Consider the following 56801-nt stretch of genomic DNA (forward strand, 5'->3'; position numbering starts at 1 on the left):
AAAACTTGCGCTGAGTGTCGATCATCGCCGGGGTGGTGGGGTGGGCGGGGCACGGTGGCACCGACGCGTCGGCCGGGGACTGCCCGGTCGGCGGTTCGGCACGCTCGCCGTGGCGCTGGCCGTGGTAACGGTCGCGTTGCCGGCCACCGCGGGCTGCACCTCGGCGCCGGCCGAGCCGACCAGGCTGCGCATCGCGACCGGCAGCGCCACCGCCGTCTACTATGCCGTCGGTCAGTCCCTGGCCGGCATCCTCAACCGGGAGCTGCCGGACGTGACGGCGAGCGTGGTGGTGACGGCCGCGTCGGAGGAGAACGTCTCGCTGGTCTCCACCGGACGGGCCGAACTCGGCTTCACCCAGGCCGACATCCTGACCGCCGAGCCGGGCCGGGGCGCCGGGCTGAGCGCCGTCGCCCGGGTCTACGACGACCTGCTGCACCTGGTCACCCTGACCCAGGAGCCGATCCGGCAGCTGACTGACCTCGCCGGCAAGCGGGTGGCGGTCGGCGCGCCGGGCTCGGGCACCGCGGTCACCGCCGAACGCCTGCTCCGGGTGGCGAAGGTCGGCGACAAGCTGGCCGAGACGCTCCGGCTCGGCATCGACGACTCGGTCGCCGCGCTGCGGGCCGGCAAGATCGACGCCTTTTTCTTCTCCGGCGGCCTGCCGGTCAAGGCGGTGGCGGACTTCGCCGCGCAGACCCGGGCCCGCTTCGTCGACCTCGGACAGTGGGTCGAGCCGCTGCGCCGGTCCTACCGCGAGGTGTACGTCCAGCGGGACATCCCCGCCTCGGCGTACGGGTCGGCGCCGGTGACCACGGTGGCGGTGCCCAACTACCTGGTGGTGGCGACCGGCATGCCCGAGCAGCTCGTCTACGACGTGACCCGGCTGCTGATGCAGCGCCGCGACGAGCTGAGCAGCGCTCATCCGGCCGCCGCCCGGCTGAACGTCCAGTCGGCGATCACCACCACCCCGCTGGCACTGCACCCGGGCGCCGCCCGCTACTACCAGACGCACAAGCCCTGACCGGTACCGCTCACGCCTCGCCGGAGCGGAACCAGACGTCGGCGATGAGCCCGGTCGGCTCGGCGGGACGCATGGTGAGGCGACCGCCGGAGGCGTCGACGAGTACCGCCACGATGGTCAGGCCGAGCCCGGCCCCGTCGATGTTCTGGGTGTCCGGAGCCCGCCAGAAGCGTTCGGTCGACGATTCGAGCTGCGCGCCGGTCATCCCCGGTCCGTCGTCGGTGACCCGGACGACCACCCCGCCCTCGGCACGGTGCACCGAGACCTCGACCCGGCCGCCCGGGTCGCCGAACTTGACCGCGTTGTCGATCAGCGCGTCCAGCACCTGGTCGACGGCGGTACGCACCGCCCGGGCGGGCACCGGGCCGGTGACCGGGGCGAGGGTGAGGGCGATGCCCCGATGGTTGGCCAACGGCTGCCAGGCGGCGACCCGGGACGCGGCCACCGCCGCCGCGTCCACCACCACCATGGCGTGCTGGGCCCGCTCGGCGCGGGCCAGCGTGAGCAGCCCGTCGAGTACCTGGGCGAGCCGGTCGGTCTCCTCCAGCGCCAGCCGGTGCTCGTCGCGGCCGTACTCGTCGGTCAGGCTCGGCCCGAGTTCCTCGACCCGCAGCCGGAGCGCGGTCAGCGGGTTACGGAGCTGGTGGCTGGCGTGCGCGACGAAGGCCCGTTGCCGTTCCAGGGCGTCGGCGACCGCGTCGGCCATCTCGTTGAAGCTGGTGGCGAGCCGGCGCAACTCGGGCGGACCCTGCTGGGTGGGCACCCGGGCCAGGCCGTCGCCGGCCGCGATGTCGTGAGTGACCACGTCGAGTACGGTCACCGGGCGCAGCACCCAGCCGGCCAGCCGGAACGCCGTCATCACCCCGGCGGAGACGGCGAGCAGTCCGATGGCGGCCAGCGCCGCCCACCAGACGGTGACGGTCCGGCGGGCCCGCTCGGTGGCGGAGACGGTGATGACGGCACCGATCACCTCACCGCCGTCGTTCACCGGTACGGCCACCACCAGCGGGCCGACCTGCCAGGGCCAGAGCACCTCCGGCACGGTCATCTGCCGGCCGGCCAGCGCGCCGAAGATCGCCCGGTCGGTCAGCTCGGTGTCCAGCCGGGGACCGGCGGGGGCGACCACCTGGCGCCGTTCCCGGTCGATCACGGCCGCGCTGATCCCGTACAGCTCCTGGTAGCGCTGTAACTCGTCGTTGATCGCGCTGACCGCGCCGGTACGCAGGGCGGGGCCGGAGAGCGAGGCGAACCGGTTGGCGTCGGCGAGCCGGTCCGCCCGGATCCGTTCGGTCTCCCGGTTGGCGAGGGTGATCGCCAGCGGGGTCTCCAGGGCGAGCAGGACGAGGATCATGAGCAGCGAGTAGCTGAAGACCAGGCGGCGGCGCACCGAGGGCTCCGGTCACTCGGCCCGGAGTCGGTAACCGACGCCGCGTACGGTCTGCACCAGGTCGGGGTCGCCGAGCTTGCCGCGCAGCGAACCGACGTGCACCTCCACGGTGTGCCGGGCGGCGCCGGTGGTCGGCCAGACGTCGAGGACGATCCGCTCGTGCGGCACCACCACGCCCGGCTGCCGGGCAAGCGAGACCAGGATGTCGAACTCCTTGCGGGTCAGCGCGACCTCGGCGCTGCGTACCGTGACCAGCCGGGCGGCGACGTCGATCCAGATCGGGCCGACCTCGACGACCTCCGGTCGGGGGGCGCCGGCCCGGGCCCGGCGGAGCACCGCGACGATCCGGGCCTCCAGCTCGGCCATCGAGAACGGTTTCACCACGTAGTCGTCGGCGCCCATCCGCAGCCCGATCACCCGGTCGCGTTCCTCGCCGCGCGCGGTGACCGCGATGATGCCGAGCTGCGCGCTGCGCTGCCGCAGCGCCCGGCAGACCTCCACCCCGTCGCCGTCGGGCAGGGTGAGGTCGAGCAGCACCAGGTCGCAGGGGGCGGCGGCGAGTGCGGCGGCGGCGGTGCCGGCCCGCTCCACGTCGTATCCCCGCCGGGACAGGGCGGCGGCCATCGCGCCGGCCACCCGGGCGTCGTCCTCGACCAACAGGATGCGCATGCCGGCCGCTCCTCATCTGTCGTACCAGCCGCTGCGATCATCCCGCATCGGCACGCCTGAACACAGCGCGCCGGAATGCCGGCTCACTCAAGATTGGCTCAATGATCGGCGTCAGGCCGCAGTATGGGTAGGGCGCGGACGGGCTGGCTCCACCGGGACGGTTACCACCGGCCAGGGCTGTCGTTCACTGTCCGAGCGGGCGGTAGCGGAGGTGTACGACGCCGTTCCGGAACCGGCGCTCGTCGAGGAGCTCGAGGTCGGCGCGCATGCCGGTCGGCAGCCCTGGCTTGCCGCCGCCGACGACAACCGGCAGGACGAACAGCTGGCACTCGTCGACCAGCCCGGCCTTGAAGGCCTGCGTCGCGAGGTTGGCACCTCCTACGGTGAGATCGCTGCTGGCCGCGGCCTTCAGTTCCTGTATTGCGGCGGGGTCGAAACGGCGTTCGAGTCGGGTGTCGGCCGTTGACACCGCGGCGAGGGTCGTGGAATACACGACTTTGCTCGCCGCCTGCCAGGCGCTCGCGAAGTCGGCCATGAGGTCGGACCGCGCGGCCAGAGCGGCGTCGGTCTCCCAGACGGCCATCGCCTCGTACAGGCGCCGCCCGTAGAGGAGCGTGCCCGCGGACCGCAGGAGGTCGGTGTGGAACGCGAACACCTCGTCGTCGACGGGGAACCAGTCGAACGCGCCCCGTTCGTCCTCGATGTAGCCGTCAATCGATACGTTTGTCACGTAGATGAGCTTGGCCATGCCGTACCTCTCGTGGTCGATCGAACCAGATCAGGTATCGGGCCGTCGCACGACTCCCTGTCCCGGGAGGCCAGACCGACGGCCCTTACCTGTTCTACGAACGACCTGCGGCAGATCCGACACCCTGCCGGGAACGTCATCAGACTCCCGCCGATCGGCGCCCGCGATCGAGAAGCACCTGGACGGTCAACGCTGAACCGGCCCCTGGCGGGTGGTGGCCGGTCGGCGTTACACCGATCGGCCACCATCGCCGTACGAAACGGGAGCCCTGCCACACGAAAGCGGGAGCCCGCAGGCAAGATCGATGCCGATAGCATCCCGGCGCATGGACGCCGTGCCCGGCACTCGCGCCGACCTCTCCGAGTCCCCGCCCCCGCCCGCGCTGCCGCGCCGGGTGCACGCCGGGTACGCCCTCGGTTCACTGGCCACCGGCGCCTTCGGCACCGTCCCCGGTTTGGTACTGCTGCCGTACCTGACCGACACCCTGGGGGTGGCCGCCGGGCTCGCCGCCCTGCTGGTGCTGCTGCCGAAGGCCTGGGACGTGCTGGTGAACCCGGTCGCCGGGCGGATCTCGGACCGGACCCGGTCCCGCTGGGGTGCCCGCCGGCCGTACCTGCTCGGTGGTGGGCTCGGCCTGGCGGTCCTCTTCGCCGCCATCTTCGCGGCACCGTTCCCGCCCGGTCCGGCCGCCGCCGGGTACGTCGCGCTGGCGTTCCTCTGCACCGCGACCGCGTTCGCCTTCTTCCAGGTGCCGTACGTCGCCATGCCGGCCGAGTTGACCGACGACTACACCGAGCGGACCCGGCTGATGACCTGGCGGGTCGCCGTACTGGCGCTGGCGATCCTGGTCTCCGGCGCACTCGCCCCGGTGGTGGTGGCCGCCGGTGGTGACGGCGTGGCCGGGCACCGCTGGCTGGGGCTCTTCGTGGCCGTGCTGATCGCGGTCGGCGCGGTCGGCGCCTTTGCCGGCACCAGGTCCGCCCCGACCGGACCGGTGGTGGCGAGCGAGCCGAGCCTGCGCGCCCAGCTCGCGGTCGCCGCCGCCAACCGGCCGTTCCGGCTGCTGCTGATCTGTTTCGTGGTCCAGGCGGCCGGGATCGCGACCGTGCTGGCCGGGGTCAACTACTTCGCCGAGCACGTGCTGCGCGATCCGCAGACCGGCCCGACGCTGCTCTTCGGGTGTTTCGTCGGCCCAGCGCTGCTGGTGATGCCACTGTGGAGCCGGGCCGGCGCCCGGCTGGGCAAGCCCCGCGCGTTCACCGTCGCGTCGCTGATCTTCGCGGGCGGTGCGCTGGCCCTGGCCGCCGCGCCGGTGCTGCCGGCCCCGGTGGTCTATCTGGTCGTCGCGGCGATCGGCTGCGGGTACGCCGGCCAGCAGGTCTTCGGGCTGGCGATGCTGCCGGACTGCATCGCGTACGACACCGCGCGCACCGGCCGCCGTCAGGCCGGGGTCTTCACCGGGGTGTGGACGGCCGGCGAGACCTTCGGGCTGGCTCTCGGCCCGGGGATCTACGGTCTGGTGCTGCAACTCTCCGGCTACGTCTCCTCGTCGACCGGCCAGGCGGCGGCCCAGTCCGGTACCGCCCGGGCCGGGGTACTGGTCGGCTTCACCGTGTTACCGGCGCTGCTGGTCGGGCTCGCCCTGCTGGCGATGCGCGGCTACGACCTCACCCCGCAGCGGCTGGCAACCGCCTCCGACTCGAAACCACACCCGCAAGCCACCCACCCCGGCTGAACCCCAGCCACCCCGGCGGGATCTGTGTGCCGTACCCCCCGGACGACGGCAGGGATCTGTGCCGTGGTCGGGGGGTTCGAGGCGCTCACCAGGGGCGTTTCGGCTGTTACGGTGGCCGCCATGATCGACGCGTTGCCGCCGGTGGGCGTACCCGCGGACAAGGTGCTGGCCGAACTCCGCGACCTGCGCGCCGCAGACCTGCCGACGCACGGCGGCCGGCTCTTCGCCTATGTCTACGACTCCGCCGTAGCCGGGCTGGACGAGTTGGCGAACTCGGCGTACGCGCTGGCGGCGCACGTCAACGGGCTGGACCCGACCGCCTTCCCGTCCCTGCTGGCGCTGGAGAACGCCCTCGTCGGCGCGGCCGCCCAACTGCTCGGCGGCGGGCCGGGTACGGCGGCACCGGAGGTCGTCGGCAGTGTCACCGGCGGCGGCACCGAGTCGCTGATCCTGGCCGTCAAGGCGGCCCGGGACGCCCGGCCGGAGGTGACCCGGCCCCGGCTGGTGGTGCCGAACAGTGGGCACGCCGCGTTCGCCAAGGCGGCGCACTATCTCGGAATCACCCTCGACCAGGTGCCGGTCTCGGCGCGGACGCTCCGCCCCGCTCCCGGCGACATCGCCGCGGCGATCGGCCCGGACACCGTACTGGTGGCCTGCTCGGCGCCGTCCTACCCGTACGGGGTGGTGGATCCGGTCGCCGAGATCGCCGGGATCGCCGCCACCGCCGGGGTGCGCTGCCACGTCGACGCCTGCTTCGGCGGTTGGGTCCTGCCCTATCTGCGCCGGCTCGGCGTACCGGTGCCGCCGTTCGACTTCGGCCTGCCGGGCGTCACCTCGATCTCGGTGGACCTGCACAAGTACGCGTACGCCCCGAAGGGCGTCTCCGTGCTGCTGCACCGCGATCCGGAGCTGCGCCGCTCGCAGTACTTCGCCTTCGCCGGCTGGCCCGGTTACACGATGGTCAACCCGGTGATCTCGTCCACCCGGTCCGGTGGGCCGATCGCCGCCGCCTACGCCGTGCTGCGGCACCTCGGCGACGCCGGCTACCTGGCCCTGGCCGAGCGGACCCTGACGGCGGTACGCGGACTGGCCGGCGCGGTCTCCGAGGTGGACGGGCTGCGCCTGGTCGCCGAACCGGAGTCGACGGTGGTCTGCTTCACCAGCACCGATCCCGGGCTGGACCTCTTCGTCCTCGCCGACGAGCTGACCCGGCGTGGCTGGCACACCCAGCCCCAGCTGTCGTACGCCGGTCTGCCGGCCAGCATCCACCTGTCGGTGACCGCCTCGGTGGCGCCCCGGGTGGCGGAGTTCGGCGCGGATCTGCGCGCGGCGGCGACCGACGCCAGGCTGGCCGGTCCGGTGCAGCTTCCCGCCGGGCTACTGGGAACGCTCGGCACGCTGACCCCCGCGCAGCTCACCCCGGACCTGGTCACCGGGGTGGCCGCCGGGTTGGGCCTGGACCCGGCGGCCGCCGGCCGCCCGCCGGAGCGGATGGCGCCGGTGAACACCCTGCTCGACGCCGCACCGATCCCGGTCCGGGAGGCGCTGCTGGCGGAATTCCTCGGCCTGCTCCAGCGGCCCGGCTGGTAACCGGCGCCCACCGTCCGCATCGCCGCATCGCCGCAGGTACGTCGGTGCGACCGGTCAGCCGCCGGTCAGCCGCAGCCGTACCCCGATGGTGTTGTCGCCGGGCGTCTTGTCGGTCAGGAACCTGCCGTCCAGGTTGCTGCGTACCGTCAGCCGGTAGCCGTCGATCGTCCGGGTGCCGGGTGCCGGTGCCACGTCGACGGTGATCGCGAAGGTGCTGGCCTGGGAGCCGCCGGACGGGACCGTGTCGAATCCGCTGCACTCCGAGGTGCGGGTCCGGGAGTTCTGGTCGGTGTAGAAGCAGGGGCCGAAGTCGGTACCGTCGAGTCGGGTCCGTACCTCCAGCGGCTCCACCATGATCAGACCGGTGGCGTCGTACGGCTGCTCGCCCTGGTTGCGGACCACGATCTGGATGGTGCCGGCGTACCTGCCGTCGACCGGGCTGAGGGTCACCTCGGTCGGACCGGTCAGCACCAGGTCCGTCGGCCGGTCCGGCTCGGCCGGGCCGGGCTTCGGAGCCTGACCCCGGTCGTCCGGCCGGGTCGGCGCCGGATCTGCCGGGGTGCGGGGCGGCGCTGTCGGGCTGGGCGTCCCGCTCGGCGTGGCGCTGGCGGCCGGAGACGGCGACCCCGACGGGGTGGCCGACGGCGGGGCGGATGGCGCGGCGGTCTCCGGCACGGTGGTGTGGCTGGGGGTGCCGGCGACCGGTGGCTCGGGCAGCTCGGCACCGTCGGTGCCGAGCACGCCGATCACGCTGCCGGCGACGACGGCCACGGCAAGGGTCCCGACGGCGGCGACCCGGTTGCGGGTACGCCGGTAGGCGATCCGCCGGGGCGCGTCCGGGTCGGGGGCGGCGGCCCGGTCGAGTGCGTCGGCACGGAGGTCGGCGAATGCCGTGTCGAGTCGGCGGGCCGCGATCGGGTCCAGCTCGTCCACGTCAGATCACCTCCATCCGGCTCGTCGGCTCCGGCGGCTTCCGGGCGGTGGCGGTGCCGGGCGTCGGGCCGGGTGCCTGGCCGTGCAGACCGGTCTCGCCGAGCCGGGCGGCCAGCGCGGTCCGTGCCCGGTGCAGCCAGGACTTGACCGTGCCGGGCGCGACCTCGCACTCCAGGGCGATCTCGTTGATCGACAGGTCCGCCAGGTGGTGCAGCACCACGGCCCGGCGCTGGTTCGGCGGCAGGGTCGCCAGCGCCGCCGTCAGGGCCACCCGGTCCGGGCCCGGTCCGGGGACGTTCTCGGGCCGCTGGCGCTCCAGGTATCGGCGGGCCGTACGCAGCCGGCGCCACCTGCTGGTGGCGGTGTTCCAGGCCACCCGGCGAACCCAGGCGACGGGGTCGTCGTACCGGGCGATCTTGTCCCAGCGGGGCCAGGCGCGGCTGAACGCCTCCTGAACCAGGTCCTGCGCCTCGGTCATGTCTCCGACGTAGGCGTACAGCTGGACTACGAGTGGCTGGAAGTGGGCACGGTAGACGTCGTCGAAACGCGGCGCCAGCTCCCCAGCCTGCACATCCGTCTCCCCGTTGGTGTTACGCGCGCCCGCCGCACCCGCCGGTTCGGTGACCGGTGGAGGTAGGAAGGAGCCGCCCGGCCCCTGAAATGCCAGGGGCCGGGCGTCGACGACCGTCACGTTAGACAGCGCTGTCAAGGGCGGTGATGGTGAAGCCCGCCGTGTTGTCGGAGGGGTCCACGTCGGACAGCTCGCTCAGGAAGAAGCCCGCGCCCAGGCGTACGGAGCCGGCGCCGAGGTCGCCGGGGGCGGTGCCGGCCGGCGCGCTGATCAGCAGCTCCATCGAGCGCTCCTCGCCCGGCATGAACCGGCCGCCCGGCACCTCGCACCACGGGAACCCGCACACGGCCGACGGGTCGATGCCCCGCAGCTCCACCCCGTCCGGCAGCAGCGCCTCCAGGTGGAGCATGTCGTGCGGGGCGTCACCGTCGTACCGGACGACCAGCGGGACCTGGCCGAGGAAGCTGCCGTCCGGCTGGCGTACCAGGGTCGCCGGACCCGCCTGCACCGCCGCGTCGGTCTGGGTGTCCTGCACGTACGGCCTGGGGTCGCGCACCGAGCCGGTGGTGGACCGGAACACCGTGTCGAAACCGGTGGTGACGGTGAGCGGCTGGGCGTCGACGGTCCGCACCGCCACCGCGCCGCCGACGGCCGACATGGCGTACGCCTGGGTCGTGGTCAGCACCTCGAAGTCGATGGTGTACTCCCGGCGCTCACCGCCCCGGATCGGGTTGGCCCCGCACTCGATGTCCCGGCGCAGCTCCCCCTCCCGTTCGGCGAAGAAGCAGGGGAAGTCGGAGTCGAGGTTGGCGAAGGCGCCGGCCACCGGCTCGGTGACGGTCACCCGCAGGTCGGCCGTGCCCCGGCCCCGGTAGGAGACCGTCAGCGGGACGCTTCCCCGGTAGCCCCGGTCGGTCGGTTCGAGCACCAGCCGGCCCACCGTGACCGAGGTGTCCCGCTGCTGCGGGAGCACGCCGTCGCGCGGGGCGGCCTGGGCGGCCGGCGCCGTCGCGAGGGTGGCGATCGCGGTCGCGGCGCCGAGGATTCCGGCGGTCAGGTGGCGGGTCTTGACGGTGGTCATCTCAGGTCCTCCTGGTTCCACATTGGAGGGCGGTCGGTCCGCCCGTTCCCTGTTGCGGCCAAGACACGTCGGCTCCCGGATCCCGGTTGCACCCCGGTCGATGTCGTCTGGCCGACACCTCGCCGCGGGGTCGGGCGCGGTGGCAGCCATCGACGAATGTTGCCGTTGGGTATTTACTGTTAACAATCTTTCTTTTATGTTGAGGAGACCTTCCCGATGAAGTAAGGAGCCCACGATGCGAAGAACCGTGGTCCTCGCGGTGACGACGGCGGCAACCGTCGTCTCCGCCCTCCTCGTGGCCCCGCAGGCCGCCCAGGCGCACGGGTACATCTCGTCGCCGCCGAGCCGTCAGGCCCTCTGCGCACAGCGGGTCGTGCCGGACTGCGGCCAGATCCAGTACGAGCCGCAGAGCGTCGAGGGCCCCAAGGGGCTGCGCAACTGCCACGCCAACATCGGGCACTTCTCGGTGCTCAGCGACGACAGCCGCAACTGGCCGGCCACCTCGGTCGGGCAGCAGGTCACCTTCAACTGGGTGCTCACCGCCCGGCACGCCACCAGCACCTGGGAGTACTACATCGGCAACTCCCGGATCGCCGTCTTCGACGACGGCGGCCGCCAGCCCGGCGCCACCGTCTCGCACAGCGTCAACATGGGCGGCCGGAGCGGCCGGCAGAAGCTGCTGGCGATCTGGAACATCGCGGACACCGCGAACGCCTTCTACGCCTGCGTCGACCTCCAGATCGGCGGCGGCGGAGGCAACCCCAACCCGAACCCCACCCCCACCCGCACCAACAACCCGCCGCCGCCTCCGCCGCCGACCACCGCGCCACCGGCCGGCGGAACCTGGCGGGCCGGCACCGCGTACCAGGTCGGCAGCCAGGTGACCTACGGCGGCGCGACGTACCGCTGCCGGCAGGCGCACACCGCGATCGCCGGCTGGGAACCGCCGAACGTACCGGCGCTCTGGCAGCGCGTCTGACGCCGAGCCGGCGGGACGCACCCGTCGCGGATACGGACCCGTACCCCCTGCGGGTCCGTATCCGCCACGGGTCCGCTCGCCGTACCGGCCGTACCTGGAGACGAGGGGATGAACCGCTTCCGCCGTACCCTGACCGTCGCGGCGCTGGTGCTGCTCGGCGGCTGCGCGCCCGCACCGGCCGGCACCGGTGTCCCGGTCGCGGCGCCGGCACCCGCACCGACCGGCTCGGCGACGGCCGCGCCCAGCGGCGCCTTCAACGACACCGACGTGATGTTCCTGCAGATGATGGTGACCTCGCACGGTCAGGGGCTGGCGCTGGTCCGGCTGGCGCCCGAGCGGGCGGAGCGGGAAGAGTTGAAGGTCCTGGCCGCCGCGATCGACGTCACCCAGGAGGCCGAACAGCGGACCATGCGGGACTGGCTGGCCGGCTGGGGCCGGAGCACCTCGGCGGACCCGGACGCGAACGCGCATGCCGAGCACGGCGGCCTGCCGGTGCTCGGGCCCGCGCAGCTCTCGGCGCTCTCCCGGACCAGCGGGGCGAAGTTCGAAACTGACTTCCTCAACCTGCTGATCGGGCACCAGCACAACGCGGTCGAACTGGCCCGGATGGAGACGAAGTCCGGCCTGCACCCCGAGGTGCGCGACCTGGCCCGGCGGATCGACCTCTCCCGGACCGCCCAGATCGACCAGATGCTGAAGATGTTGCCGAAGGGCGGATAGCCGGAGTCGGACGGGCCGCCGGCCGGACCGCCCGGCCGGCGGCCATCCTGCGGGCGCCGGTCCTGTGGTTCACTGTCGGGTGGGCGACGGGGAAGGAGGCCGGCCGTGCAGCTACCCGCGGTGCTCGGTGAGCCGATCCGGTTCGTGCTCAACTGGGGCCGGCGCTACTCGCTCTGGGTCTTCAACTTCGGGCTGGCCTGCTGCGCCATCGAGTTCATCGCGACCAGCATGGGTCGGCACGACTTCATCCGGCTCGGCGTGATCCCGTTCGCGCACGGCCCCCGCCAGGCCGACCTGATGGTGGTCTCCGGGACGGTCACCGACAAGATGGCCCCGGCGATCAAGCGGCTCTACGACCAGATGCCCGAGCCGAAGTACGTCATCTCGTTCGGCGCCTGCTCCAACTGCGGCGGCCCGTACTGGGACTCGTACTCGGTGACCAAGGGCGTGGACCAGATCATCCCGGTCGACGTCTACGTGCCGGGCTGCCCGCCCCGCCCGGAGGCGCTGCTGCACGGGATCCTGCGGTTGCAGGACAAGATCGCTGCCGAGCGGTCCGGCGTCGGCGGGGTGGCCCGCCCCGACGAACTCGCCTCGCCGGCCGACCGGGTCGGTCCGGCGGTCGGGCGGAGCGCCGAGTCGCTCACCGCGCCGCCGGTGCCACCGCCGGCCGGGAAGCAGTGATCGGCGGCGATTAGCGCCTGATCTGCCGGAATTGGCAGGTTGACCGATTCGACCCCGTCCGCCGTGATATGGCGGTTAGTCTGCCGGCTCATGAGATTGCCATGGGTGACCGGCGTCGCCGGAATGCTGGTAGCGGTCCTGGGTGCGCCGGGAACGGCGGCGGAAGCCGGGGCGGTCGCGTCGCCGTTACCGGAGGCGGCCGCGCCGGGATCGACTCTCGCGGCGGAAGCCGTCGTCGCGGCACCGGCGCGGGCCGGCTACACCGGGACGGTCCGCGATCAGGCCGGGCGGCCGGTCCCCGGCGCCTGCCTCACCCTGCTGCGCGGCGAGACCGAGGAACAGGCGACCTTCTGCACGGACGCCACCGGGCGGTACGCCGTCGGCGGGGTCCCGACCGACCTTGGCTACCGGGTCCGGGTGACCGCGCCCGGCTACCGCACGCACTGGTGGCCCGACGCGCCCGACTACCGCAACGCCGAGACCGTCTGGGTGAGCGGTACGACCCTGGTGGAACGGGACGTCGTCGTCGGCCTCGGCGCCGGCACCATCCGGGGACGGGTGGTGGACGACTCCGGCGCCCCGGCCGACGCCACGGTCGGGATCTGGGCCGCCGACCGGGACTGGCACGCGCTGGCGTACGTCACGCCGGCCGGGGACGGCCGGTACGAGATCCGCGACCTGGCTCCGGGCCGCTACCAGGTGTCCCTCTTCGACGACGTGCACGGCACGCAGTGGCTGCCCGGCCGGGAGAGCCGGGCGGAGGCCGGGACCTACCCGCTGGCCGACTCCCAGGTGCTGACCCTCGACGAGGAGTGGCTGCCGCTCGGCACCGTCGAGGTGAGGGTCACCGACGCGGCGACCGGAGCACCCGTACCCCGGCCCTGCGCCCGGATCGACACCACCAGCCGGACGCTGGAGAGCTGCGGCGCCGCCGGGCTGGTCCGGCTCGGGCAGGTCCCGCCCGGGCGGTGGGCGGTGGCCGTCACCGCCGCACCCTCGCACTTCCCGCCCGCCCGGCCGGTGACCGTCGACGCGGTCCGCGGCGGCGTCGCCCGGCCGGCCGTGACCCTGACCCCGGGCGCCGGGCTCACCACCACGGTCCGGGACGCGGTCACCGGCGGACCGCTGGACCGGGTCTGCGTGCGGCTGGTCGTGCCCGGCTCCGGTGGCCAGTCCGCCGGCCAGGACGGCTACTGCTCCGACGCGTCGGGTCGGCTCGCGATCGGGCCACTGGCCGAGTCGGCCACCGTGCAGCTCTACGCCTACCGGGCCGACGACCCGTACGACCGGACCGACCGGCGGTACGGCGCGCAGTGGGTCACCCCGACCGGCGGTACCGGTGACCAGCGCCTCGCCTCCCGGCTGCTGATCCGGGCGGGGCGGACCGTCGCCATCCCGCCGATCGTGATGGACCCGCCCGGGGCGATCAGCGGTACCGTCTCCGACGCGCGTACCGGCACCGCCCTGCCCGGCGTCTGCGCCTTCCCGTACGCCTTCCGGCCCGACCGGGGCACCGGACACGGCCGGCACTGTTCGGGGCCGGACGGCCGCTACACCATCGACGACCTCGGTCCGTACGCCTGGCCGGTGCAGTTCGTCCCGCCGCCGGGCAGCGGATCGGCCTGGCAGTGGTCCGGGGAGGTGGCCGACCGGTTCAGCGCCCGGCTGATCACGGTCACCTCGGGCGGCACCGCCGCGCTGTCGACCCGGCTGGTCGACGGGGGCACCCTGACCGGCGCGGTCGGCCGGAACGGCGTGGCGGTCGGGTCCGGACACGTCTGGACGTACCACCAGCGGACCGGTGACGTCGCCGGGGCCGGGCCGGGGCATGTCGGCCCGGACGGCCGTTTCGTGCTGCCCGGCCATCGCGGCCAGCACGTCTACGTCGAGTACGCCGACTCCACCACCACCTGCTGGTACGGCGAACCGGCGGGCGGCGCCGGACCACCGACGGCGGCCACCCCGGTCGGGCTGACCGCCGGAGCCAGCACGACGCTGGCACTGGACCTGGTCCGCACCTGTGCGCCCCGGCCCGGCGGCTGAAGCCGAGGCGCCCCGGCCCGGCGGCCAAGTCCGGGCGCCCGCCCCCGGACCGACCCCAGGCGCGGCGGACCGGTTCGCCGGACGACGGCCCTCGGTGGCGGAGCCGGACTAGCCTGCGATCATGGCTAGCATCCTCGGTCGACGCGCAGAGTGGCTGGTCGACGTCCTGATCGCCGAGTTCGGCGAGTCGATGGCCGTCGACCCGGCCGCGTTCCGACGCAAGTTCCGGAAGATGGCCGCCTCGCCGTTCGCGTTCTACCGGGGCAGCGCCTCGGTCTTCTACGCCGACCTCGTCGGGGACTTCTCCGACGAGCGGTTCCTCGACGCCCGGACCAGCCGGGTCTGGATCCACGGCGACCTGCACGCGGAGAACTTCGGCACCTACATGAACGGCTCCGGGCAGCTCGTCTTCAACGTCAACGACTTCGACGAGGCGTACGTCGGGCCGTTCTCCTGGGACCTGAAGCGCTTCGCGGCCAGCGTGGCGCTGCTCGGCTACGCCAAGGCGCTCTCCGACTCGGCGATCGGCGGGCTGGTCACCCGGTTCGCCGCCGCCTACCTGACCGAGCTGCGGGCGATCGCCGGCGGCGGCGACGACGCGATCGGCTCGATCCGGTTGGACAACGCCGACGGGGTGCTCCGCCGGGTGCTCCAGCAGGCCCGGCTGCGGACCCGGGTCGACCTGCTGGCCCAGCAGACCACTGTCGACCAGTACGAGCGGCGGTTCTCGCTCGGCGAGGGCGTCTACGAGGTCGACCGGGCGGTCCGGACCGCTGTGGTGGCGGCGTTCGAGCACTACCTGGGTACGCTGCCGCCGGCCACCGCCGAGCACCGCCCGGTGGCCGCGCAGATCAAGGACGTGGTGCTCCGCAAGGGTGTGGGAATCGGGTCGGCCGGGCTGCCCTCCTACAACCTGCTGCTGGAGGGGCACACCCAGGCGCTGGAGAACGACGTCGTGATCTACATGAAGCGGGCCCAGGTGCCGGCGGTGGCCCGGTACGTCACCGACGAGGGGGTTCGCGGCTACTTCCGGCACCAGGGGCACCGGACGGCCGAGTCGCAGCGGGCGTTGCAGGCGCACGCCGACCCGTGGCTGGGCTTCACCGAGCTGGACGGGCACGGCCAGCTCGTCGCCGAGGTCTCCCCGTACGCCGCCGACCTGGACTGGTCGGACGTCAACGAGCCGGAGGAGCTGGCCGGGGTCCTCGGCGACCTGGGCCGGGCGGTGGCCCGGATGCACTCGGTCGCCGACGACGAGTCCAGCCACGACCTGGTCGACTTCTCCACCGAGGAGGCGATCGTGGCCGCGGTCGCCGCCGACGAGGACGGGTTCGTCGGGCACCTGGTCGACTTCGCCCACGCGTACGGGGACCGGGCGCGGCAGGATCACCAGATCTTCGTGGACCTGTTCCGCAACGGCGAACTGCCGGGGGTGTAGCCGCTGCGCCGATCGACGGGGTCGACGACCGGCACGGTCAGTGCGGGAACTCCAGGACCACCTTGATGTCGTCGGGCTGCGCCTCGTATGCCTCGGCGTACCGGTCGACCGGCACCCGCCGGGTGATCATCCTGGCCAGCCAGTCCCGGTCGGCGGCGGCGAGTGCCTCGGCCGCGAGTTCCCAGTGCCGCCGGTTCGCGTTCACCGTGCCGAAGACCACGTTGTTCTCCAGCACCAGCTCCCGGTTCAGCGCGCCCGCGTCGAAGTCGATGGTGCGGCCGCCGGAGGAGACACCGGTGAGGCAGACGATGCCGTTCGGCGCCGCCTGGCACATCGAGTCCAGCACCACCGTCGGGGCGCCGGTGCACTCCAGCACGATGTCGAACTCGATGCCCAGCTCCGGGATGGTGCCGGTGTGGAACTCCCCGCCGAGCGCCTCCACCAGTCCGGGCTTGTCGCCGTTCGCCGAGCGGTTCAACACGTGCAACTCGTAGCCGCGTTGCGCGGCGAGCAGGGCGGCAAGCAGGCCGATCGGGCCCGCCCCGGCGACCAGTACCCGCTTCGGCTCCCAGGCGGCCCGGGCGCCGATCCGCTCGATGTGCTCCCACGCCTTCGCCACCACACTGGTCGGTTCGAGCAGCATGCCCAGCTCGGCCAGCTCCGGGTCGAGGCGTACCGCGAACTTCGGCGAGATCCGCCAGCGGTCCCGGGCGAAGCCCTGTAGGCACTTGATGCCGTGCTCGGTGTAGAGACCGTTGCGGCACATGTCCCACTCGCCGACGGCACAGTTGGTGCACGGCACCGGGTCGGGGTGCCGGACGATCCCGGCGACCAGGTCACCCGGGGCGAGCGAGCCGCTCGGGTCCTCCAGTACCCGACCCAGCGACTCGTGCCCCAGCACCAGCTCGGTCGTGCCGGGCGGCGGCTCGCCGTACTCGCCGTCGATGATCTCGCGGTCGGTGCCGCAGACGCCGACCGCGAGCGACTCCACCAGTACCGCGCCCTCGTCGGGGCTCGGCTCCGGGAAGTCCTCGGCCAGCCGCAGCGAGTTGGCCCGACCCGGGGTCACGGTAATCGCACGCACCTGGTCATTCTTCCCCGCCGGCCGGTCCGGTATCCCCGGAGTCGTCGAATAACCGGTCCGCGACCCGACGCCACCGGCCGGAGATGGCCCTAGGATCGCGGACATGACCCCGGAACAGGTCGGTGACCGGTTGGGCACGCTGCTCGCGGACCCGGAGGTGACCGTCGGGCAGTCCGGCGGCCAGGCGTACGCGCGGGCGACCGTGGACGTGCCGTCCGGCCGCTGGCGGGACGCCGTCCGGACGGCCCGGGACGACACCGAACTGGCCTGCGACTTCTTCGACTGGCTCTCCGCCGTTGACGAGCTGGCCGAGGGGTTCGACGTGGTGGCGCACCTCTGGTCGACCCGGCACCGGCACGGGGTTCTGCTCCGGACCCGGGTGCCTCGGGACGCCCCGACCGTCGGCTCCGTGGTCGAACTCTTCCCCGGGGCGGCCTGGCACGAGCGGGAGACGCACGAGATGTTCGGCATCGACTTCGCCGGCCATCCCGACCTGGCGCCCCTGCTGCTGCCGCCGGAGTTCGAGGGGCATCCGCTGCGCAAGGAGTTCGTGCTCGCCTCCCGGGTGGCCAAGGCGTGGCCGGGCGCGAAAGAGCCGGGCGAGTCCGAGGCCGGTACCAGCCGCCGGCAGGCGATGCGTCCACCGGGCGTACCGGCACCGGGCGAGTGGGGCGTCGCCGCCGCCGTACCCGTCTCGGCCGCCCCCGCCAGCGGCCCGCCGGGCCGCACCCGCCCCACCTCCGCCCCGCCGGCCGCGCCAGCCTCCGCCCCGCCGGCCGACGGGTCGGCCGAGGACAGCGGGGGAGGTGCCTGATGCCGCTCTGGCTGGAACTGCTGGTCCGGGTCGTCGGGGTGGTGGCGGCGTTCCTGATCCTGCCGCTGGTCGTCGGGCAGGCCGAGCACAAGGTGATGGCGCACATGCAGGGCCGGCTCGGCCCGATGTACGCGGGCGGGTTCCACGGCTGGGCACAACTCATCGCCGACGGCGTCAAGTTCGTGCAGAAGGAGGACGTCACCCCGCGCGAGGCGGACCGGGCGGTGTTCCGGCTCGCCCCGGTGGTGGCGCTGGTGCCGTACCTGCTGGCCCTGCTGGTCATCCCGCTCGGCCCGAACGACCTGGTCGGGCAGCCGCTGGACATCGGGCTGTTCTTCGTACTCGCGGTGGTCGGGGTCGGCGTGGTCGCGGTACTCATGTCCGCCTGGGCCTCGGCCAACAAGTACAGCCTGCTCGGTGGGCTCCGGGGCGCCGCCCAGTTGCTCGGCTACGAGCTGCCGCTGGTGCTCGCGGCGGCGAGCGTGGCGATGGCGGCCGGCACGCTCAGCCTGCCCGGCATCGTCGAGGCGTGGCAGCCGTGGTGGCTGCTCTGGCAGGCACCGGCGATGGTGGTCTTCTTCGTCGCCGGGCTCGCCGAGATCCGCCGCCCGCCGTTCGACATGCCGATCGCCGACTCGGAGCTGGTCTTCGGGTACATGACCGAATACACCGGCCTGCGGTTCGCCTTCTTCCTGCTCGCCGAGTACGTCGGCATCGTGGTGATCGCCGCGCTGACCACGGTGCTCTTCCTCGGCGGCTGGCAGGGGCCGTTCGGTGACGACTATCTCGGCTGGCTCTGGACCCTGATCAAGGTGTTCGCGGTCTCGTTCGTGATCATCTGGTTCCGGGTGACGTACCCGCGGCTGCGCGAGGACCAGTTGCAGCGGCTCTGCTGGCTGGTGCTGGTCCCGGTGGCGCTCGGCCAGCTCGTGCTGACCGCCGGGGTGAAGCTGGCGATCGCCTGACGTCCGGCCCCGGGGGCGGGGGGGGGGGGGGGGGGGGGGGGGGGGGGGGGCGGGCCCCCCCCCCCCCCCCCCCCCCCCCCCCCGGGGGGGGGGGCCCCCGCGGGGGGGGGGGGGGCCGCGCCCCCCCCCCCCCCCCCACGACGTGGAGCCTGGACTCAGAAGTCCATGTCCCCGCCGCCCGGCGCGGCCGGGGCAGCCGGGGTCTTCTCCGGCTTGTCCGCCACCACAGCCTCGGTGGTCAGGAACAGGGCCGCGATCGACGACGCGTTCTGCAGCGCCGAGCGGGTCACCTTGGCCGGGTCGATGATGCCGGCCTGGAGCAGGTCGACGTACTCACCGTTGGCCGCGTTGAGGCCGTGCCCGGCGTCCAGGTTGCGAACCTTCTCGACCACGACGCCGCCCTCAAGGCCGGCGTTGACGGCGATCTGCCGCAGCGGGGCGTCCAGCGCGATCTTGACGATCTGCGCGCCGGTCGCCTCGTCGCCGGTCAGGTCCAGCTTGTCGAAGGCGGTCTTGCCGGCCTGGACCAGCGCGACACCACCACCGGGGACGATGCCCTCCTCGACGGCGGCCTTCGCGTTGCGCACCGCGTCCTCGATGCGGTGCTTGCGCTCCTTCAGCTCGACCTCGGTGGCCGCGCCGACCTTGATCACCGCAACACCGCCGGCCAGCTTGGCCAGGCGCTCCTGCAGCTTCTCACGGTCGTAGTCGGAGTCGCTCTTCTCGATCTCGGCGCGGATCTGGTTGACCCGACCGTTGATCTGGTCGGCGTCACCGGCACCGTCGACGATGGTGGTCTCGTCCTTGGTCACCACGACCTTGCGGGCCCGGCCCAGCATGTCGAGGCCGACGGCGTCCAGCTTGAGGCCGACCTCCTCGCTGATCGGCTGCCCGCCGGTCAGGATGGCGATGTCGCCCAGCATGGCCTTGCGGCGGTCACCGAAGCCCGGCGCCTTGACGGCGACGGACTTGAAGGTGCCCCGGACCTTGTTGACCACCAGGGTCGCCAGGGCCTCGCCCTCGACGTCCTCGGCGATGATGGCCAGCGGCTTACCCGACTGCATGACCTTCTCGAGGATCGGCAGCAGGTCCTTGACCGTCGAGATCTTGCTGTTGACGATCAGGATGTACGGGTCGTCGAGCACGGCCTCCATCCGGTCGGGGTCGGTCATGAAGTACCCCGAGATGTAGCCCTTGTCGAAGCGCATGCCCTCGGTCAGCTCAAGCTCGAGCCCGAAGGTGTTGCTCTCCTCGACGGTGATGACGCCTTCCTTGCCGACCTTGTCCATCGCCTCGGCGATGATCTCGCCGACGCTGGTGTCACCAGCGGAGATGGACGCGGTGGAGGCGATCTGCTCCTTGGTCTCGACGTCCTTGGCGAGCTTGCTCAGCTCCTCCGAGACGTTCGCGACGGCGGCCTCGATGCCCCGCTTCAGGGCCATCGGGTTGGCACCGGCCGCGACGTTGCGCAGGCCCTCACGGACCAGCGCCTGGGCGAGGACGGTCGCCGTCGTCGTGCCGTCACCGGCAACGTCGTCGGTCTTCTTGGCGACCTCCTTGACCAGCTCCGCACCGATCTTCTCGTACGGGTCCTCGAGCTCGATCTCCTTGGCGATGCTCACACCATCGTTGGTGATGGTGGGGGCGCCCCACTTCTTCTCGAGCACGACGTTGCGGCCCTTCGGGCCCAGCGTCACCTTTACGGCGTCGGCGAGGGTGTTCATGCCCCGCTCAAGGCCGCGGCGCGCCTCCTCGTCGAACGCGATCATCTTGGCCATACGGCGTTGTCCTCCTGGACACTCACGGCCGCCGGAGCCTTGCCGACCCCGACCTGCCGCCTGATTACGCACCTTCGGACGTCACTACGGCACTGGCGGACGGGGCCGCCGGCACCCGCAGGGTGCCTCCGTGCTCCGTCGCGCTGTGCGACAGTGACGTCCGCCGGCCGGGCCGGACAGCCCGCGACGACCGGCCATGTGCCGCGCACCCGCTCCCGGGCCCGCGACCGTGGCCCTACCGCCCCGACCTTGGCACTCACGGTGTGCGAGTGCCAAACACTTGTTTAGCACTCTCCCCTGCCGAGTGCAAGCGAGTGAGCGGGTCGGACCGAGTCGTGGTACCGGTCGGCGGCGCCCGGAGTACGTCGGACGGCTGGTACCCGAACCGGAGCGGAACGGCAGCCGAACCAGCGGTGCCCGACCCGACCACCCTCGCGCCCGGGAACGCCACCACGAGTCCGGGCGGCGTCGCCCTGCCGGTCGCGCCAGGCTGCCGTCTGCCGGCCCCGAAATGCGCGGTTGTCGCAATCGGGAAAGTCCCGCCGGGCGCGGTCGAGTCGCCCCGATCGGGAAGACGGCCCCGTTGCGGACCTCAGACCCGGACCCGTTCCCGGACCTCACACCGGCGGGACGACGGATTCGTCTCGGCAACACCGAGAGACCCTCCGGGAGAAATCGGCAGAGGGCGCGGTCGGCCGCCACACGTGGCGCTTCGCGCCGCGCGACCGGCAGGAGTACCCGCCGGTCGGCACCCCGATCCAGTCAGCGCCCGAAAAGGCCGAACAAGCACGGGGACTCGGCACGGTGACCCGACGGGCCGCAGACCGCGATCGCCAATAGGGCATCGAACGGTGGGGGTCCGGAGCGGGCCGGAAACGGTCCCGGCCACGGCATGTCGGCGGCCGGGTGGTGCGGAACGGGAAGGAGCCCGAGGAGCGGCGGGCCGGCGGCCCGGCAGCTCAGGCGATGACCCGGACCTTTTCCGCCTGCGGGCCCTTCTGCCCCTGGGCGATCTCGAACTCGACGCGCTGACCGTCGTCGAGCGCCTTGTAGCCGTCCATCTCGATCGCGGAGAAGTGGACGAAGACGTCCTGCCCACCATCGACCGCGATGAAGCCGTAGCCCTTTTCGCTGTTGAACCACTTCACGGTGCCCTGCGCCACGGTGCACTTCCTTACTTCGGTCGCGTCGGAGCTGCCCGAGCTCCGGCGACGCCGTATGCCTGCCGGGGCCGCCGAGTCGCTTTACCCGAAATGGATCATGCAATTGAACGGATCCAACGAATCGAGCGGCCGAACCCGCACCGTACACCAAGGTCGGGTAGCAGCGCACTAGGCCAAAACGGTCACCAGGCGGGCAACCGGACGGTGATTTTCCCGCCTCTCAGCCATTGGCGACCGTCGCTGCCCAGGTCAACCCGTCCGCACCGAAGCGGGCGGCGGCCCCGTCACCCGCCGAAACTGGTCCCCGTACGGCGTGCGACGATGGCCGGCGTGCCGGCTTCCATCCCGCAGACCACCACCGGGCCGCGGTCCGCGCACTCCACCGACCGCCCCGGAGCGACCGCACCGGACCGGGGCACCCGGACGACCGATTCCGGTCGCCGGCCAGCCGTCGACGTCCCACCGGTCCGCCGGGTACGCCCCGGCGACGCCGCCCGGGTCCGGGCGATCCGCCTGGAGATGCTCGCGGACTCGCCGCTGGCCTTCCTCGAGACGCTCGCCGACGCGGCGGCCCGGCCACACTCCGAGTACGCGGCCCGGATCGCCGGGATGTCGACCGGGTACCGGACGGCGGCCTTCGTCGCCGAGGTCGACGGCCGGGTCGTCGGGCACGCCGGGGGGCAGGCCGCACCCGGCCAGCCGGACCTCACCGTGGTCTTCGCCGTCTACCTCAGCCCGGCCTGGCGGGGCAGCGGCCTGCTGGCCTCCCTGGTCGAGGCGGTGGCCGACTGGTCGAGGGCGGCCGGCCGGCCGGAACTGCTGCTGGAGGTGGTGGTCGGCAACGACCGAGCGGTACGGGCGTACCAGCGGCTGGGCTTCGTCGACACGGGGGTACGGGTCGCGCACCCGACCATCCCGACGCTGCGCGAGCTACAGATGCGCCGGACCGCCTGAGCCGCGCCGCCACCCCGCCCACCTGCCGGTTAGGAAGGGCCCCTTCTTCTACCGAAAGCGATAAGAGGGGGCCCTTCCTTACACCTCAGTTGTGGCGGCGGGCCTGCACCACCCGGAACCGGTTGGCGACGTAGGCGCCGTCGGTCAACGCGGCGTTCGCCGCCGGGTTGGCACCGCTGCCGTGGAAGTCCGAGAACGCCGCCGACTGGTTGACGAAGACGCCACCGGTGAGGTTGCAGGAGAGGTGCACCCCGGTCTCGATCGCCGCGATCTCGGCCGCGTCCAGCACGGCGTTGTCGGTGGAGTAGACCGAGGCGGTCAGCGCGCCCCGCTCGCCGACGGTCTGCCGCAGGATCGCCAGGCTGTGCGGGGTGGAGTCGGTGGCGATCACGAACGAGATCGGCCCGAACCACTCCCGCCCGTACGTGCCGACCTCGTCGGCACCGAGCTTCGCGATCAGCGGCGTACGCACCACCGCACCCGGATAGTTGGGGTGCTCGACCGGGCGGGACGGCAACACCGGCTCGCCGACCCCGGCGACCTCGTCGAGTCGGGCCAGTACCCCGTCGTTGACGATCGCGCCGGTCAACTCGACGGCCCGGGCCGGGTCGCCGGTGAGCTTGCCGACCACCCCGGCGATGCCGGCGGCGACCTCGTCGACGCTCTTGTGCCCCTGGTCGGTCTCGATCCCGTCCCGGGGCACCAGGATGTTCTGCGGGGTGGTGCACATCTGTCCGCTGTAGAGGACCAGCGAGAAGCCGATGTTGCGGCACATCCCGGCGAAGTCGTCGGTCGAGTCGACCACGATGGCGTTGACACCGGCCTTCTCGGTGTAGACGGCCGCCTGCCGGGCGTTCGCCTCCAGCCAGTCGCCGTACTCGGTGGAGCCGGTGAAGTCGACGATCCGGACCTCGGGGCGGAGCGCCAGGGTGGAGGCCAGCTTCTCGCCCGGCGCTTCGGGGGCGAGCAGGATCAGGTTGGGGTCGAAGCCCGCCTCGGCCAGCACCTCGCGGGCGTACCGGACGGTGACGGCGAGTGGCAGCACGGCCCGGGGGTGCGGCTTGACCACCACCGGGTTGCCGGTGACCAGCGAGGCGAAGAGTCCGGGGTAGGTGTTCCAGGTCGGGAAGGTGTTGCAGCCGATCGCCAGCGCCACCCCGCGCGGCACCACGTGGAAGTTCTTGGTCATCCGCAGCGGGTCGCCCTTGCCGGCCGGCTTCTCCCAGGCCGCCGTCGCCGGGTGCCGGGTCATCTCCCGGTACGCGTAGGCGAGCGCCTCCAGCGCCCGGTCCAGCGCGTGCGCGCCGCCGGCCTGGAAGGCCATCACGAACGCCTGCCCGGTGGTCGCGTGCACCGCGTTGGCCAGCTCGAAGACGTGGGCGTGCAGCCGGGCGAGGATCTCCAGGCAGACCCCGACCCGGGTCTGCGGCCCGGCGTCCCGCCAGGCCGGCAGCGCGGTCGCGGCGGCGGCGAGCAGCACCTCGGAGTCGGCGTGCGGGTAGCTCACCCCGAGGTCGATGCCGAACGGGCTCGCCTCGGTGGCCACCCAGTCGCCGGTGCCGGGCTGGTCGAGCGGGAACTTGCCGCCCAGGTACGCCCGGAACGCCGCCTCGCCCTCGGCGGCGGCGGTCTCGCCGTAGACCCGGGGGCTGGGCGACTCGGGGTACGCGGACCAGTAGGAGCGTTCGGTGATCGCGGTGAGCGCCCGTTCCAGGGTGTCGGTGTGCCGGGCGAAGAAGGGGTGCGGGGTCTCCGTCATCCCGCCATCATGCCGCACCGGCCCGGCCGGTCCCAGCCTCCGCACCCGGGGCGGGCGCCGCTGGTCAGAGGGTTACCTGCCAGGTGTTGAGCCCGGCGACCGCCCGGAAGCCCAGCGCCTCGTTGATCGAGATCATGTAGTCGTTCGACGCCGCGTTGTAGGTGTCGACGACCCGCAGCGCCGGCTCGTGCTCCCGGATGTGCCGCAGGTTGTCGACCTTGATCACGGTGCCCAGGCGGTGTCCCCGGTGCGCCGGCTCGACCAGGGTGATCTGCTGGAAGGCGTGCCAGTCGCAGCTGGTGTTCATGCCGATCCCGGTCCAGGCCACCAACCGGCCGGTGGCGTCGTGCCGGGCACCGCTGTTGTACCAGTACTGGCCGCGCTCGTGGTACGCCTCCTCCATCTCGCGCAGCCGGCCCACGTCCGGCCGGGCCGCCTCCCAGGTCAGGTCGCCGAGCGGCGCGTCGCTGATCAGGCGGCTGTCGAGGTAGGCGACGTCCTCGGCGTACTCGTCGGGGGTGGCGCCGCGCCAACGCACGATCGAGTAGCCCTCGGCCCGGGCCAGTCCCTCGGTCAGCAGCCGGTCGAGTTCGGTCTCGTCGAGTGTGGTCAGGTCGAGCCGGCGGCGTATGTCGGCCAGCGCCGGTTTGGCACCCATCGCGGCGGCGAAGGCGTCGCCCGGTGTCGTCGGCGCGGCCTCGGGGCTCATGTTCGCCACCTCGCCGATGATCCGCTTGCGGCCCTCCTGGCGGACCAGCCGCACCGCCTGCTCGTAGAGCGCCCGGCCGACGCCCCGGCGGCGGTACTCCGGGTGGACGGCGAGCACCAGCCCGGCGTTCTCCAGGTTCTCCCGCTGGGGCAGCGAGACTGCCAGGTAGCCGACGGCCACCCCGTCGAGATAACCCAGCGCGTGCCGGTCCTCGTCACCCGGCCACGGTCGCCGGAGCGCGGCGAAGAAGCGCTGCCGGGACAGCGTCGGCACGTCGGGCTGGTCGACGGTGCGCGCGGAGGACTCGATCTCGTACGCCCGCTCGGTGGCGGCGACGTCGGCGACATCCAGTGGGGTGACCACGGTATCCATGCTCTGCAGAGTGCCGCTTACACGAAAGGGGCGCGACCGAATATCGAGGAACCGTCACCCGGATCGGCGGATTCGCGTTGAGCCGAAGGGCGGGCGACGACGTCGGCCCGACCGGGCGAGAGAGTTTGGTCGGGAGGACGCCCGCACAACGCCTCCGGCGCTGGGTCGTAAGAGCTTTGAAAGTCTACGGCGGTGCGTCCTCCCGCACGGAGCATCTTGCGACGTGCAGATGCAGTCGTCAAGTCCCCTTCCGCGTGTTTTCGTTACGGGCGGCAAAACAGCAGCTACGCACCGCATCCGTACCGCCGGGTCCGGGTCTCCGCCGATGGAACCGAACGATTCCACCTGCAAGTTGCACGTGCATCTGCCCGGGCACGGTTCGGGCAGATCCAAAAAATTCTTCCGGAAAATTCAGCCGAGCAGACCCGCGTCGCGGGCCGCCCGCAGCGACGGCTTGACCCGGTACGTCGGACCGACCTGTGCCGCCACCGCGTCCAGGGTCTTGAGACCCTCGCCGGTGTTGTAGACGACCGTCTCGGCATCCGGGTCCAGCCGGCCGCTCGCCACCAGCTTGCCGAGTACGGCCACGGTCACCCCGCCGGCCGTCTCGGCGAAGACGCCGGTGGTCCGGGCCAACTGCCGGATGGCGGCGCGGATCTCGTCGTCGTCGGCGTAGTCCATCCAGCCACCGGTACGGCGCACCGCCTCCAGGGCGTAGAACCCGGCGGCCGGGTCGCCGATGTTGAGCGACTTGGCGATCCCGGTCGGCCGGACCGGGGTGATCACGTCGGTGTCGCCGTGCAGCGCGACCGCGATCGGGTTGCAGCCGGCCGACTGGGCGCCGAAGACCTTCCAGCCGTTCGCCGGCGCCTCGACCAGTCCGATCTCGACCAGCTCGCTGAACGCCTTGTCAATCTTGGTGAGCAGCTCGCCACTGGCCATCGGGATGACCACCTGCTCGGGAATCCGCCACCCCAACTGCTCGGCCACCTCGTAGCCCAGCGTCTTGGAGCCCTCGGCGTAGTACGGCCGGACGTTCACGTTCACGAACGCGGTGTCGGCGAACTCGTCGGTCTCGACCAGCTCGCCGCAGAGCCGGTTGACGTCGTCGTACGAGCCGTCGATCGCGACCACGTCGCCGCCGTAGACGGCGGTGGTCACCACCTTGCCCTGCTCCAGGTCACCAGGGATGAAGACGATCGACGGCACCCCGGCCCGGGCCGCGTGCGCGGCGACCGAGTTCGCCAGGTTGCCGGTCGAGGCGCAGGCGAACCGGGTGAAGCCGAGGCCACGGGCGGCGGTCAGCGCCACCGACACCACCCGGTCCTTGAACGAGTGGGTGGGATTGGCGCTGTCGTCCTTGACCCAGAGCGGCGCCCGGATGCCCAGTTCGGCGGCGAGGCCGGCGGCCGGGACCAGCGGGGTCAGCCCCGGGTCGAGGGTGACCCGGGTGGTCGGGTCCTGGCCGGTCGGCAGCAGCGCGGCGTACCGCCAGAGGTTGTCCGGGCCGGCCTCGATGTCGGCCCGGGTGACCCGGGCCAGGGTCGCGGCGTCGTAGCCGACCTCCAGCGGGCCGAAACACTCGTAACAGGCGTGCTGCGCGATCAGCGGATATTCGGTGCCGCAGCCGCGACAGACGAGAACGCGGGCGGGATTGGGGGCCACCGGGCTGGTCTGGCTGGGGGTCGCGTCGATGATCGACGTCATGGCGATAGCCGTCCTCTCATCTTTCCCTGGCGCCGCACCGCGCGGCGGGGACGGATTTGGCACCTGCTCCGCCGTGGAGTGGTTGCCGGGGCGTCGTCGGGCCGTATCCCTCAGCCCCTCTGGATGAGGTATGAAGTTGTGCCGACAGTCTACGGGCACCGCCAGCCGCTGTCCCGGGTCTGTTCGCGGTGTGAGGAAGATCCCCACGCCGGACCACCGGACCGCCGTCGAGCGCCGGCTGAAATAGTTACCCCGGGCTGACGAGAACTCGGGTACGGCCACCGTCCGGCCGGGCGGGACGGGAGCACGGCGGTGCAGGACGGGAGCGTGACGGTGCGGGACGCGATGCGGGCCGGAGACGCGATGCGGGCCGGAGACGCGATGCGGGCCGGAACGGTCCGGATCGCCGGGGCGGGCGGCGACGAGATCGAGGCGTACCTGGCCCAACCTCTCGACGCCAGGCCGCACGGCGGGGTGGTGGTGATCCACCACATGCCCGGCTACGACGAGGCGACCAAGGAGATCACCCGTCGGCTGGCCAGCTACGGGTACGCGGCGATCTGCCCCAACCTGTACTCCCGGGAGGCACCCGGCGCCAGCCCCGACGACGCGGCGGCGGCGGCGCGGGCCGCCGGCGGCGTACCCGACGACCGGCTCGTCGGCGACGTCGGCGGCGCCGCCGAGCACCTGCGCGGGCTACCGGCCTCGAACGGCAGGGTCGGGGTCATCGGGTACTGCTCCGGTGGCCGGCAGGCGTTCCTGGCCGCCACCCGGCTGCCGCTGGACGCCGCCGTCGACTGCTACGGCGCGTTCGTGGTCGGCGACCCGCCGGACGACTTCCCGCTGGCGGTGCGGCCGCTGTTCGACCAGGCAGGCAGGCTCTCCTGCCCGCTGCTCGGGCTCTTCGGCGCCGAGGACCGGTACCCCGCACCGGCCCAGATGGACGAGCTGTCCCGGGAGCTGACCCGGCTCGGCAAGCCGCACGAGTTCCACACCTTCGCCGATGCCGGGCACGGCTTCTTCGCCGTCGACCGGCCCAGCTACCGGCCGCTGGCCGCCACCCAGGGGTGGCAACGGGTCCGGGACTTCTTCGACCGCCACCTGAACGCCTGACCGGGACGAATCCCGTCCGTCCCGAGCCCGAGGAGGCCGGCATGTGCACGTACGTCACGGTGAAGCGCGAGGTCGACGGCAGCGGCAAGGGTGCCGGCGGCTGGTTCCCGGTCAGCCACACCTGCGTCTACGTGGACCATCCGACGCACGCGCCGTACGCACACACCCTCAACATCGACTTTCTGAACCCGGCCGCCGGCCCGGGGGCGCGGGTCGCGGTCGAGCTGACCGAGGAGTCGGCGCTCGCCCTGGTCGAGGCGATCCAGGCCGCCCTGGCCGCCGCCCCGGCCGGGCTGGCCAGCCGCGACCAGAAGGTCTGACCCGGGTTTCCGCGAGCGGCGCCACAGGCACCTGCCGACCGGACGCTCCGCGGGCCGTGTCGGGCCGGGCCGGCTCAGAGCGACCGGGACTGCCGCACCAGGGCCCGGCCCACCCCGGCCACCGCGACGACGGCGACCACCCCGAGCAGCAGGCAATGCGGCCAGACCTCCGCGAACCCGCGCAGCAGCGCCTCCCGGAGCGCGGTGACGCCATGGCTGACCGGGTTGACGACGGCGAGGATCCGCGGCACCGTACCGAGGTTCTCGATCGGATAGAACGACGGGCTGGCGAAGAGCAGCAGCGGCACGAGTACGTTCACCAGCACGGTGAACCGCTGCGCGTCCCGGACCACGGTGGCGAGCAGCAGGCAGAGCGCGTTGAAGGCCAGCGCGGCGAGCAGCGCCACACAGAGCAGCGCGGCCCAGCGGTCCGCCGGCCAGCGAACCCGGAACAGCGCCGCCGAGGCCGCCAGCGCGGCGACCGTCTGCGCGGAGACCAGGGCGGAGCCGGCGAGCAGCTTGCCGGCGACGTACTGCCACCGGGTCAGCGGGTACGACCACAGCTCCAGCGCCATCCCGTGCGCCCGTTCCCGCACCAGCGCGGTACCCGAGGTGGTGGCGGCGGAGAGCAGCGCGGAGAACATCAGCGCCGGGATGACGAAGTCGGGATAGCCGACCGTCCGGCCCCGGTAGGTCACCGTACCGATCAGGTCGGCGAGCGAGGTGGCGAAGAGTGCGATGTAGACGGCGCTCGGCACCACCGCGAGCAGCAGGTCGCCCCGGTCGCGGGTGAGCAGCAGCCACTCCCGCCGCAGCGTCGCGGTGAGTCCGGAGCCGTGCCAGGGCGGCGCGGCGGTGTCGTCGTCGGCCAGGCCGGTCAGGCTCACCGGGTGGTCACCTCCGATCGGGTCAGGGCCACGAAGGCCTCCTCCAGCGAGGCGGTCGCCAGCTCCACGCTGTCGACCGGGATCCGCTGGTCGGCCAGTTCGGCCAGCAGCCGGGGCAGCCGCCGCCGGAGGTCCGGTCCGGTCAGTACGATCTCGTTGCCGCTGCGGGCGGCGGCCAGCCCCAGCCGCAGCGCACCGGCGGCGATCGCCGGCCAGCCGTCCACCGATCCGCTCCGCAGCACCGCCCGCGCCTCGCCTCGTTCGTCGCGCAGGTCCGCCGGGCTGCCGTCCCGGATCAGCCGCCCGTGCCGCAGCACCAGCACCCGCTCGGTGTTGCGCTCCACCTCGTCGAGGTAGTGGCTGGTCAGCACGATGGTCAGCTCGTGCTGCCGGCGCAGTTCGTTCAGCGCGGCCCAGACCCGTCGCCGGCCCTCGACGTCCAGCCCGGCCGACGGCTCGTCCAGCAGCAGGATCCTCGGCACCCGGAGCAGCGCCCGCACCAGTTGGAGCCGGCGTCGCTGTCCGGCGGAGAGGGTCTGCGCGGGCCGGTCCTCGGTGCCGGCCAGTTCGAAGGCGCCGAGCAGTTCCTCGGCCCGGGAACGGGCGCGACGCCAGGGCAGGCCCCGGAACGCGGCGGCGACCCGCAGGTTGTCCCGGACCGACAGGGTCAGGTCGAACGGCCCGGACTGGTGCACCACCGCCACGTCCCGCTTCGCCCCGCCGTCGGGCTGGCGGCCGTGCACCAGGAGCCGCCCGGAGCTGGCCGGGCAGGCCCCGCAGACCAGTTTGAGCAGGGTGGTCTTGCCGGCGCCGGCCGGGCCGAGCAGCCCGACCGCCTGGCCGGGCGGAATGTCGAAGGTCAGCCCGTCGACCGCCGGGGCGGCGGCGCCGGGATACGCCTTGACCAGGTCCGTCGCGGCGATCGCCGGGGTCATGGCGCACCGTCGAGCGCCGGCTGCGGGAATCCCGGCAGCGGGGGTACGCCGAGCGTGGCGAGAATGGTCCGGATCGCGCTCACCGGGCCGGTCTCGGACAGTGGCGGGCCGGTCCGCAGGTGGTGGTCGACGTCGCCCGGGGCGATGACCGGCTGGGCGTCGTCGGGTCCGTCCACCGGTGCGACGCCGCCCCGGCCGCCGGGCAGGGCCGGTGAGCCGAAGCGGCAGCCGAGCACGATGTCGAGCCGCTGTGCCGGTCGGGCCGGGCGGCTCCGGCCGGCCAGGGCGGTGCGCAGGTCGTCCACCGGGCGTACCGCCGCCGGGGAGATGCCGACGGTCACCCCGCCCAGCGCGTCGAGAGCGTCCAGGGCTCGGCGTACCCGGTCCGGCAGGGCGGAGCCGGCGGCGAGGTGGCGTACCCGGACCAGGGCATGTGCGCGGCGGCTGCCCGGCGGCGGAAGCTGGTGGTCGGTCTCCGGTACGGCCCGGGCCGCCGCGCCGACCAGCCAGAGCGTGACGCCGTCCGGCAGCGGCAGGGGCGGCCCGCCGACGGCCGGGGCACCCGGGGCACGGGCCGGGACCTGCGGTACCCGCCCGAGCAGTGCCGCCCGGGGCACCGGCGGGTCGTACAGCGGCAGGTTGTCACCGGCCGTCAGCAGGTGCTCCGGCAGCCGGGCCACCACCCGGTGCACCACGATCCCGTCACCGTGCTGGTACGCGACCACCTCGCCCGGGCAGATCTGGTCGAACTCGACCGGCTCGACCACGACGGTGCCGTCGGAGAGCACCGGCACCATGCCGGGGCCGGTGACCGGTACCCGGGCCAGGCCGCCGGCGGCGAGGGCCGCCCGTACCCCGTCCGCGAAGCCGCTCCCGGTCACCGGTGGCCCCCCTCCCCGGCCGGTCCGGACGGCTCGGCCGACCGGAGCAGGTCGCGGGCGCGCAGCAGCGCCACGAACTCGCGGACGTCCCGGGCGACGGCCTCGCGTTCCCGCCCGTCGCCGCCGCCGAACGCGTCGGCCAGCTCCCGCACCACGGTCGGCACGTCGCTGCCGGCGGCGAGCCGGCGCCAGATCCGCGCGGCGCTCGCGTTGAACGTCTGGAACTCCCCGTCGTCCGGGTTGTAGAGCCGGACCTCCTCGTCGTCGTCGACCCAGACGATTGCGGAGTTGATCCCGACCGTCACGCGACACCTTCCCCTCGGGTGGTCAGCAGTGGAGGCGACCGGGGTTCTCCGGGCGGCGGAGCCCGGGCCGGCCGGTCGTGGTACGCCGGGCGCGCCGAGCCGTCCCGGACCGGGCGGGGCGAACATCTCGTGCAGCGGCTGGCTGCGCAGGTTGCCGGCCAGTTGCGGCGGGCCGGCGACCGGCCCGCGGGGATAGACGTCGCCGCCCGGGTCGACGTGGATGTCGAGGCCATCGAGGCCGCGGTCGGCCGGTACCGGGCAGGACCGGGCCGCGATCGGGCCCCGGCTGAGGAGCTTGCGGGCGACCGGACTCGTCCAGGCGGACCGTCGTGCCGGCAGGTGCTCCGCGCCGAGCTGTTCCCAGCCCAGGTGGAGACCGTCCGGGGTACCCCGGTCGACGGCGGAGTGGCTCATCATCCGGACCCGGCTGAACTCGACACCGTCCAGGAAGGACATCAGGCTGTCCAGCGCGGCGATGTTCTCCGGCGACACCACGTGGTCGATCGCGGGCTTCACCCCGGCCGCGTTCAGCAGGGTGAGCCCGCGTACGGTCCGGGCGAGCGTGTTCTCGCCCGGGACGGCTCCGGGCACCTCGTGGCCGCCGCCGTACAGGCTGACGGTGATGCCGGCGAAGGTGTCGGCGATCCGCCGGGCGGTGGCGGCGTCCCGGATCCGGCTGCCGGTGGTGACCAGGTTGACGGGTACTCCCCGGCTGCGTGCCCGCTCGGCCAGCTCGAAGAGGTCGCGCCGCAGCATGGGTTCGCCGCCGGTCAGGACCAGCAGTTCGGCGCCGAGGTCGGCGATCTGGTCCACCAGGTCGAGGGACTCGGCCGGCTCCAGCTCGCCCGGGAGCCGGTGGGTGCAGGAGGCGGGGCAGTCCCGGCACGGCGGGCGGCAGCCGTGGGTGATGGCGTAGCGGACCGTCCTGAGCCTGGGTTCGGCCGAGCGGAGCCGGGGCCGCTGGCCCGGCAGGTACACCAGCCAGTTCAGCACCAGGACGGCGAGTACGCGTTCGAGCCGGCACCGCCCGTCCGGTTCGGGTGGCGGGGCGAACTCGGGTGGCGGGGCGGCGCCGCCGGCCAGCGCCCGCAGCAGCCCGAGTTCCTCCTCGGTGAGCACCGCCCAGGCGGCCAGGCCCGGATTCTCCACGAGATACCGGTCCCGGCACCGGAAGTAGCCGAGGTCGTCCGGGACGACCAGGGAACTCCACATCGTCGACAGCCGCATGACCACTCCCCGTCCGGCCGGAGGAACCCGCCGTCGAGCGGTTCCCCGCTGTCCCGAGGCCCGGCTCGGCGGTCTCGCCGGCGGGACTCGCACCCGACAAAAGGATCACAGACAGTCATGGAGCAGTACCAGAAAGCAAAAGTGTCGTCTTGACAACGGGAACGACCGGCTCTAATGTCCGGGTCCCTGCCACCCCACCGTCCCGGGTTCCGGGGTCGTCACCCCGGGCGGAAGGCGAGGTGCTGTCCATCGTGTCCGCGATCTCGGTCTCCGTGGTCGACGACGACCGGATGTTGCTGGACGGCATGGCCGCCTGGCTCGGCTCGGTTCCCGACCTCCGGTTGCTCTGCACGGCGGCCACCGTCGACCAGCTCCTCGACACCGAACCGGAATCGGCCGACGTCGTCGTGCTCGACCTGCTGCTGGCGGACGGCTCCGCGCCGGTGGAGAACGTCCGTCGGCTCGTCGCCACCGGCCGGCCGGTGCTGGTGGTCAGCGTGGTACCGCACGTGGTGCACGGCGTCGACGTGATCCGGGCCGGCGCGTCGGGCTACCTCACCAAGGACCACGACCTGCCGAGCCTGGCGGACGCGATCCGTACGGTCGCCCGGGGCGAGGTGGCGCACTCCCCCGAACTCGCCTTCGCCTGGTCCTGCGACGAGCGGCCGGACCGGCCCAGGCTGGCACCCCGGGAACGGGCCGTGCTGGTCGCCTACGCCTCCGGCATGACGCTGACGGCGGTGGCCCGCAAGGTCGGCATCCAGCCGACGACCGCCCGGCAGTACCTGGACCGGGTCAAGGCGAAGTACTGCGACGCGGGGCGGCCGACGTACACCAAACTCGACCTCGCCGACCGGGTCCGCGAGGACGGGCTGCACCGTTACTCGTCCGCCTCCGGCGACGACGCCGGCCAGAGCAGTTCGACACTGGTGCCGTGACCGGGCTCGGCGAAGAGTCGCAGCTCGCCGCCGACCTCCGTCATCCGCTCGGCGATCGAGCGGCGTAGCCCGAAACCGCCGGCGGCCTCGGTGTCGAACCCGACCCCCCGGTCGACGACCCGCACCCCGAGCACTCCCTCGTAGTGGTCGACGGTGACCCACGCCTCGCCGGTACCGGCGTGCCGGGCCACGTTGTTCAGCGCCTCCCGGGCGGCGTCGCAGACCGCCCGTACGACGTGCCGGGGCGGCTGGGTCGGCACGGTGCCCGAAAGCAGGTGCACCCGCAGTCCCAGCCCGGTCGCGTCGGCGACCACCTCGGCGAGGCTGGCGCTGAGCGTGATGTCCGCCTCGGCCCGGTCCTCGGTGACCAGGCTCCGGATGTAGTCGGCCTCCCGGCCGCAGCGCCGCCGTACGTCCTCGGCGCGATGGTCCAGCCCGCCCCGGGCGATCGCGGTCAGCGTCGCCAGCGCGGTGTCGTGCAGCCGGCGGTAGTGGTGCAGCCGTTCGGCGTACCGGGCCGCCCCGGCCGCCGTCGCCGTCTCGGCGGCGAGCCGGCGCTGGGTCGCCTCGTCGACCGCGCCCGCCTGGGCGCAGAGGAACCGGCGGGTGAAGTGCAGCACCAGCGCGAACCAGACGCTGGAGTTGACGTGGTTGACGAAACCCGACTCCCAGGGCGGCAGCCCGCCGATCTGCACCGAGGCGGCGGCCACCGCGGTCAGCACCAGCAGCGCGAGCCCGAGCAGCAGCGCCCGCAGGCTCAGCACCGCCCCGACCAGCGCCGCCGAGCCGAGGGCGAACTTGCCGGCCCAGTTCGCCGCCGACAGTTCGTAGCCGGACCGGATGTTCATGTTGACCACGATCAGCAGCCCGCAGGTGATCGCCACGTCCGCCACGACGTTGCCGTAGCTGAACCAGCCGCGCCGCCACACCAGCATGCCGAGTACCACGTTCCAGGCGACCGCGCCGAGCAGCAGCGCCACGTTCAGCGCCGGGCTGTGGTAGCGGTCGGGGCTGCTGGCCATCCCGAGCAGCGCCGGTGCGATGTAGCTGGCCCGCTGGCAGAAGACCACCACCGCGACGAAGCGCAGCGCCCGTTCCCGGCCGGGCATCGTGACCATCAGCCGGGCGTCCACCCAGCCCAGTCGCGCCTCGGCGACGAACCGGCTGATCCGCCGGGGCGGTCGCCCGACCCGGGTGGCAAGGTCCAGCACCGGGCACCCCCTGTCCCAGAGTCACTGGGCCGCTACCTGGCGGCACCGTCGGCCACGTTCGCGCCGGCACCGCGAGTGAGAATATCGCTACCGGCCGGCGGCCGAGAGCCGGGCCGCAGGGCCGCCGGGCACCTGCCTGACCGGCGTGATACCACCGGGTCATCATGATGACCCGGTGGTATCACCGCCACAGTGGAACTGTCCGCAGCCCGACGGGCTAGGACACCACGTCCTTGCGGGTGAAGCGCCAGAAGGCGAGCGACCAGAAGACGGTGGCGTAGCAGATCGCCGAGATGGCGCCCCTGACGATGTCGTCGGTCTGCACCGGCGTGGAGAGCAGGCCGAGCCAGGCCGAGCTGTAGTGCGTCGGCAGGAAGTCCCGGAGTACTCCGAGCGCGGTGATCTGGTCGAGGATGCTGGAGAGGATCCAGAGCAGCACCGCGCCGCCGACCGCGCCGAGCGCCGCGTCCGTGGCCACCGAGAGCAGGAACGCCAGGCCGGCCACGACCAGGAGTACCACCGCCAGATAGCCGAGGATGCCGAGCAGGCGCAGCAGCCCCTCCCCGGCCGGGATCTGCGCGGCCACCGTGCTGGACAGCGGCGACCAGCCGTACCGGAGGGTGCCGGCGAGCAGCGCGGTGCCGGCCAGCAGCAGCAGGGCCAGCAGCGAGTACCCGAGCGCGACCACCAGCTTCACCGCCAGCAGCCGGGCCCGGGGCACCGGCACGGCCAGCAGGTAGCGCAGGCTGCCCCAGCTCGCCTCGCTGGCCACCGTGTCGCCGCAGAAGAGCGCCACCACCACGACCAGCAGGAACGACGAGGAGACCAGCAGCGCGAAGAGGGTGAAGTTGAGCCCACCGCTGGTGGCCAGCTCGATCAGGCTGCCGAACTCGCCGCCGCCGTTGTCGTCGTCGCCGGAACTCTCGAACTGGAACGCGATCAGGATGATCAGCGGCAGCAGCACCATGAAGCCGAGCGCGAACTGGGTACGTCGCCGGGACGCCTGCCGGCGCCACTCGGCGGCGATGGAGAGCGTGGCCCGGGGGCGGTACCCGGCGGCACCGCCGGCCGCGTCCGGCGCCGCCGGAGTCTGTGTGGCGGTCATGAGCGGTCCCCGCTTCCCCGAGAGTTCTCGCCGACCAGGGCGAGGAAGGCGTCCTCCAGGCGGCGGCGCGGCACCACCCGGTCCACCCCGACGCCGGCCCGGACGAGTTCGGCCACCACCTCGCTCCGGGGAGTGCCGTTGGTGTCGACCACCAGCGCCCCGTTGGTCTCCGGCAGCACCCGGACACCGTCGAGCCGGTCCAGCACGGCCCGGGCGGCGTCGGTGTCGGAGACGTCGAACTGGGTACTCGGCGACTCGCCGACGATCTCCTCCACCTTCCCGGCCGCCACGATCTGTCCCTTGTGTACGACGACCGCGTGCGTACAGGTCTGTTCCACCTCGGCCAGCAGGTGGCTGGAGACCAGCACCGCCCGCCCGTCGGTGGCGTACCGGCGCAGCACCCGGCGCATCTCGGCGATCTGCGGCGGGTCGAGCCCGTCCGTCGGCTCGTCGAGTACCAGCAGCTCGGGCAGCCCGAGCATGGCCTGGGCGATGGCCAGCCGCTGCCGCATGCCGTGGCTGTATTTCCGGGTCTTCCGGTGGATCGAGTCGCCGAGCCCGGCGATCTCCAGCGCCTCCTCGAAGTGCGCGTCCGCCGCCGGCCGGCCGGTGGCCCGCCAGTACGCCCGCAGGTTCTCCAGGCCGCTCAGGTGTGGCAGGAAGCCCGGCCCCTCCACCAGCGCGCCGATCCGGGAGAGCACCGGCGAGCCGGGGACCAGCCGGTGGCCGAAGACGTGGATCTCCCCGGTGGTCGGCTGGGTCAGCCCCATCAGCACCCGCAGGGTGGTGGTCTTGCCGGCGCCGTTCGGCCCGAGCAGCCCGACCACCTGGCCCCGGTGCACCTCGAAGTCGATCCGGGAGACCGCGACGAAGCCGTCGGCGTACTCCTTGCGCAGGTCGCGGATGACGAGCGGGGTGTCGGCGTACTCGGGATGCACCGAGGTGTCGTGCCGGCGGTGCCGGCGGCGCAGCACGGCCACCACCACGACGAGTCCGAGCACGATCGCCGCGACCAGGCCGGCGAGCGCCCAGCGCCAGATCACCGCCGGGGTGGCGAGCGGCTCGCCGGGCACGGTCGGCAGCGACACCTCGGCGCCGGTCAGGGCGGCTCCGGCCGGCATTCCGGGTACGGTCCCGGACGCCGGCCCGGCCAGCGCGACGGTGTAGGTGGCCGGCTCGACCGGGGTGGCGAAGCCCTGGTCGGAGGTGGCGACCACGATCCGCAGCCGGTGCCCGGCCTCGATCCGGCGCACGATCGCCGGCAGGGTGACCCGGACCGGGGTCGCCGCCGCGACGTCGGCGGGCAGCCCGGTCAGCCGGATCGGCGCGACCAGGCCGTTGGAGAGCGCGGCCGGGCCGTTCGGGTCGACGTCGTAGAGCTTGACGAAGAGCACCGCCTCGCCGGTCGGTGACGCGGCCCGGAGGGTGACGGTCGGCGAGCCGACCACGTCGACGGCCCGGTCCAGTGGTGCCGACTCGAACCGGGCGTGCTGGCCGGGCAGGTCACCGGCGACCCCGTCGAGCAGCGACGAGAAGCCGCCGCCGAAGGGCAGCGCGGAGATCGCCGCCGGATTGCCGGCCGGCGGGTTCGCGATCCGCTGCGCCGGCCCGGCCACCGCGACCGACTCGCTGGTCGTGCCGCCGACGCCCGGGTAGTCGGCGACGGAGAAGCCGGAGGCGACCAGGCCGCGGTCCAGCGCGTCGAAGCCGGCGATCCGGGACCAGGTGAAGCTGGCCGACGGCGTCTCGCCGGACCCCTTGACGTAGTGCTCCAGCCACTGCGCCATCAGGAAGCGCAGCCGGTCCCGGTCGGTCTGCGGACCCTCCCCGCCGTCGTGCCCGCCGGTGAACCAGGCGACCCGGACCGGGGCGCCGCCGGCCGCGATGCCCCGGGCGTTGGCGTCCGCCTCGGCGAGCGGGAAGAGGGTGTCGGCCGCGCCCTGGATCAGCAGGGTGGGCGCCTTGATCCGGTCGAGGACCCCGGCCGGGCTGGACCGGCGGAGCAGGTCGACCGCCGCCGGATCGGCCCGGCCCGTGGTGGCGATCCGCAGGTACGCGGCGCAGACGTCGGCGGCGAAGCGTCCGCAGGCCGGGTCGGCCGGGGTACCGCCCGGGGCGGCACCCGGCACCGTGCCGAGTACCGGATCCTGGCCGCCCGCCGGGCCGTCCTCGTTCTCCGACCCGGAGTCTTCGGCGGCGCCGGGTGCGGCCAGCCCGCCAAGGCTGCCGGTACCGCCGCCGCTGCCGAAGAAGATACCTGCCCAGCCTTTCTTGAAGACACCGTCGACCGGCTCCCGGCCGGTGGCCTCGGGCAGGAAGGAGCGGGCCAGGTCGTTCCAGGTGATCATCGGCACGATGGCGTCCACCCGCTGGTCCGCCGCGGCGAGCAGCAGGGCCAGGCCGCCGCCGTACGAGCCGCCGACCACGCCCACCCGGGGATCACCGGCCGCGTCCTTGCGGATCTCCGGCCGGGCGGCGAGCCAGTCGAGCAGCCGGGCGGCGTCCCGTACCTCGTAGTCGGGGTGGTCCAGGTGGATCTGCCCGCCGCTGCGCCCGAACCCTCGGGCGGTGTACGTCAGCACCGCGTAACCGAGTCCGGCCAGGTCCTCGGCGTCGTCCTCGACGGACCGCTTCGTGCCGCCGAAGCCGTGCGCCAGCAGTACCGCCGGTACCGGCCGGGCCGCGCTCGCCGCGTCCGGCAGATAGAACCTGGTGTCCAGGTCGACCGGCTGGTCGCCGGTCGGTCCGGACCGGACGGTGATCATCGAGTCCGTTGTGGAGTAGGGCGGGCGCTCCGGCCAGACCGCCCAGCCGACCAGCGCGGCGAGCAGCACCAGCACGGTCGATCCGGCAACCAGCCGGCGCCGGGTCGGCCGGGCACGGCGCAGCCGCGCCAGCAGTCGGGAAGGCATGGGTCACACCGTACGGCGCCGGAGCTGAGCGTTGGCTGAGATCCGCCGTACGTCCGTCCGGCTGGCCCGTTCGGTGTCCGCGATTGGTCGTCCGCGTCGCACCACCGGGTATCCGGCGGGGCGACTTCGGATCCTGTGAATTCCGATCTTTGGTGCAGGCCGTACGAATCGATACATGCACCTAGGCAACAATGTACAAGGAGTCACATTTTTGCTCACCGGGTGTTACCTGTACCCAAGTGACGCATAACTGACTGCTCGGCCCGGATCGAGCGGCTCCGACGTCTACTAGTTTTCCGGTCCGGTGGACGGGACCGGGCGGCCTCCCTACGCCCGCCACGCAGATCGACCCCTCGCGCCGATGGAGATGGACGATGACAGTTCCCGCGCAACGGTCCCGGCGCGCGCCGAACCGGACCGGTACGGCGCTGCGAGTCCTGCTCGCGGTCGCCCTGCTGGTCCCGGTCGGCGTGCTCTTCAGCTCGGCCTGGCGCAGTAACGACGACCGGCTCGCCGGCACCGAACGCGAGCGGCACGGGGTCGAGTACCTGCGTGCCCTGGGACAGGTGACGCTGGCCCTGGTCGACGCCCAGTCCGGTGCCGTGGCGGGCCGGGCGGCGGCCGCGGCGGCACTGCGTACCGCGGTCGAGCAGACCAGCGCGATCGACGTCCGGTACGGTGCCGAGCTGCGTACCAGCGAGCGCTGGGCCGGGCTGCACGCCAAGATCGAGGCGCTGCCCGACCGCCCGCCGGCCAACCCGCAGGACGCCTGGACCGTCTACACCGAGACCACCGACCTGCTGCTGGCGCTCTACGCCAAGGTGCGGGAGAGTTCCGGGCTGATCCGGGATCCGGACTCGGACTCCTACCACCTCCAGGACGCGGTGGCCGAGGAACTGCCGGAGGCCCTCGTCGCGGCCGGACGCCTCGCCGACCGCTCGGTACTGGCCGCCGGCCGCCCGCGCGGCGACCGGCTGCGTACCGCCAGCGAACTGGCGCTGGCCCGGGCCGACGTGCTGAGCCCGACCGCCGACCTGGTCGACAACCTGCGCTCGGCGGTGGAGAGCACCGCCAGCCGCACCCTCGGCGGCAACCTGCTCAGCCGGCTCGACGGCTACCAGCGCGCGGTGGAGGATCTGGCCACCCTCACCCGCGACTCGACCGCGCCCAACCCGATCCAGGTGGGTGCCGCCCGGGCCTCCGCGCAGCTCGCCGGCTCCGGCCTGGCCACGATCATCCTGACCGAACTCGACATCCTGCTCCGGGAACGGGCCGACGCGCGCGCCAACGAGCGGCTGGTCATCGTCGGCGCGCTGGTCCTGGCCGTACTGCTGCTGCTCGTCCTCGCCGCCCTGCCGGTGCTGGCGGCCCGGGCCGCCGCCCGGGCCGGTCGCGCCCCGGCCGGGGCCGGTGACCCGGCGGCCGGCGGGCTCGGCCCCGCCGCCGGTACCGAATCCGGACCTCGGCCGGCCGGGCCGCCGCCGGTCGGACCACCACCCGTCGGGCCGCCGCCGGTCGAGTCGCCGCTGCCGGTCGGCGCGACGCTGGCCGGGCCGCCGGCCGGCGGCGTGCCGCCGCTGCCCGAGCGCCGGCCGCGCCGGCCGGACCCGGCGGGCGATCCGGGTCGACGCTCGCCGCTGGCGGACTGGCAGGATCCGATACCCGCCGGCCAGGCCACCCAGTCGGCCGCTCCGGACAGCCAGGCGCCGTGGGGACGTCCCGATGCTCGGTAGGCTCCGGATCCGGGGCCGGCTGGCCCTGCTCGCCATCCTTCCGCTGCTCAGCACCATCGGCCTCGCCGTCCCGGTGCTGGTCGACCGGATCTCCTCGGCCCGGGAGGCGGCCGACACCGCCGAAACGGTGCGCCGGGCCGGCCAGGTCGGCACCCTCGTGCAGGATCTCCAGCGGGAGCGGCTGCTCTCCGTCGGCTACCTGCTCAACGTCGTCGACCGCTCCGAACTGGTCCAGCAGGGCGCCCAGGTGGGCGACCGGATCGCCGACCTGCGGGCCGAATTCGGCGACCAACTCACCCAGGAGATCGACAGCGCGATCGGCGGCATCGGCCGGCTGACCGACCTGCGGACCGGCGTACTGAACCGGCGGGTCAGGCCGGACCAGGTGATCCCCGCGTTCGGGCAGGTACACACCGCGCTGATCGAGTCGCTGGGGCTGACCTGGTCCGCGGACGCCAGCACGACCGAGGGCCGCCAGATGATCGCGCTCGACGCGGTACTCCGCACCGACGAGGGGATCAGCGCCGCCGCCAGCCTGATCGTGCTGGTCGCCGGGACGAAGAACCCGGCCTCCGGCATCGCGTACGTCGGCACCATGGCCCGGCTCGAAGCCAATCTGGCGAGGTTCCGCAGCTTCGCCACGCCGGCCCAGAACGAGCTCTACAGCCTGATCGAGCGGGCCACGGCGGCCCGGACCGGTCCCGAGTTCCTCAGCGCCGGTGCCGCCGACCCGACCGAGGCGATCGCCGAACTGGACCTGGCGGACCTGTTCCCGGCGGCCTCCTCCCTGATCACGCTCGGACAGTTCATCGAGAAGAAGATCGTCACCGACGTGGTCGCCGAGGTCACCGACCAGCGCCAGCGGGCCATCGCCGGGGCGTACACGGTCGGCCTGCTGGTGCTGCTGACCATCGCGCTGATGATGCTGCTCAGCCTGGCGGTGGCACGTACCGTCGCCCGGCCGCTGACCCGGCTGACCGTCTCCGCCGAACGGATGGCCCGGGCCGCCGAGGAGGAACTGACCCGGATCGTCGACGACGAGTCCGAGTCGTACCAGCCGATCCGGCTCGACCCGGTGGACGTGGACGGCCGCGACGAGATCGGCGACCTGGCCCGGGCCTTCGAGCGGGTGCAGGGTACGGCCGCCCGGCTGGTGGAGCGGCAGGCCGCCAGCCGGCGGAACGTGGCCCAGATGTTCGGGCACGTCGGACGACGTACCCAGAACCTGGTCGGCCGGCAGATCGCCCTGATCGACCGGCTGGAACACCAGGAGACGGACCCCGGCCGGCTCCAGCACCTCTACCGGCTCGACCACGTCTCCAGCCGGCTGCGCCGCAACGCGAGCAGCCTGGTGGTGCTCTCCGGTGGAGCCGGCGGCGACGGGCACGTCGCCCCGCTGCCGCTCGGTGACGTGGTCCGGCTGGCGCTCGGTGAGATCGAGGACTTCACCCGGGTCGACGTGCAGGTCCGGCTCGACGTCGCGGTGGCGCCCGGGGTCATCGGCGACCTGGTGCTGACCCTGGCCGAGCTGATGGAGAACGCCACCGCCTTCTCCCCGCCGCACACCCGGGTCACCGTGCTCGCCGAGGTCGTCCCGGGTGGGGTACGCCTCAACCTGGTCGACCACGGCATCGGGATGACCCCGGAGCGGCTGGCCGAGGAGAACGCCCGGCTGACCCGACGCGAGCGGCTGGACCTGGTGCCGACCGAGGTGCTCGGGTTGTTCGTGGTGGGCCGGCTGGCCCGCCGGCACGGCTGGCGGGTCACCCTCTCGGCGACCACCCCGGGCGGTGGGGTCACCGTCGGGGTGGAGATCGCCGACCGGCTGCTGGTCACCCGGCGTCCGGAATCCGAACTGCCGACACCCCGGGCGAGCGCGTCGGCGCCGCTGCCGGTCCGTCCGGTCAAGCTTTCCGAGGGCGGCGTCCCGCAGGGCCGGGCGACGGTGCCCACCGCCGCCGAGCCGGCCCCGCCCGGACTCGCCGAGCCGGTACCGTCCAGGCCCGCCGAGCCGGCGCCGGTGACCCCGGTACCGGTGGCCCCGGAGCCGGTGCCCGCGGCGGCCGGGCCGGCGCCGGTGTTCCGACTGCCCGAACTGATGCCGGTGGCGGTACCGGCCGGACCGGTCTTCGACGAGGAGCTGATCCGCCGGGCCACCCGGTCACTGACCGCCGGCCAACCCTGGAACGCCTTCCTGACCCGCCCGGTGGCCACCGCCGGGCCCGAATCCGCCGAGCCCGGCGCCGCCCGGCCCGGCACGGATCCGGCAGGACGACCCGGCGGCGCCGGTCCCGGCGACCCGGATACGGGAAGCGGCGCGGCCACCTCGGGTGCGCCGGCGACGCCTTCCGCCGACAGCGGCCCGGGACCCGCCTCGTCCGGCCCCGGCACCGGGCTGCGCCAGCGGGTCCCGGGCGCCCAACTGCCGAACACCACCAGCCGGAGCCGCCCCGAACCGACCCCGGCCGACCCCTCCGTCGTCCGGGCGCTGATCGAGGAGTTCGAAGCCGGGGTACGCCGGGCGCAGCGCGAGCAGCAGACCCGGCCGACCGACCCCGATCACCCGTCGGAGCAGATCGGCACCGGACCCGGAGAGCCGGACCAGGCGGTACCGCGACCGGTCTCCTCCGCCTCGGAGCGGCCCGCCGACCCGCTGCCGGACGGCACACCGCCGGAGCGGAACGCCCCGCGTCCGGAGGGCGGTAATGTCAGGCCGGTCGGGTCGGCATCCCGACCCAACGGAACCTCAGCGGCGACCCCCGCCGCGACGGGCGCTCCGCCCCGACTCAACCGGCGGGTCCCCGGAGCCAACCTGAGCGTTCCGCTGCCGACCACCCCGCTCGGCCAGGCGCCGGCCGTCGCCACCGCCGGGCCGGGCGACCCCGACCAGGTACGCGAGCTGATGATGCAGTTCGAGTCCGGTGTCGCCCGCGCGCTGAGCGAAGTCCGAACAGAACACCGCCACGAAGAGGGAACCCCACGATGAGCACTCCCTTCATCCGTACCGAGCAGGACCAGGCAGCGGGCACCGGCGAGCTGAGCCAGGAGGCGCGCACCTTCAACTGGTTGCTGGACTCGTTCACGTCCGGCACCGCCGGGGTGCAGGAGGCGATCGCGGTCTCCTCCGACGGCCTGCTGATGGCCATGTCGTCGATCAAGGACCGGTCGAACGCGGAGCGTCTCGCCGCGGTGGTCTCCGGGATGACCAGCCTGGCCAGTGGCGCCGCGAACTGGTACACGCTGGGTGCGCTCAACCGGGTGGTGGTGGACATGACCGACGGCTACCTGCTGGTCAGCGCGATCAGCAGCGGCTCGGTCCTCGGGGTGGTCGCCGACCGGTCGGCCAACCTCGGCACCGTCGCCTACGAGATGACCCTGTTCGCCGGTCGGGCCGGAGGCGCGCTCACCCCTCGGCTGATCGTCGAACTGAAGAACTCCGTCCAGTCATGACCACGGGTGCTGCGGTGGGCGGCGGCCCGCCGCACCGTACACCCCGGAGCGCCCCCGGGCGGAGTGAGGAACCCGCATGACCGAGCGGAGCGAGGTGCCGGTGCCGGACCCGGAGCCGGACCCCGAGGTACTGCCGACGGTCCGGATCCGCCCCTACCTCCAGGCCGCGCTCGCCGAGGAGGAGGCGGAGCCGGAGGCGGACACCGGGGAGCTGCCGGTCGTGCAGCCGGTGCCGACCGGGCTCCGCCCGTTCGTGCTGACCTCCGGGCGGGTCTCCGGGGCCGACCCGGCGATCGGATTGGAGACCCAGGTGACCGCCAGGATCGACGGCGCCTCCTGGACCAGCCCACCGGTCACCCGGCTCTCCTCGGAACTCCAGGACATCGTCGCGCTGTGCGTCGAGCCGATGTCCGTGGCGGAGATATCCGCCCGGCTCCGGATGCATCTCGGCGTCACCAAGATCCTGGTCGGTGACCTGCGGGCCGCCGGCCACCTCGACGTACACGTCTGTCCCGTCGAGGATGCCCACGACCCCGACCTCATTATGCGAGTGATCGATGGACTTCGTGCGATCTCCTGACTGGCCCGCCTCGCCGCCGGCCGGCCCCTTGGCGAACAGCGCACCCGGCCGGTACGGCAGCCCGGCCGGACACGGTGTCGGTACCGGTCGAGGGTTGCCCGCCGGGTACGCCCCGCCGGCCCGCTCCGCGCCGCCCCGGCACGCCCGGGAGACCGGCACCGATCCGGCCGGGGCGCACCGGTCCGACCAGCGGCGCGGCAGCGCGCCGCCGATCCCGGTGAAGATCCTGATCGCGGGCGGTTTCGGGGTGGGCAAGACCACCACGGTCGGCGCCATCTCGGAGATCGCGCCGTTGACCACCGAGGCGGAGATGACCACCGCCGGGATCGGGGTGGACGATCCGGGGATCCGCTCCGAGAAGACCACCACGACGGTGGCGATGGACTTCGGCTGCGTCACCATCGACCGCAGTCTCAAGCTCTACCTCTTCGGTACCCCTGGACAGTCCCGGTTCGGGTTCATGTGGGACGACCTGGCCCGGGGCGCGCTCGGGGCGCTGGTGGTGGTGGACTCCTCCCGGCTCGACGACTGTTATCCCGCCATCGACTACTTCGAGCGGGCCCGTCTACCCTTCGTCGTCGCGGTCAACGCGTTCGACGGTCAGATCGCGCACGACCTGACGGCGATCCGTTGGGCGTTGGCGATCGGGGAACATGTTCCACTGGTCCAGTTCGACGCTCGAGATCGACTTTCGGTACGCGACGCCTTACTGATCGTGCTGGATCGGGCCCTGGATCGAGCGATCCGGGAGCGGGAGACTTAGCCCGCGACGGTCCGGCCGCGACGGGTCGGCGGTTGGCCGGGAAGGGTGACACGATGAGGGGCGAACTGGACGACGCACTGGCACGGATGGAGCGCCGGGAGGCGCTGCAACGACGACGGGCCCAGGAGGCGGCCGCCCGGGCCGGATCACCGGTCGACGAGGTGACCGAAGCGGTGCAGCGGGTGGTCGCGCAGCATCCGAACGTGGCGGTCACGATGTGGGTCGCCGACGGGCCGAAGATCACGGCGATGCACGTCGCCTGGTCGGACGGCGAGGTCACCGTGCGGCCCGCCGCCGAGCCGGCACTGCCGGTCGCCGGGCAGGCACCGCACTCCTGGCCGATGTCGGTCCGGACGGTGCCGAGCTGGGCGGCCCCGGAGGATCCGCCGGCCCCGGACGCCGCCGCCCGGCTCGCCGACCTGATCCGCCGGGACCCGTCCCTGCTCGGCCCCGACGACCACGGCTGACCCCCCGGCCGGGGGGACATCCTCCGGATTTCGGGGAGTCTGCCACCCGTCTCCCGGTCGGTCTCGTCCTCGGCGGGCCATGGAGTCGGACATTTTGCATTGGTAGCTGTCTATGCGCTCGATACCATCCTCGCCATGCGTGCCCGCCGCGTCACCGCCGTCTCCCTGCTCGCCGCGCTGCTGAGCCTGCTGGCCGTCGGCGTCGCCCGGGCCGACGACCAGCCGAGGCTGACCGCCCCCGGCGTCCCGGTCGTGCTGGCCAACGAGCCGCACGCCCTCACCCTGACCTGGGCGCCCGCGACCTGGGCGAGCGACCCGGCCGGCGAGGACCCGATCACCTACGAGGTACGGGTGCTGATCGGCGCGAACGTCTACCGCAACCTCGGCAGCACCAGCGCGACCACCCTCACGGTGACCGACCTGGCGCCCGGCACCGAGTACCGGATCGCCATCGGCGCCTACGCGATCAACGCCTACTCCGACAACTCACCCGAGATCAACCTCCGCACCGCGTACGGCCGGGCGAAGGTCAGCTACCTCAATCTGGACTGGTCCCCGACGAACAACCAGATCCATTACGCACTCCAGATCGTCAACACCGGCAACGAGCCGCTCGACCTGAGCTACGTCCAGGTGCGGTACCACCTGACCTTCGAGGGCGGCAACACCGACCTGGTGCTGAGGTGCGACTGGGCGGCGCTCGGCTGCGACCGGATCCGGCGTACCCTGCAGTACTTCCCGCCGCCCGCGCCACCGCCACCCCCGCCACCCGGCGGGCCGAGCGGCCCGCCGACGCCGAGCCCGACCGTGTTCCCCCCACCGGGTACGCCGATTCCCGGTTGGGTGGAGCTGACCATCCCCGGGGCGGTGCTCGCCCCCGGCGCCTCGTCCGGGCCGATCTACCTGCGCTTCCACCGGCAGAGCTGGGGCGCCATCGACGAGCGCGACGACCGGAGCTGGCGGACCGCCACCGGCGCGTGGATCGAGAACGGCCGGATCACCCTCGACGTCGACGGGGTACGCGAGTTCGGCGACACGTCCTCCTGACCGGCGCGCACGTCGGGTGGATACCGGTCCGCTCCCGGCCGGTACTCTCGGCCGGTGACGGGTCGGGATCTCACGCTCACCGCCAGCCTGCGTCCGGCCGCGCTGGACGCCCGCCGGGGCATCGTCCGGCTGCATCCGGAGGTACTGACCGCGCTGGGTCTGCACCCCGGTGCTCCGGTACGCCTCACCGGGCGCCGGAGCACCGCCGGGATCGTGGCCCGGGCGGAGCAGTCGGCGAGCCGAGCCCTGCTCTACGCCGACGACCTGGTCCTCGGCAACCTCGGGGTACGCGACGGCAGCCAGGTCACCGTCGCACCGATCCCGGTGGTGGCGGCCCGCCGGGTGGTGTTGACCGGCCCGCCGGAGATCGTCGCCGTGGTCTCGCCGGAGATGCTCCGCCTCGCACTGCTCGGCAAGATGGTCACCGCCGGTGACGACGTCTCCCTGCTGCCCCAGGACGTGCTGCCCGACGCGGCGGTGCGGACCCTGGTCGAGGCGGCCCGGCGCAGCCTGGCGAACACCGTCGGCTACGCCTGGACCAGCACCCTGTTGACGGTGACGTCGGCGGAGTCGGCGAGCGGCTCGACCGGGCCGCTCGACACCGACGGCGGGGCCGATTCGGTGCTGGTGACCATGGACAGTGTGGTCGGCTGGCGGGACGGCCACGCCACGCACGGCACGACCGCGGCCGAGCCGCGGGCGGTCACCGGCGGCCGGAGTCCGCAGGCGGCGACCGGGCCGGTGCCGGATCCGGCGCCCGGCCTGGACGAGCTGCCGGGGTTGCGGACCCAGGCCGAGGAGTTGACCGAGCTGCTCGACCTCGGCTTCCACCACCGTGAGGTGCTGGGCCGGCTGGGCACGACGGTCTCGCTCGGCGTACTCCTGACCGGCCCGGCCGGGTCCGGCAAGTCGGCGCTGGTCCGGGCGGTCTCCCGGTCGGTGGGGGCCCGGTTCGCCGCGATCTGGGCGCCGGAGGTCGCCGCGCTGACCAACGACGCCGCCGCCCGGCGGCTCCGCGAGGCCGCCGCCTCGGTCCGGGACGCGCCGCCCGCGGTGCTGCTGGTCGCCGACGTCGAGGCGCTGGCGCCGCGCGACACGCCCGGTCCGGTGGGTACGGTCTTCCGGCAGTTGCTCGCCGAGACGGTACGCGCCGGTGCCGCCGTGGTCTGCACGACCAGCCGGCCCGAGTCGGTGGACCCGGCCCTGCGCTCGCCGGACCTGCTCTCGCTGGAGATCGCGATTCCGCTGCCGGACGCCGCGCTGCGCCGGGAGCAGTTGACGGTGCTGACCCGGGGGATGCCGCTGGCCGAGGACGTCCGGCTGGACGAGGTGGCCGCCCGTACGCCCGGATTCGTCGCCGCCGACCTGGCCGCGCTGGCCCGGGAGGCCGGGGTACGCGCCGCGCTGCGGCAGAAGGAGGCGACCGCCCCGACGGTGGCGATGGCGGACTTCTCGGCGGCGCTGGAGGTGGTCCGGCCGACCTCGATGGCCGAGTCGTCGGTGCTGGAGCTGGCCGACGTGACCCTGGACGACGTCGGGGACATGGCCGAGGTCAAGGAGGTGCTGACCGAGTCGGTGCTCTGGCCGCTGAACTATCCGGACACCTTCGCCCGGCTGGGCGTGCAGCCGCCGCGCGGCGTACTGCTCTACGGCCCGCCGGGTTGCGGCAAGACGTTCCTGGTGACCGCGCTGGCCGGTACCGGCCGGGCGAACGTGCTGTCGGTGAAGGGCGCGGAGCTGCTCTCGAAGTGGGTGGGCGAGAGTGAGCGGGCGGTTCGGGAGCTGTTCCGCCGGGCCCGGGAGGCGGCACCGACCCTGGTCTTCCTCGACGAGGTCGACGCGCTGGCCCCGGTACGCGGGCAGGCCACCGACGGCGGTACCACCGACCGGGTGGTCGCGGCGCTGCTGACCGAGCTGGACGGGGTGGAGGCGCTGCGCAACGTGGTGGTGATCGGTGCGACGAACCGGCCGGATCTGGTGGATCCGGCGCTGCTGCGGCCGGGCCGGTTGGAGCGGCTGGTCTATGTGCCGCCCCCGGACGCCGCCGCCCGGGCCGAGATCCTGAAGGCGGCGGCCCGGTCGGTGCCGCTGGCCGAGGAGGTGGAGTTGGCGGCGCTGGCCGAGGAGTTGGACGGGTTCTCCGCGGCGGACTGTGCGGCGCTGGTCCGGGAGGCGGCGCTGGCGGCGATGCGGGAGTCGCTGGAGGCGAGCACGGTGCACGCCGGGCATGTGGCGACGGCCCGGGCCCGGGTCCGCCCCTCGCTGGATCCGAGCCAGGTGGCCTGGCTGGCCGCGTACGCCGCGCAGCGGTGAGCGGGGTGCCGGTCCGGTTCCGCCCGGTGGCTCAGCCCTGGCCGGTGGCGAGGGCCAGCGCGGCCGGGTTCTGGTATTCCCGCCAGTGCGCCACCCGGCCGTCCCGGACCCGGAGCACCGCGACGAACGGGGCGGAGGCGGAGACGCCGGTGGTGGTGACGGTCGCGGCGAGTTCGTACTCGACGACGATCACCTCGGGGTCGGTGGTCTCGTGGATCAGCACGTTGCGGCAGTCGTCGATCCGGAGCGGCAGCCCGGCCCGGCCGGCGGCGGCGAATTCGAGGAACTCCCGCCGGCCCTCGATCCGGCTGGGCCGGCCGGGTGCGGCGAAGGGCATCTCCACCACGACGTCCTCGGCGAGTTGGTCCTCGGTGAAGACGGCCGTGTTGGCCAGGAAGTTGGCGCGGATCCGGGCGAAGGCTTCGCTGGGCGTGCTCATCGGAACATCCCCTCCGAAATAAAGTGAGTGACTACTCGACTTATGAAGATAGTGAACCCAGACTCACTTTGCAAGGAGGAGAGCCCCGCATGACGCCCCGGACAGCCGAACCCGGCCGGCCGCTGCGCGCCGACGCGCAGCGCAACCGCGCCCGGATCCTGGCGGCCGCCGAGGAGGTGTTCGCCGAGCACGGGGTCGCGGCGTCCACCGAGGAGGTCGCCGCCCGGGCCGGGGTCGCCATCGGTACCGTCTTCCGGCACTTCCCGACCAAGAACGACCTGCTCGCCGCGATCATGAAGGGCGTACTCGCCGGCCTGGTCGACCAGGCCGCGACGCTGAGCGGCGACGACAGCTCCGGCACCGGGCTGTTCACCTTCTTCGCCCGTACCGTCGAGCAGGCCGCCACCAAGAAGGCCGTGGCCGACCTGCTCGCCCGCAGCGGCGTCGAGATCCCACTTCCCGAGGTGCTCGACGTGCTGGGCGAGGCGGTGCACGGCCTGCTGCGCCAGGCCAAGGCCGCCGGCACGGTCGACCGGCAGGTGCAGCTCCCCGAGGTGATGGCGCTGCTCGCCGCGCTGAGCCAGGGCGCCCTGCACGGCAACTGGGACGCCGGGCTGCGGCAGCGCACCCTGGCGGTCGTCTTCGCCGGCCTGCGCCCGGCCGCGACCGGCTGACCCGGACACCCGGCGCTGTCGGCCGCCGATACGGGCCCAGTCCGCACAGGGCCAGCCGGCGGACGGGTACACCGGGTGCCGGGCGGCCGGCCGGGCCCGGTGACCGGCCGCCGGGCACGATCAGGAGTCGAAGGCCCGGGTCCACTCCACGACCGGGCGTACGCAGCCCTCCGGCACCTGCTCGCCGGGGCAGGAGCCGTGGTTCCAGGTCCAGAGCCAGAGCGCACCGAGCACGATCACGAAGAACGCGTGTGTCCGGGCCGCGCGGGCGAAGGCCGGTGCGGCCAGCCCGGACACCCGGGTCAGCCCGATCGCCAGCTCCGCCACCAGGTCGCCGTAGCCGTAGGCCAGTCCCGGCGGAGCGCCGCCGGTACGCCGGTAGAGGTACGAGACCAGCAGGTCCGGCAGCAGCAGGACGGCGCCGACCGCGACGGCCAGTACGCCCAGCGCGCGACCGACGAGCCGGCCCAGCCAGGGCAGCACCCTGCGTACCAGCAGTAGCAGGCCGCCGATCACCGCCACGGCGAGCAGGGGGAACCAGACCACTCCGCGAATCTCGACGGGGATCAGCGGGAGGTCGCGGATCCATCCGGCCAGCGCGTCGAGGATGCCCATCGGAAAGCCTCGGGCTCCGTTCACGGCTGCTCCCCGGTTTCGCCGCCCGGCGGTGCGGCGGCCCCGCCGTCAGGGGCCGGCGCGCTGGACAGCTCACCGACGGTCCGGTTCGGCATCAACCGGCCGCCGCCCTGCGTGATCATCCCCTTGAAGCGTTCGACCACCGCCTGCACGGCACCGTCCATCTCGCCGAGCCGGATCTGGTCGCCTTCCATGATCACCTTGAGCGCCTCCACGGCCAGCTTCTGGTCCTGGTCGTAGAGCGAGATCATGAAGTTGGCGGCCTCGGTCGCCTTCGTCGGATCCTGTGCCACGATGCTGCCGGCCAGCGCCGCACCGCCGCCGGAGAGCAGCCGCTCGTGGAACGCCGCCCGCTCCTGGTGCCGGGCCAGGTCGGCGTCCTGGTTCAGCTTGTCCAGAGCGATCCGGTCCGCCTCGGTACGTATCGCCAACTGCTGCCGCAACGTCTGGATCTCCAGATCCTTGGCGAGCTGCCCCTGCTCGGCGTTGATGGTCAGTTCGCAGCGCAGGTCGCTGATGCGCAGCCCGTTGGCGAGGTCGGTCGGCGCGTCCGCCAGCGTCGACCTGATCGCCCGCTCGGCCGCCTCCGGCTGCATCGCCGTGAACCTGCGGGTGACGGCGCGCAGCGGTTCCATCAGATAGCGCCGGCAGTCGGCGATGGGGTCGGAGACCTGCTCCCGGACCACACTCACCGGATCGGCGGCGGCGAACGAGAACCGCACCGCCGCGTCGAAGAAGAGCGTGTCGCCGGCGCACGGCAGCGTGCAGGCGAAGTACGCCGGCTGCGGCGACGTGTAGACCACGTAGACCGCTCGCGGCCCGCGCCACCAGACGTCCCCGGTGGTGTACGGGTGGGTCGGCGCCACCAACTGGCCACTGGACATCTGGAACACGAGCCGGGTACCCGGCTCGGCGATCGGCCGCCGCTGGAACGGCAGCCGGCGGAGTTCTTTCCGTTCGAGGACGGGGCCACGGATCACCACACACCAACCCTTCGACTGAGTACGTTCAGCAACCTGGCCGCCAGGTCCGGCGCCAGCGGCTTGGGATCGCGCCACCGGTTGGCGTGCGCGGTCAGCAGATGCCGCTGCCGGTCGGTGGCCGCGGCCTTCATCAGCAGGCTGACCAGGGCCGGACGCAGCGCCGGTGCCTCCTCGGCCGCCTGGGCCCACCTGCGCAGTACGTTGTGCACGGCGGTGTCCACACCGGGTGCGACCAGAGCCCGCCCCCAGAGCCGGGCGACGATCTGCCCGGCCTCGGACCAGCCCTCCGCCGGGACGACGCCGTCGTCCGGGACCGTCACCGGCCGCCCACCCTCGCCGGCCGTCCAGAGCAGGATCGGCCAGGCCACGTCGCCGTCCGGGGTCTTCTGGTTGGTCCAGAGCGTGGCGGCGACCTCGAGGAAGCCCACCACCCCCGCGTAGAGGCGGCCCGAACGGCTCTGCACCGACCAGGCGTCCAGCAGCCGGAGCAGCTCGGTCTGCCGGTCGAGCGTCGCCTCGGCCATCAGCTCGGCGATGCTGTCCCCGATGGCGAGCTGGAGCGGCGTCTCGGCGCCGTCGGCCAGTTCGGCGAGGTGCTCGTCGGGACCGCCGTCCAACACCGCCCCGACGCTGGCGCCCAGCGCCCGGGCGGCCGAGAGCCGCAGCGCCAGACTGTCCCGGTCCGCCCAGTCCAGCACCAGCCGGATGACCCGGCTCGCCGTCGCCGGGTCCCGGGCGGGCAGCGCGAGGGCGGCCACCGCCCACTCCCGTTCGTTGCCCCGGCCACTGCCGGCCCACGGCGTCACGATGTCCCGGCGGATGGTGTCGAAGGCGAACTGGCTCAGGTAGCCGATCGCGGTCGCCGCCCGGATCCCGACCGCGCCCTCCACGTCGCTGGCGACCCGCCGCAGCCAGTCCAGCAGCAGAGCCCGGTCGTAGTAGTGCTCGTGCCACAGGTGGTGCAGCAGCCGGGCCGGGTAGTTCGGGTCGACGAAGGAGACGACCTCCAGCTCCGCCCAGCCGTACCGGGTGCGGCGTACCTCGGTGTCGATCCGGGCCCGGGCCGCCTGCAGCCGGCTGCGCCGGGTCTGCCGCGACCGTGGCGGCGCCTGGCCGTTGCCGGCCTCGTCCTCCCGCCACGCCTGTTCCAGCAGGGTGGCGGCCCGGGAGACCGCGTCGAAGGACATCCGGTCCAGTACGGCGATCGCGACGACCAGCGCCCGCTCGTCGAAGGTGGCGAGTTCGTCGTACCAGTCCTCGACGTCGCGGCGGGAACGGTCCTCGAACCGCGCCATGGCGTCCGCCACCGTGCCCGTACCCGAGGCCACCTCGGCGAGGTCCTTCGCCAGTTCCACCAGCTGCGGTGCGTCGAACGACTCCGGCGCGATGTCGGCCAGCCGGGTACCGACGTTCTCGTCCGCCAACAGTCGTTCCGCCTCGGCGTCCGAGCCGAGCAGTTCCGCCAGGTGGCTGGTGACCAGCTTCAGCGCCACGGGCGGTGCGGCGATCTGCCGGGCGAGCCGGTCGACCGCGTGGTCGGAGGCGCGCACCGAGTCGTCGACGATCACCACGAGCCTGCCCCGGCGCCGGGCCAGCCGCTCCTCCAGCATCGGCAGCTCGCGGGCGTACAGGGTGCCGAGCTGGTTCTTGCTGAGCCGTTCGATGACGAAGCCGCACCCCTCGGGCAGGTCCTCGATCGGCAGTGCGGCGAGCGCGTCGGCGAAGCGCAGCTCGTGCACGGTCTCCATCTCGGAGAGCAGCCGGACGGCGGTCGTCGTACTGCCCCAGCGCCGACGCGCCCTGATCAGCAGTACCGGGCTGTCCTCCAGAGCCTCGGCGAGGTCGACGTACCCGTCCGGCGAGACGTAGACCCGGGCGGTACCGGCGACGAACCCGGCGGTGAAGGTGCGCAGTACCGCCCTGGACCGGTCCGCGCCGGTCCGGCTGTCCCCGCCGGTGATCGGGCCGCTGAAGGTGTGCCCGTCGCCGACGACGATGACGCCGGAGGAGCGGCTGCCGAAGGAACTGAGCGCGGCCGCCAGGGTGTCGCGGATCTCCTGCTGCTGCCAGGTCCGCTCCTCGTCGCCGGCCCCCTCGCCCGGCGACTTCGCCGCTGACCTGGCCCCGCCGAGACTCGCGGCGAGCCCCTCGGCGGCGTCTCCGGCGGACCTGGTGGGGTCACCGGCGGACTTCGCCTCCGCGCCGGAGCCGCCGGGCGTACCGGCCGGGCCGTCGCCGGCCGGGCCGGGCGACCGGCCTTCCTGGGCTGGCGCCCCGGACGCCTTGCCGGAGACGTCCGGGGCAGTCTGTGGCGGGTTCGCCGGCCGTTCGGCCTGCTCAGCCATTGCTGTCTCCTCCGGTGATCGGTCCGTTGAAGACCTGACCGTCCCCGGTGATGTGTACGGCGCTGTGTCGGCCGTTGGCCGGTGCCGCCGGAGCAGCCTGGCCCGGTGCGGGGGTGGTCGCGGACGCGGTGCCCGGAGCCGACCCGGCGCGCGGCACGATCCGGCCCAGTTCGTCGACCAGCCGCTGGAGGTCGCCCAGCAGGTTGCGGGTGTGCAGTGGCAGGAACTGACGACGGGCCAGCCGCCTGATGTCGTGCGGCAGTTCCTCCTCGGCCGGCATCCGGCCCCCGTCGAGCAGTACGGGGATGACTCGGATGTCCCGCTTGAGCGCCCGGCGGATCTCCCGGCGCACGTAGTCCTTCGGATGGTCGATCCGGCGGTTTCCGGAGTCGTCCGCCAGAGTGAGCCACCGGGGGCCGATAAGTGCGAGCAACACGGTGCTGCGCTTGAGGTGGTACCAGATCTCGGGCGGGAAATCGAGACCCGGTTCGAGTGAACGGGAATCCCGGAAAACGCGGTCGTCGCCGAATTCCCTGCGTAGCCTCTCGTCGATCACCGGTGCGGCGAACGTCTCGTCACCAGTTCGATAGTTGATGAAGATCCCGGTCATCGGGTCGCCTTTCGGCAGAAGCGGTCGGGGACGTCGCGCCAATTGCCGATAGATGCCACGCAATGCGCGCCGTCATGCACGACTAGCGGACCGACGCCGTCCGCCGCATTTCAGACTGGCAGCGCGGCATGCGACTAGCAATATGTTGTCCTCACCCTTGCGGGCGGACAACGGCGAACGAGCGGAAGCCGACGTGGCCGGGACGGCCCGGCCACGAACCGGTCGGCAGCGGTAACGTCTCCGCCGTATTACAAGCGGTAGTCCGAAGGTGGCTGATTGTCGCTGCGAAGGACGTCCAGAAGGAGCGGCATGGCCTCGCTGACCGCACCTTCGGTACGCCAGCGTCGCAACGTTCGGCTGAGGTGCCGCAGGTCGTGCCGGACAGTCGCGGAGTCGACAGTAGAAGCCTGCTCCAGCACCGACCGGAGGACCTCGCAGGCCCGTTCGAGTTCTCCGCTGCTGGCCAACGCGAGCGCGAGGCGGGCGCCGTACCGGGAGCGGGTCCGGTGCATGGTGGCGGGAAGCCGGTCGAGTTCGGCGCCGAGGATCTCGGCGGACTCGGCCGGTCGCCCGAGGTCGAACAGACACCAGCCGGTGGTGAAGGCGACCGGGTCGCGCATGGTGAGGCTGCCCAGCGCCGGTTCGGTGGTCGTCTCGCCGGCCGCGTGCGCCATCAGCGTCGCCGCCCGGTCGAGCGCCTGGCGACAGGCCCGCTCGTCACCGGCGAGCGCGTACCCCTGGGCGGCGCGCTGGGCGGCGAAGGCGGCGACCCGGTTGCTGGACGCCCGCTGTTCCGCCTGCTCGGCGAGGGCCACCACCGAGCGGGAGTCGTCCCGGTAGAGCGCCAACTCCGCCCGGCGGACCAGGGCGTAGGCGGGCAGTTCGTCGTCCCCGCCGGTGGTGGCGAGTTCGACGGCGCGCTGGGTCCACCACCACGCCGCCCCCTCGTCGCCCTGCTCCTGAGCCATCCAGCCGGTGTATTCCGCGAACCGGGCCGCCAGGCGCAGCGCGGAGGTCCGGGTCTCGCCCCGCGCCTCGGCGGCGAGTGCCCGGATGCTGTTGGTGGCCCCGACCAGCATGTGGATCATCGTCGCCGGGTCGACCCCCTGGCCGAGCAGGCGCATCTGGTCGAGCCAGGTCCGGAACGTCGGCAGGGCGAAATCCGCCGCCTGCGGGCGCCCCCGTGCCGGAATAATCGCCCAACTCATCATCGAGGCTGCGGCGGTCAACACCGTACGCCGGTCGAAAGCCGTGAATTCGCCACTGCCGTCCGCATTCATCCGCATAACCCAGACCTCGCTCGGAGTCGCTGTCTCCGGCGGCGGATCGTACGACGGTGCGTCGACCAGACGGGCGAGGGCACCATCGGCATTCAGCTCCTGATCGCATCGACGCGCCAGGTCCACACTGGGCCGTTTGGCACCCGATTCGATCTTGCTCAGATGGCTCTTGCTGTAGTTGATCCGTCCGGCCAACTCCGTGAGGCTGACTCCCTCTCCGGTTCGCCGCCGGCGGAGTTCTCCGGCGAACGTTATCGGACCAGGCACCTCGTCCACCATGGCCACCACCGCGTTTCCATTGTCCGGCCGGAAAGGATGTGGACAACACTATCCGCCGAGCACAAACGGCGCCGGCCACGAACGCGATGTCCGTTCACACCGCCGCTGTGGATCTCCGCTACTGTGGATCTCCGTTACTGTGATGACACCCCCGGCCGGTGCACCAGGTGAAGCGTGCCGGCGACCCTCAGGAGGCGTACTTGGCGGACGAGGACGAACTCCGGCTGCGCCACCTCGCCGACGTGCAGGCGACGATCGCCCGGATGTCCCAGCACTCGTTCGTCATCCGGGGCTGGTCCGTCACGCTGGTGTCCATCGTGTTCACCGTGCTCGGCACGCAGGGCCGGAACCTACGCCTGCTCGCGGTCGTGGCACTGGCGCCCGCCGTGATCTTCTGGGGACTGGACGCCTACTACCTGCGCCAGGAGCGGCTCTTCCGGCGGCTGCACGCGGCGGTCGCCCGC

Annotated in this window: 49 protein-coding genes, 1 pseudogene and 1 riboswitch (1 of these 51 running past the window's edge); of the genes and pseudogenes, 24 read left to right on the plus strand and 26 right to left on the minus strand. The window is 73.1% G+C overall.

What is annotated here, in order from left to right; translation table 11 throughout:
- Positions 1-40 precede the first annotated feature (40 nt).
- The gene (locus V1634_RS02065) at positions 41-1021 is read left to right on the plus strand and encodes a TAXI family TRAP transporter solute-binding subunit (RefSeq protein ID WP_331205985.1); all 981 of its coding nucleotides are present in this window, start codon (positions 41-43) and stop codon (positions 1019-1021) included.
- 10 nt (positions 1022-1031) lie between these two features.
- On the opposite strand, the gene V1634_RS02070 is transcribed toward V1634_RS02065, so the two are convergent.
- The 3 genes from V1634_RS02070 to V1634_RS02080 all read right to left on the minus strand — a co-directional run bounded on the left by V1634_RS02070 (position 1032) and on the right by V1634_RS02080 (position 3825).
- On the minus strand, positions 1032-2408 hold the full coding sequence (locus tag V1634_RS02070) for a sensor histidine kinase (RefSeq protein WP_331205986.1): 1377 nt from the start codon (positions 2406-2408) through the stop codon (positions 1032-1034).
- A 12-nt stretch (positions 2409-2420) separates the two neighbouring features.
- On the minus strand, positions 2421-3077 hold the full coding sequence (locus tag V1634_RS02075) for a response regulator transcription factor (RefSeq protein WP_107261038.1): 657 nt from the start codon (positions 3075-3077) through the stop codon (positions 2421-2423).
- A 184-nt stretch (positions 3078-3261) separates the two neighbouring features.
- A complete protein-coding gene (locus V1634_RS02080) occupies positions 3262-3825 on the minus strand; it encodes a dihydrofolate reductase family protein (RefSeq protein ID WP_331205987.1) in 564 nt (187 codons plus the stop codon).
- Between the two features lie 325 nt (positions 3826-4150).
- Here V1634_RS02080 and V1634_RS02085 point away from each other — a divergent pair, with 325 nt between their 5' ends.
- Both V1634_RS02085 and V1634_RS02090 read left to right on the plus strand, forming a co-directional pair.
- Positions 4151-5560 carry an MFS transporter gene (locus V1634_RS02085; RefSeq protein WP_331205988.1) on the plus strand — a complete coding sequence of 470 codons (1410 nt, stop codon included), beginning with the start codon at positions 4151-4153 and terminating at the stop codon, positions 5558-5560.
- 120 nt (positions 5561-5680) lie between these two features.
- On the plus strand, positions 5681-7150 hold the full coding sequence (locus tag V1634_RS02090) for a pyridoxal phosphate-dependent decarboxylase family protein (RefSeq protein WP_331205989.1): 1470 nt from the start codon (positions 5681-5683) through the stop codon (positions 7148-7150).
- Between the two features lie 54 nt (positions 7151-7204).
- Here the strand turns inward: V1634_RS02090 and V1634_RS02095 are convergent, their stop codons facing one another.
- The 3 genes from V1634_RS02095 to V1634_RS02105 all read right to left on the minus strand — a co-directional run bounded on the left by V1634_RS02095 (position 7205) and on the right by V1634_RS02105 (position 9735).
- Entirely contained in the window at positions 7205-8083 is an 879-nt protein-coding gene (locus V1634_RS02095) for a hypothetical protein (protein ID WP_331205990.1), read from the minus strand.
- Position 8084: 1 nt separating this feature from the next.
- Complete coding sequence (locus tag V1634_RS02100) at positions 8085-8654, minus strand: RNA polymerase sigma factor (protein WP_331206117.1); 570 nt, start codon at positions 8652-8654, stop codon at positions 8085-8087.
- A 121-nt stretch (positions 8655-8775) separates the two neighbouring features.
- The gene (locus V1634_RS02105) at positions 8776-9735 is read right to left on the minus strand and encodes a hypothetical protein (protein WP_331205991.1); all 960 of its coding nucleotides are present in this window, start codon (positions 9733-9735) and stop codon (positions 8776-8778) included.
- A gap of 235 nt (positions 9736-9970) precedes the next feature.
- Here V1634_RS02105 and V1634_RS02110 point away from each other — a divergent pair, with 235 nt between their 5' ends.
- From V1634_RS02110 to V1634_RS02130, 5 genes are all read left to right on the plus strand, one after another.
- Positions 9971-10714, plus strand: a complete 744-nt coding sequence (locus V1634_RS02110; protein ID WP_331205992.1) for a lytic polysaccharide monooxygenase — start codon at positions 9971-9973, stop codon at positions 10712-10714.
- Positions 10715-10822: 108 nt separating this feature from the next.
- Entirely contained in the window at positions 10823-11434 is a 612-nt protein-coding gene (locus V1634_RS02115) for a DUF305 domain-containing protein (protein ID WP_331205993.1), read from the plus strand.
- Positions 11435-11539: 105 nt separating this feature from the next.
- The gene (locus tag V1634_RS02120; protein WP_331205994.1) at positions 11540-12118 is read left to right on the plus strand and encodes an NADH-quinone oxidoreductase subunit B; all 579 of its coding nucleotides are present in this window, start codon (positions 11540-11542) and stop codon (positions 12116-12118) included.
- A gap of 90 nt (positions 12119-12208) precedes the next feature.
- Positions 12209-14161, plus strand: a complete 1953-nt coding sequence (locus V1634_RS02125; protein WP_331205995.1) for a carboxypeptidase-like regulatory domain-containing protein — start codon at positions 12209-12211, stop codon at positions 14159-14161.
- 121 nt (positions 14162-14282) lie between these two features.
- Positions 14283-15599: a DUF2252 domain-containing protein gene (locus V1634_RS02130; protein ID WP_331205996.1), complete on the plus strand. Its 1317-nt coding sequence runs from the start codon at positions 14283-14285 to the stop codon at positions 15597-15599.
- Positions 15600-15636: 37 nt separating this feature from the next.
- Here the strand turns inward: V1634_RS02130 and V1634_RS02135 are convergent, their stop codons facing one another.
- Positions 15637-16683, minus strand: coding sequence for a glucose 1-dehydrogenase (locus V1634_RS02135; protein WP_331205997.1), 1047 nt, complete (start codon positions 16681-16683; stop codon positions 15637-15639).
- A gap of 103 nt (positions 16684-16786) precedes the next feature.
- On the opposite strand from V1634_RS02135, the gene V1634_RS02140 reads away from it, so the two are divergent.
- Positions 16787-17497, plus strand: a complete 711-nt coding sequence (locus tag V1634_RS02140; RefSeq protein WP_331205998.1) for an NADH-quinone oxidoreductase subunit C — start codon at positions 16787-16789, stop codon at positions 17495-17497.
- On the plus strand, positions 17497-18462 hold the full coding sequence (locus V1634_RS02145) for a complex I subunit 1/NuoH family protein (protein ID WP_331205999.1): 966 nt from the start codon (positions 17497-17499) through the stop codon (positions 18460-18462). The genes V1634_RS02140 and V1634_RS02145 overlap by 1 nt, the downstream gene beginning before the upstream one ends.
- A 155-nt stretch (positions 18463-18617) precedes the next feature.
- Here V1634_RS02145 and groL read toward each other — a convergent pair whose 3' ends face one another.
- Both groL and V1634_RS02155 read right to left on the minus strand, forming a co-directional pair.
- Positions 18618-20240, minus strand: a complete 1623-nt coding sequence (groL, locus tag V1634_RS02150; RefSeq protein ID WP_331206000.1) for a chaperonin GroEL — start codon at positions 20238-20240, stop codon at positions 18618-18620.
- 959 nt (positions 20241-21199) lie between these two features.
- Entirely contained in the window at positions 21200-21403 is a 204-nt protein-coding gene (locus V1634_RS02155; protein ID WP_033342363.1) for a cold-shock protein, read from the minus strand.
- Positions 21404-21910: 507 nt separating this feature from the next.
- Here V1634_RS02155 and V1634_RS02160 point away from each other — a divergent pair.
- Positions 21911-22357, plus strand: coding sequence for a GNAT family N-acetyltransferase (locus tag V1634_RS02160; RefSeq protein WP_331206118.1), 447 nt, complete (start codon positions 21911-21913; stop codon positions 22355-22357).
- An 85-nt stretch (positions 22358-22442) separates the two neighbouring features.
- Here V1634_RS02160 and paaN read toward each other — a convergent pair whose 3' ends face one another.
- The 3 genes from paaN to thrC form a co-directional block, all read right to left on the minus strand.
- Positions 22443-24116, minus strand: a complete 1674-nt coding sequence (gene paaN, locus V1634_RS02165; RefSeq protein WP_331206001.1) for a phenylacetic acid degradation protein PaaN — start codon at positions 24114-24116, stop codon at positions 22443-22445.
- Positions 24117-24180: 64 nt separating this feature from the next.
- The gene (locus V1634_RS02170) at positions 24181-25197 is read right to left on the minus strand and encodes a GNAT family N-acetyltransferase (protein ID WP_331206002.1); all 1017 of its coding nucleotides are present in this window, start codon (positions 25195-25197) and stop codon (positions 24181-24183) included.
- A 411-nt stretch (positions 25198-25608) separates the two neighbouring features.
- Positions 25609-26904: a threonine synthase gene (gene thrC, locus V1634_RS02175; protein ID WP_331206003.1), complete on the minus strand. Its 1296-nt coding sequence runs from the start codon at positions 26902-26904 to the stop codon at positions 25609-25611.
- 13 nt (positions 26905-26917) lie between these two features.
- A riboswitch (SAM riboswitch) is annotated at positions 26918-27034 on the minus strand.
- Between the two features lie 182 nt (positions 27035-27216).
- Between thrC and V1634_RS02180 the strand changes: the two genes are divergently transcribed.
- Together V1634_RS02180 and V1634_RS02185 are read left to right on the plus strand one after the other, a co-directional pair.
- Positions 27217-28017, plus strand: a complete 801-nt coding sequence (locus V1634_RS02180; RefSeq protein ID WP_331206004.1) for a dienelactone hydrolase family protein — start codon at positions 27217-27219, stop codon at positions 28015-28017.
- A gap of 41 nt (positions 28018-28058) precedes the next feature.
- Entirely contained in the window at positions 28059-28337 is a 279-nt protein-coding gene (locus V1634_RS02185) for a DUF6295 family protein (RefSeq protein WP_331206005.1), read from the plus strand.
- 74 nt (positions 28338-28411) lie between these two features.
- Here V1634_RS02185 and V1634_RS02190 read toward each other — a convergent pair whose 3' ends face one another.
- From V1634_RS02190 to V1634_RS02205, 4 genes are read right to left on the minus strand one after another with little or no spacing between them, the layout of a single operon-like run.
- Positions 28412-29224 carry an ABC transporter permease gene (locus tag V1634_RS02190; protein WP_331206006.1) on the minus strand — a complete coding sequence of 271 codons (813 nt, stop codon included), beginning with the start codon at positions 29222-29224 and terminating at the stop codon, positions 28412-28414.
- On the minus strand, positions 29221-30159 hold the full coding sequence (locus V1634_RS02195) for an ABC transporter ATP-binding protein (RefSeq protein WP_331206007.1): 939 nt from the start codon (positions 30157-30159) through the stop codon (positions 29221-29223). Before V1634_RS02195 ends, V1634_RS02190 begins: the two co-directional genes overlap by 4 nt.
- A complete protein-coding gene (locus V1634_RS02200) occupies positions 30156-31040 on the minus strand; it encodes a S24/S26 family peptidase (RefSeq protein WP_331206008.1) in 885 nt (294 codons plus the stop codon). Before V1634_RS02200 ends, V1634_RS02195 begins: the two co-directional genes overlap by 4 nt.
- Positions 31037-32572: a PqqD family peptide modification chaperone gene (locus V1634_RS02205; RefSeq protein ID WP_331206009.1), complete on the minus strand. Its 1536-nt coding sequence runs from the start codon at positions 32570-32572 to the stop codon at positions 31037-31039. The genes V1634_RS02200 and V1634_RS02205 overlap by 4 nt, the downstream gene beginning before the upstream one ends.
- A gap of 239 nt (positions 32573-32811) precedes the next feature.
- Here V1634_RS02205 and V1634_RS02210 point away from each other — a divergent pair, with 239 nt between their 5' ends.
- Entirely contained in the window at positions 32812-33510 is a 699-nt protein-coding gene (locus V1634_RS02210) for a response regulator transcription factor (RefSeq protein ID WP_331206010.1), read from the plus strand.
- On the opposite strand, the gene V1634_RS02215 is transcribed toward V1634_RS02210, so the two are convergent.
- The 3 genes from V1634_RS02215 to V1634_RS02225 all read right to left on the minus strand — a co-directional run bounded on the left by V1634_RS02215 (position 33453) and on the right by V1634_RS02225 (position 38738).
- Positions 33453-34721: a sensor histidine kinase gene (locus V1634_RS02215; RefSeq protein ID WP_331206011.1), complete on the minus strand. Its 1269-nt coding sequence runs from the start codon at positions 34719-34721 to the stop codon at positions 33453-33455. The two genes, V1634_RS02210 and V1634_RS02215, sit on opposite strands and share 58 nt — an antisense overlap.
- 217 nt (positions 34722-34938) lie before the next feature.
- Positions 34939-35826, minus strand: a complete 888-nt coding sequence (locus V1634_RS02220) for an ABC transporter permease (protein WP_331206012.1) — start codon at positions 35824-35826, stop codon at positions 34939-34941.
- Complete coding sequence (locus V1634_RS02225; protein ID WP_331206013.1) at positions 35823-38738, minus strand: alpha/beta fold hydrolase; 2916 nt, start codon at positions 38736-38738, stop codon at positions 35823-35825. Before V1634_RS02225 ends, V1634_RS02220 begins: the two co-directional genes overlap by 4 nt.
- 374 nt (positions 38739-39112) lie before the next feature.
- On the opposite strand from V1634_RS02225, the gene V1634_RS02230 reads away from it, so the two are divergent.
- The 8 genes from V1634_RS02230 (at position 39113) to V1634_RS02265 (ending at position 49091) form a co-directional block, all read left to right on the plus strand.
- Positions 39113-40471 carry a hypothetical protein gene (locus V1634_RS02230; RefSeq protein WP_331206014.1) on the plus strand — a complete coding sequence of 453 codons (1359 nt, stop codon included), beginning with the start codon at positions 39113-39115 and terminating at the stop codon, positions 40469-40471.
- Positions 40461-43457, plus strand: a complete 2997-nt coding sequence (locus V1634_RS02235) for a sensor histidine kinase (protein WP_331206015.1) — start codon at positions 40461-40463, stop codon at positions 43455-43457. Before V1634_RS02230 ends, V1634_RS02235 begins: the two co-directional genes overlap by 11 nt.
- Positions 43454-43921 (plus strand): roadblock/LC7 domain-containing protein, encoded by a 468-nt coding sequence (locus V1634_RS02240; protein WP_107257522.1) that lies wholly within the window; start codon positions 43454-43456, stop codon positions 43919-43921. Before V1634_RS02235 ends, V1634_RS02240 begins: the two co-directional genes overlap by 4 nt.
- Before the next feature lie 76 nt (positions 43922-43997).
- Positions 43998-44501, plus strand: coding sequence for a DUF742 domain-containing protein (locus tag V1634_RS02245; RefSeq protein ID WP_331206016.1), 504 nt, complete (start codon positions 43998-44000; stop codon positions 44499-44501).
- Positions 44479-45264: a GTP-binding protein gene (locus V1634_RS02250; RefSeq protein WP_331206017.1), complete on the plus strand. Its 786-nt coding sequence runs from the start codon at positions 44479-44481 to the stop codon at positions 45262-45264. The genes V1634_RS02245 and V1634_RS02250 overlap by 23 nt, the downstream gene beginning before the upstream one ends.
- A 53-nt stretch (positions 45265-45317) precedes the next feature.
- Positions 45318-45731 (plus strand): hypothetical protein, encoded by a 414-nt coding sequence (locus V1634_RS02255; protein ID WP_331206018.1) that lies wholly within the window; start codon positions 45318-45320, stop codon positions 45729-45731.
- A 135-nt stretch (positions 45732-45866) separates the two neighbouring features.
- On the plus strand, positions 45867-46778 hold the full coding sequence (locus tag V1634_RS02260) for a cellulose binding domain-containing protein (protein ID WP_331206019.1): 912 nt from the start codon (positions 45867-45869) through the stop codon (positions 46776-46778).
- 54 nt (positions 46779-46832) lie between these two features.
- Positions 46833-49091: an AAA family ATPase gene (locus tag V1634_RS02265; protein WP_331206020.1), complete on the plus strand. Its 2259-nt coding sequence runs from the start codon at positions 46833-46835 to the stop codon at positions 49089-49091.
- 31 nt (positions 49092-49122) lie between these two features.
- Here the strand turns inward: V1634_RS02265 and V1634_RS02270 are convergent, their stop codons facing one another.
- Positions 49123-49530, minus strand: coding sequence for a nuclear transport factor 2 family protein (locus tag V1634_RS02270; protein ID WP_331206021.1), 408 nt, complete (start codon positions 49528-49530; stop codon positions 49123-49125).
- Between the two features lie 89 nt (positions 49531-49619).
- On the opposite strand from V1634_RS02270, the gene V1634_RS02275 reads away from it, so the two are divergent.
- Entirely contained in the window at positions 49620-50204 is a 585-nt protein-coding gene (locus tag V1634_RS02275; protein WP_331206022.1) for a TetR/AcrR family transcriptional regulator, read from the plus strand.
- A 120-nt stretch (positions 50205-50324) separates the two neighbouring features.
- On the opposite strand, the gene V1634_RS02280 is transcribed toward V1634_RS02275, so the two are convergent.
- The 6 genes and pseudogenes from V1634_RS02280 to V1634_RS35390 all read right to left on the minus strand — a co-directional run.
- Positions 50325-50843, minus strand: coding sequence for a hypothetical protein (locus V1634_RS02280; RefSeq protein WP_331206024.1), 519 nt, complete (start codon positions 50841-50843; stop codon positions 50325-50327).
- Positions 50840-51820 carry a hypothetical protein gene (locus tag V1634_RS02285; protein ID WP_331206025.1) on the minus strand — a complete coding sequence of 327 codons (981 nt, stop codon included), beginning with the start codon at positions 51818-51820 and terminating at the stop codon, positions 50840-50842. The genes V1634_RS02280 and V1634_RS02285 overlap by 4 nt, the downstream gene beginning before the upstream one ends.
- Positions 51817-54168 carry a hypothetical protein gene (locus V1634_RS02290; RefSeq protein ID WP_331206026.1) on the minus strand — a complete coding sequence of 784 codons (2352 nt, stop codon included), beginning with the start codon at positions 54166-54168 and terminating at the stop codon, positions 51817-51819. The genes V1634_RS02285 and V1634_RS02290 overlap by 4 nt, the downstream gene beginning before the upstream one ends.
- Positions 54161-54778, minus strand: a complete 618-nt coding sequence (locus tag V1634_RS02295) for a toll/interleukin-1 receptor domain-containing protein (protein WP_331206027.1) — start codon at positions 54776-54778, stop codon at positions 54161-54163. Before V1634_RS02295 ends, V1634_RS02290 begins: the two co-directional genes overlap by 8 nt.
- 248 nt (positions 54779-55026) lie before the next feature.
- Positions 55027-56064 carry a hypothetical protein gene (locus V1634_RS02300; protein WP_331206028.1) on the minus strand — a complete coding sequence of 346 codons (1038 nt, stop codon included), beginning with the start codon at positions 56062-56064 and terminating at the stop codon, positions 55027-55029.
- 75 nt (positions 56065-56139) lie between these two features.
- A pseudogene (locus V1634_RS35390) lies at positions 56140-56337 on the minus strand (helix-turn-helix domain-containing protein); the annotation flags it as partial.
- 200 nt (positions 56338-56537) lie between these two features.
- Here V1634_RS35390 and V1634_RS02305 point away from each other — a divergent pair.
- Positions 56538-56801: the 5' portion of a hypothetical protein gene (locus V1634_RS02305; protein WP_331206029.1), read on the plus strand. The gene runs 171 nt beyond the window's last position; the window shows 264 of its 435 coding nt (coding positions 1-264); its start codon is at positions 56538-56540; its stop codon lies beyond the right edge, outside the window.

Origin of the sequence: Plantactinospora veratri, from assembly GCF_036421995.1 — a bacterium.
In the GTDB taxonomy this organism is placed as follows: Bacteria; Actinomycetota; Actinomycetes; order Mycobacteriales; family Micromonosporaceae; genus Plantactinospora; species Plantactinospora veratri.

Excerpts from the sequence above, each read along its gene's own strand:
- V1634_RS02075 (WP_107261038.1), bottom strand. The coding sequence starts at position 3,077 with ATGCGCATCCTGTTGGTCGAGGACGACGCCCGGGTGGCCGGCGCGATG.
- V1634_RS02080 (WP_331205987.1), bottom strand. The coding sequence starts at position 3,825 with ATGGCCAAGCTCATCTACGTGACAAACGTATCGATTGACGGCTACATC.
- V1634_RS02085 (WP_331205988.1), top strand. The coding sequence starts at position 4,151 with ATGGACGCCGTGCCCGGCACTCGCGCCGACCTCTCCGAGTCCCCGCCC.
- V1634_RS02090 (WP_331205989.1), top strand. The coding sequence starts at position 5,681 with ATGATCGACGCGTTGCCGCCGGTGGGCGTACCCGCGGACAAGGTGCTG.
- V1634_RS02105 (WP_331205991.1), bottom strand. The coding sequence starts at position 9,735 with ATGACCACCGTCAAGACCCGCCACCTGACCGCCGGAATCCTCGGCGCC.
- V1634_RS02110 (WP_331205992.1), top strand. The coding sequence starts at position 9,971 with ATGCGAAGAACCGTGGTCCTCGCGGTGACGACGGCGGCAACCGTCGTC.
- V1634_RS02115 (WP_331205993.1), top strand. The coding sequence starts at position 10,823 with ATGAACCGCTTCCGCCGTACCCTGACCGTCGCGGCGCTGGTGCTGCTC.
- V1634_RS02125 (WP_331205995.1), top strand. The coding sequence starts at position 12,209 with ATGAGATTGCCATGGGTGACCGGCGTCGCCGGAATGCTGGTAGCGGTC.
- V1634_RS02130 (WP_331205996.1), top strand. The coding sequence starts at position 14,283 with ATGGCTAGCATCCTCGGTCGACGCGCAGAGTGGCTGGTCGACGTCCTG.
- V1634_RS02140 (WP_331205998.1), top strand. The coding sequence starts at position 16,787 with ATGACCCCGGAACAGGTCGGTGACCGGTTGGGCACGCTGCTCGCGGAC.
- V1634_RS02145 (WP_331205999.1), top strand. The coding sequence starts at position 17,497 with ATGCCGCTCTGGCTGGAACTGCTGGTCCGGGTCGTCGGGGTGGTGGCG.
- groL (WP_331206000.1), bottom strand. The coding sequence starts at position 20,240 with ATGGCCAAGATGATCGCGTTCGACGAGGAGGCGCGCCGCGGCCTTGAG.
- paaN (WP_331206001.1), bottom strand. The coding sequence starts at position 24,116 with ATGACGGAGACCCCGCACCCCTTCTTCGCCCGGCACACCGACACCCTG.
- V1634_RS02170 (WP_331206002.1), bottom strand. The coding sequence starts at position 25,197 with ATGGATACCGTGGTCACCCCACTGGATGTCGCCGACGTCGCCGCCACC.
- thrC (WP_331206003.1), bottom strand. The coding sequence starts at position 26,904 with ATGACGTCGATCATCGACGCGACCCCCAGCCAGACCAGCCCGGTGGCC.
- V1634_RS02185 (WP_331206005.1), top strand. The coding sequence starts at position 28,059 with ATGTGCACGTACGTCACGGTGAAGCGCGAGGTCGACGGCAGCGGCAAG.
- V1634_RS02195 (WP_331206007.1), bottom strand. The coding sequence starts at position 30,159 with ATGACCCCGGCGATCGCCGCGACGGACCTGGTCAAGGCGTATCCCGGC.
- V1634_RS02205 (WP_331206009.1), bottom strand. The coding sequence starts at position 32,572 with ATGCGGCTGTCGACGATGTGGAGTTCCCTGGTCGTCCCGGACGACCTC.
- V1634_RS02220 (WP_331206012.1), bottom strand. The coding sequence starts at position 35,826 with ATGACCGCCACACAGACTCCGGCGGCGCCGGACGCGGCCGGCGGTGCC.
- V1634_RS02225 (WP_331206013.1), bottom strand. The coding sequence starts at position 38,738 with ATGCCTTCCCGACTGCTGGCGCGGCTGCGCCGTGCCCGGCCGACCCGG.
- V1634_RS02230 (WP_331206014.1), top strand. The coding sequence starts at position 39,113 with ATGACAGTTCCCGCGCAACGGTCCCGGCGCGCGCCGAACCGGACCGGT.
- V1634_RS02235 (WP_331206015.1), top strand. The coding sequence starts at position 40,461 with ATGCTCGGTAGGCTCCGGATCCGGGGCCGGCTGGCCCTGCTCGCCATC.
- V1634_RS02240 (WP_107257522.1), top strand. The coding sequence starts at position 43,454 with ATGAGCACTCCCTTCATCCGTACCGAGCAGGACCAGGCAGCGGGCACC.
- V1634_RS02245 (WP_331206016.1), top strand. The coding sequence starts at position 43,998 with ATGACCGAGCGGAGCGAGGTGCCGGTGCCGGACCCGGAGCCGGACCCC.
- V1634_RS02250 (WP_331206017.1), top strand. The coding sequence starts at position 44,479 with ATGGACTTCGTGCGATCTCCTGACTGGCCCGCCTCGCCGCCGGCCGGC.
- V1634_RS02255 (WP_331206018.1), top strand. The coding sequence starts at position 45,318 with ATGAGGGGCGAACTGGACGACGCACTGGCACGGATGGAGCGCCGGGAG.
- V1634_RS02260 (WP_331206019.1), top strand. The coding sequence starts at position 45,867 with ATGCGTGCCCGCCGCGTCACCGCCGTCTCCCTGCTCGCCGCGCTGCTG.
- V1634_RS02270 (WP_331206021.1), bottom strand. The coding sequence starts at position 49,530 with ATGAGCACGCCCAGCGAAGCCTTCGCCCGGATCCGCGCCAACTTCCTG.
- V1634_RS02275 (WP_331206022.1), top strand. The coding sequence starts at position 49,620 with ATGACGCCCCGGACAGCCGAACCCGGCCGGCCGCTGCGCGCCGACGCG.
- V1634_RS02290 (WP_331206026.1), bottom strand. The coding sequence starts at position 54,168 with ATGGCTGAGCAGGCCGAACGGCCGGCGAACCCGCCACAGACTGCCCCG.
- V1634_RS02295 (WP_331206027.1), bottom strand. The coding sequence starts at position 54,778 with ATGACCGGGATCTTCATCAACTATCGAACTGGTGACGAGACGTTCGCC.
- V1634_RS02300 (WP_331206028.1), bottom strand. The coding sequence starts at position 56,064 with ATGCGGATGAATGCGGACGGCAGTGGCGAATTCACGGCTTTCGACCGG.